Here is a 57,671-nt window from a genome sequence, read left to right as displayed (position 1 = left end):
ATGGTCATGGTCTCCGAGGATACGTATGAGGATCTGACGCCGGAGCGACTTGAGGAGATCATCGATCTTTTCGAGGCGGGGCGCGGCGGGGAAGTCGAGCCGGGACCGCAGAACGGACGCCATCTGTCGGCTCCGATCGGCGGTCTGACGAGCCTGACTGGCGATTACGACGATCTGATCAAGGATTTGCCGGCTGATAAGCCTCGGGCGTCCGAGGCATCCGCGCCGGCGCGCGGTAAGGCGGGTGGGCAGGCTATCTCCACCGCCGCTTCCAATGCCGGCCGGCCGAACACGGACGCTGCGGAAACCGATCCGACCATCGCGGCCCCGGGCAAAGCCAGCGGCGACAAGACGCCGCCATCGGCCGAGAAGCAAGTCAGTGACGATCTGGTCGCCAACGGCCATCGACCGGGCTCGGGCCGTACCGGCGGAGCCGTCGACGGCGCGACCGGAGAAGCCCAGCGAGACGCCGCCGAAGCCGATCAGGTTTCGGCTGACACGCCGGCAGCCACGGCGCCGACCGGCGGGACGCTCCGCCGGAAGGAAGCCGCTGCCCGCGCGGCGACGGTCCCGGACGTCGCGCTGACTCCGAGCGATAAGTCCAAAGAGCCGGGCGCCACAGACGCGACGATCGATCTCTCCGGAAAAGACGGCGGCGCAAAGCTGGAGGGCCAGCGCCGGACGACCTCCGATACCAGTTCCGGGCCCATGGATGGGGCCGCCGCAGGAATTGCCGCGCAGGCGAGCCAACCCGGCGAGAAGCCCGCAGGTCTCCTGAGCGCGCCGGAGGGCACGCCGGACGATCTGAAGCAGATCAAGGGCATCGGTCCGGTGATAGAGGCCAAGTTGAACGAACTCGGGGTCTTTCATCTCCGGCAGATCGCAAAATGGCGGGAGTCCGAGCTTGTCTGGGTCGACGATTATCTGAATTTCCGTGGCCGCGCCGTTCGTGACGGCTGGACCGCCCAGGCCAAGGCCCTGCAGGGCGCGGCTGCCAGCGCTCCGGGCCGCGAATGATGCGGACGAGGAGACACTAGATGCTTCAGGACAAGGACCGCATTTTCACGAACATTTACGGCCTCCGGGACAAAAGCCTGAAGGCCGCGATGAAGCGCGGGCATTTCGACGGAACGGCCGACATCATCGGCAAGGGCCGCGACTGGATCATCAACGAGATGAAGGAGTCGGGCCTGCGCGGGCGTGGCGGCGCCGGCTTCCCGACCGGGCTCAAATGGTCGTTCATGCCGAAGGAGCCCGGCGAGCGCCCGCATTATCTCGTCATCAACGCCGACGAATCCGAGCCGGGGACCTGCAAGGACCGGGAGATCATGCGGAACGACCCGTTCACGCTGATCGAGGGTTGCGTCATCGCCGGTTTCGCGATGGGCGCGCACGCCTGTTACATCTACGTTCGCGGCGAATATATCCGCGAGCGTCAGGCACTGCAGCGGGCCATCGACGAATGCTACGAGGCGGGACTGCTCGGCAAGAACAACAAGTGCGGCTGGGACTACGACATCGTCGTCCATCACGGCGCCGGCGCCTACATCTGCGGTGAGGAAACCGCGCTGCTGGAAAGCCTGGAAGGCAAGAAGGGCCAACCGCGCCTCAAGCCGCCGTTCCCGGCCAATGTCGGGCTGTACGGCTGCCCGACCACGGTGAACAACGTCGAGTCGATCGCGGTGGCGCCGACGATTCTTCGCCGCGGCGGTGGTTGGTTCGCCGGTATCGGCCGGCAGAACAACACCGGCACCAAGCTCTTCTGCGTCTCCGGCCATGTCGAACGGCCCTGCACGGTGGAGGAGGCGATGGGCATCTCCTTCCGCGAACTGATCGAGAAGCATTGCGGCGGCGTTCGCGGCGGCTGGGACAATCTCTTGGCGGTCATCCCCGGCGGATCATCCGTGCCGCTGGTTCCGGGCGAGGACATCATCGACGCACCGATGGATTTCGACGGCCTGCGCGACATCAAGACCTCGCTCGGCACCGCCGCGGTCATCGTCATGGATCGCTCCACCGACATCGTGAAGGCGATCGCCCGAATCTCGTATTTCTACAAGCATGAGAGCTGCGGCCAGTGTACGCCCTGCCGCGAGGGGACCGGCTGGATGTGGCGGGTGATGGAGCGCATGGTCACCGGCAATGCTCAGAAGCGCGAAATCGACATGCTGCTCGATGTGACCAAGCAGGTCGAGGGCCATACGATCTGTGCGCTTGGCGATGCGGCGGCCTGGCCGATCCAGGGGCTCGTGCGCCATTTCCGCGCCGAGATCGAGCGGCGGATCGACGAGTTCTCGCGCAATGCCGACGCCGATCGCCGGCCCGTGCTCGAAGCGGCGGAATAAGCAGGATAGGTCCATGACCAAACTCAAAGTCGACGGCAAAGAGATCGAGGTCCCGGACCACTACACGCTGCTGCAGGCGGCGGAGGAGGCGGGGGCCGAGATTCCGCGCTTCTGCTTCCATGAACGGCTGTCGATCGCCGGCAATTGCCGCATGTGCCTCGTCGAGGTGAAGGGCGGACCGCCGAAGCCCACCGCCTCCTGCGCCATGGGTGTCCGCGATATGCGGCCGGGACCAAACGGCGAATTGCCGGAGGTCTTCACCAACACGCCGATGGTCAAGAAGGCCCGCGAAGGCGTGATGGAGTTCCTGCTGATCAACCATCCGCTGGACTGCCCGATCTGCGATCAGGGCGGCGAATGCGACCTGCAGGACCAGGCGATGGCCTTTGGTGTCGATTCGTCGCGCTATCGGGAGAACAAGCGCGCGGTCGAGGACAAATATATCGGCCCGCTGGTCAAGACGATCATGACGCGCTGCATCCACTGCACGCGCTGCGTCCGCTTCACCACCGAGGTCGCCGGCATTTCCGAGCTGGGCCTCATCGGCCGCGGCGAGGATGCCGAGATCACCACCTTCCTCGAGCAGGCGATGACGTCGGAGCTGCAGGGCAACGTCATCGATCTGTGCCCGGTCGGCGCGCTGACCTCGCGGCCCTACGCATTCCAGGCGCGGCCGTGGGAGCTGACCAAGACCGAGACGATCGACGTGATGGATGCCGTCGGATCGGCGATCCGCGTCGATACGCGCGGTCGCGAGGTCATGCGGATTCTTCCGCGCATCAACGAGGAGATCAACGAGGAGTGGATCTCCGACAAGACCCGCTTCGTCTGGGACGGCCTGCGGACCCAGCGTCTCGACAAGCCCTATGTGCGCGAGAACGGCCGCCTGCGTCCGGCGAGCTGGCAGGAGGCCTTCGCCGCGATCAAGGCCAAGGTCGTTGGCGTCGAGGGTGCGCGACTCGGCGCGATCGCGGGCGATCTCGCCGCCGTCGAGGAGATGTGGGCGCTGAAGCGCCTGATCGGCGAGCTCGGCTCGACCAATCTCGACTGCCGCCAGGACGGCGCCAAGCTTAATCCGGCCGGCGGCCGCGCCTCCTACCTGTTCAACACGACGATCGCCGGTATCGAGAATGCCGATGCATTGCTGATCGTCGGCGCCAATCCGCGCTTCGAGGCCTCCGTCCTCAACGCCCGCATCCGCAAGCGTTGGCGCATGGGCGACTTCCCCATCGGCGTGATCGGCGAGAATGTCGATCTGCGCTACGAAACCACCTATCTCGGCGCCGGCACCGAGACGTTGTCCGATCTGGGCGGCGCCAATCGCGGCTTCTTCGATACGCTGAAAGGCGCCGAGCGCCCGATGATCATCGTCGGTCAGGGCGCGCTCGCCGGCGAGAACGGTGCGGATGTGCTGGCCTCGATCGCCGCGCTGGCGCGCGAAATCGGAGCCATCACCGAGGGCTGGAACGGCTTCAACGTCCTGCATTCTGCGGCCTCGCGGGTCGGCGGCCTCGATATCGGCTTCGTGCCGGGTGAGAGCGGCAAGACCACAGCCCAGATGGGCGAAGGCGAGGTCGACGTGCTGTTCAATCTCGGTGCCGACGAGATCGAGATCGCAGCCGGGCCCTTCGTCGTCTACATCGGCACCCATGGGGATCGGGGCGCGCACCGCGCCGACGTGATCCTGCCGGGCGCGGCCTACACCGAGAAATCGGGGACCTGGGTCAATGTCGAGGGCAGGGCGCAGACTGGCAGCCGGGCATCCTTCCCGCCCGGCGACGCGCGCGAGGACTGGGCGATCATCCGGGCGCTGTCCGCCGTTCTCGGCAAAACGCTGCCGTTCGATTCGCTTGCGGCGCTGCGGCGCGAACTGTATCAGTCGCACGCCTTCATGCGGTCGGATCGGATCGAGTCGGCCGACCCGGCGGTCATCACCGGACTGGCCGATCGCGCGAAATCGCTGGGCACTGGAATGTTCGCGTCGAATATCGGCGACTTCTACCTGACCAACCCGATCGCCCGCGCGTCGAAGGTGATGGCCGAGTGCTCGCAGCTCGCAATCGCCGAGCACCTCGAAGCGGCAGAATAAAGGACGGCTGGCAGTGGCTGAATTCTTCTCCCTCTATGTCTGGCCGGGCCTGATCATTCTGGCGCAGAGCCTTCTGTTCCTCGTCGTTCTGCTCGTCCTGGTCGCCTATATCCTTTTGGCGGACCGCAAGATCTGGGCGGCGGTCCAGATGCGCCGCGGACCCAATGTCGTCGGTCCTTGGGGGCTGTTCCAGTCCTTCGCCGACCTGTTGAAATTCGTGCTGAAGGAACCGGTGATCCCGGCCAGCGCGGACAAGGTCGTGTTCCTGCTCGCGCCGCTGGTCGCCGTGACGCTGGCGCTCGCCACCTTCGCGGTGGTGCCGGTCGCCGACGGGTGGGTGATCGCAGACATCAATATCGGCATCCTCTACGTCTTCGCGATCTCCTCGCTGGAGGTCTATGGCGTCATCATGGGCGGTTGGGCGTCGAACTCGAAATATGCCTTTCTCGGCGCGTTGCGGTCCGCCGCGCAGATGGTTTCCTATGAGGTCTCGATCGGCTTCGTTATCGTCACTGTGCTTTTGGCCGTCGGCTCTCTCAATCTCACCGACATCGTTTTGGCCCAGCAGACCGGACTCGGCACCATGGCCGGCCTGCCGAACACCTTCCTCGACTGGCACTGGCTCGGCCTGTTCCCGATGTTCATCGTATTCTTCATCTCGGCGCTGGCCGAGACGAACCGGCCGCCCTTCGATCTGCCGGAGGCCGAATCGGAACTCGTCGCCGGCTTCATGGTCGAGTATGGCTCGACGCCATACATGATGTTCATGCTCGGCGAGTACGCGGCGATTACGCTGATGTGCGCGCTGACGACGATCCTCTTCCTCGGCGGATGGCTGCCGCCCTTCAACTTCGTACCGTTCACCTGGGTTCCGGGCGTGATCTGGTTCCTTGCCAAGGTCGCGCTGGTGTTCTTCATGTTCGCGATGGTCAAGGCCTTCGTGCCCCGCTACCGCTACGACCAGTTGATGCGGCTTGGCTGGAAGGTGTTCCTGCCGATCTCGCTCGCAATGGTGGTGATCGTCGCCTTCGTCGTGCAGTTCATGGGTTGGGGCGCTGCGGCCGCATGACCGATCCGGCGCTCATCGGTGCTCTGGTTGGCCTCGCCATCGGCCTCGCGGACTTCTTCGTCCTTGGCTATGTCATCGACGCTATGGCTCGGCGCCGGCCTTCCGAGCGCGTCGGAGCCGGCGCGGCGCTGAACATCGCCCGCGTTTCGCAGCTCGTTCTCTTCCCGGTTGTCGGCTGGTTCGCCGGCCCGGTCATCGCCTCGAACTTGGGAGGCTAGAGTCTCTTGAACGCCATCGCCCAGACCGTCAAATCCCTGTTCCTCATCGAGTTCATCAAGGCGTTCGGCCTGTCGATGCGCTATTTCTTCGCAGCGAAATCGACGGTGAACTACCCGTTCGAGAAGGGGCCGCAGAGTCCGCGTTTTCGTGGTGAGCACGCCTTGCGGCGCTATCCCAACGGCCAGGAGCGCTGCATTGCCTGCAAGCTTTGCGAGGCGATCTGCCCGGCCCAGGCGATCACCATCGAGGCCGGACCGCGACGCAATGACGGCACCCGCCGGACGGTGCGTTACGACCTCGACATGGTGAAGTGCATTTATTGCGGCTTCTGCCAGGAGGCCTGCCCGGTCGACGCCATCGTCGAGGGCCCAAATTTCGAATTCGCGACCGAGACCCGCGAGGAGCTCTACTACGACAAGGAGCGGTTGCTCGCCAACGGCGATCGCTGGGAGCGGGAGATCGCGCGCAACATTGCGCTCGACGCGCCTTACCGCTAAGCGGGCAGGGATTTTTTCGGCCGGAGGATCGCCAGACCGGGCGCGAATCTCCGCCTGATTTGACAAGATCGACGGGGCAGGGCGACGACCGTCAGGCCGCGTCCGATACCACCACAAGGAGCCCGAGGATGCTGGGCCTTCAGGCACTGTTTTTCTACATCTTCGCGCTGATCGCGGTCGGCGCGGCGCTGATGGTCGTGTTCTCCAAGAACCCGGTCCATTCGGTGCTGTTTCTGATTACGACCTTTGTGAGCACCGCCGGGCTGTTCCTGCTGACCGGGGCGGAATTTCTGGCGCTGATTCTCGTCGTCGTCTATGTCGGGGCGGTCGCGGTCCTCTTCCTGTTCGTCGTCATGATGCTGGACGTCGACTTCGCCAAGTTGAAGCGTGGCGCGCTGCAATACGCGCCGTTTGGCGCGATCGTTGGCGTCGTGCTGCTCGCCGAGCTGATCATCGCTGTCACCGGCAACTATTACGAGCCGCAGCTGTCCGTCGCGACGGCCATGCCGACGCCGCCGCTGGCCGAAATGTCGAACATCGAGGCGCTCGGGGCGGTGCTCTACACCCGCTACATTCTGTTTTTCCAGCTTGCAGGGCTGATCCTGTTCGTCGCGATGATCGGCGCAATCGTTTTGACCCTTCGCCACAAGGAGGGCATCCGGCGTCAGTCGATTCCGGCGCAGGTCGCGCGGAACCCGGCGACGGCGATCGAAATCCGCAAGGTCGAGAGCGGCAAGGGCATCTGAGAACGAGGAAATGAGCGCAATGGAAGTCGGTCTCGGACACTACCTTACGGTCGCGGCGATCCTGTTCGTCACGGGCGTTTTCGGCATCTTCATGAACCGCAAGAACATCATCACGATCCTGATGTCGGTCGAGTTGATTCTCTTGGCGGTGAACCTGAATTTCGTGGCGTTCTCGGCGTTTCTGAACGATCTGGTCGGGCAGGTCTTCGCGCTCTTCGTGTTGACCGTCGCAGCCGCTGAAGCGGCGATCGGCCTCGCCATCCTCGTCGTCTTCTTCCGCAATCGCGGCTCCATCGCCGTCGATGACGTCAACACGATGAAAGGCTGATCGGGCGTGTATCAGACCATCGTTCTCCTGCCGCTCGCCGGCTTCCTGATCGCCGGCCTCTTCGGCAACGCGATCGGCGCCAAGGCGTCCGAGTATATCACCTCCGGCTTCTTGATCATCGCGGCGATCATGTCGTGGATCGCCTTCATTTCCTTCGGCTTCGGCGAGGGCGAGACGCTGCGGTTGACGCTGTTTCAATGGATGCAGTCCGGCGGCCTCGAGGTCGCCTGGTCGCTGCGGATCGACCGCCTGACCCTGGTCATGCTGGTCGTCGTCAACACGGTCTCCTCGCTCGTGCATGTCTATTCGATCGGCTACATGCATCACGATCCGCATCGGCCGCGCTTCTTCGCCTATCTGTCTCTGTTCACCTTCGCCATGCTGATGCTGGTGACGTCGAACAATCTCGTGCAGATGTTCTTCGGCTGGGAGGGCGTCGGCCTGGCCTCGTATCTCCTGATCGGCTTCTGGTACAAAAAGCCGTCGGCCAACGCGGCCGCGATGAAGGCCTTCATCGTCAACCGGGTCGGCGATTTCGGCTTCGTGCTCGGCATCTTTGGCATCTTCGTGCTGTTCGGTTCGCTCAATCTCGACACCATCTTCGCCGGCGCTGCCGATATCGCCGGCCAGATGGGCGGTGAGGCGGGCGAGGCCACTCCCGCGCTCGGCGATACCGTCCTCAACTTCGCCGGCTACTCGCTGTCGATGGGCGGCGCGCTCACCGTCATCTGCCTGCTCTTGTTCATGGGCGCCATGGGCAAATCGGCCCAGATCGGGCTCCACACCTGGCTGCCGGACGCGATGGAAGGCCCGACGCCGGTCTCCGCGCTGATCCATGCCGCCACGATGGTCACGGCTGGCGTCTTTCTGGTCGCCCGCATGTCGCCACTGTTCGAGCTGAGCCAGACGGCACTGACCTTCGTCACTTTCATCGGCGCGACGACGGCGATATTCGCCGCCACGGTCGGGCTGGTCCAGAACGACATCAAGCGGGTCATCGCCTATTCGACGTGTTCGCAGCTCGGCTACATGTTCGTCGCCCTCGGCGTCGGCGCCTACAGCGTGGCGATCTTCCACCTGTTCACCCACGCCTTTTTCAAGGCGCTGTTGTTCCTCGGCGCTGGCTCCGTGATCCACGCTGTCTCCGACGAGCAGGATATGCGCCGCATGGGCGGCCTCAAGAAGCATATTCCGATCACCTATTGGTTGATGGTCGTCGGCACGCTGGCGCTGACCGGCTTTCCGTTGACGGCGGGCTATTTCTCCAAGGACGCCGTCATCGAAGCGGCTTTCGTTGGCGATAATGCCTTCGCGACCTATGGCTGGGGTCTGACGGTTCTGGCGGCGTTGTTGACCAGCTTCTATTCTTGGCGCCTGATTTTCATGACGTTCCACGGCAAGCCGCGAGCCTCCGCGGACGTCATGCATCATATCCACGAATCGCCGATGGTGATGCTGGTGCCGCTGTTCGTACTGGCCGCCGGCGCGCTGTTCGCCGGTATCCTGTTCGAGGGCGCCTTCGTCGGAGAAGGCTACGAGGAGTTCTGGCTCGCTTCGCTGTTCACCGGCGCCGGGAACGAAATTCTCCACGACATCCACGACGTGCCCTTCGCCATCGCATTCCTGCCGGCTGTCATGATGGCGATCGGCTTCGCCATCGCCTGGCTGTTCTACATCCGCTCGCCCGACCTGCCGCATCGGCTGGCCGAGCGGCATCGCGGCCTCTACACGTTCCTTTTGAACAAATGGTATTTCGACGAGCTCTACGACTTCCTGTTCGTACGCCCGGCGAAGGCGCTCGGACGCTTTCTGTGGAAGACCGGCGACGGCAAGGTGATCGATGGGCTCGGGCCTGATGGTGTCTCGGCACGGGTCCTTGACGTCACCAATCGCGTGGTCCGTCTGCAGACCGGCTACCTCTATCACTACGCCTTCGCGATGCTCATCGGCGTCGCGGCGCTGGTCACCTGGACGATGCTCGGGGGGGTGAACTGATGAGCGACTGGCCGATCCTTTCGACCGTCACCTTCCTGCCGCTGGTCGGCGCGCTGCTGATCCTGTTCATCAAGGACAAGAGCGAACTGGCGCGCCGCAATATCCGCACCGTCGCGCTGCTGACCACGGTCTTCACCTTCGTCGTTTCGCTATGGATCTGGATCGAATTCGACACGTCGAATCCCGACTTCCAGATGGTCGAGCGGCTGGACTGGCTCGGCAGCGGGATTACCTATCACATGGGTGTCGACGGCATCTCGATGTTGTTCGTGATCCTGACGACCTTCCTGATGCCGATCTGCATCCTCGCGAGCTTCGAGTCGGTGCAGACCCGCGTGAAGGAATACATGATCGCCTTCCTGGTGCTGGAGACGCTGGTAATCGGCGTTTTCTGCGCACTCGATCTCGTGCTCTTCTACGTCTTCTTCGAAGGCGGCCTCATCCCGATGTTCCTGATCATCGGCGTGTGGGGCGGCAAGCGGCGGATCTACGCGAGCTACAAGTTCTTCCTCTACACCTTCCTCGGCTCGGTGCTGATGCTGATCGCCATCATGGCGATGTATTGGGACGCCGGCACCAGCTCGATACCGGAACTCCTGCAGCACAGCTTCCCGGCCTCGATGCAGCCTTGGCTTTGGTTCGCCTTCTTCGCCAGCTTCGCCGTGAAGATGCCGATGTGGCCGGTCCACACCTGGCTGCCTGACGCCCATGTCGAGGCGCCGACGGCGGGATCGGTGATCCTGGCCGGCATCCTCTTGAAGCTTGGCGGCTACGGCTTCCTGCGCTTTTCGCTACCGATGTTCCCGTTGGCCTCGGCCGATTTTGCGCCGTTCGTCTTCACGCTGTCGGTTGTCGCGATCATCTACACCTCGCTGGTGGCGCTGATGCAGGAGGACATCAAGAAGCTGATTGCCTACTCGTCGGTCGCGCATATGGGCTTCGTGACGATGGGTATCTTCGCGGCCAACCAGCAGGGCGTGGAGGGAGCGATTTTCCAGATGCTCTCGCACGGGCTGGTGTCCGGGGCGCTGTTCCTTTGCGTGGGTGTCGTCTATGACCGCATGCACACCCGTGAGATCAGCGCCTATGGCGGTCTGGTCAACCGGATGCCGCATTACGCCACCGCGATGCTGATCTTCACCATGGCCAATGTCGGGCTGCCGGGGACGAGCGGCTTCGTCGGCGAGTTCCTGACTCTGGTCGGGGTGTTCCAGGTCAACAGCTGGGTGGCGATCTTTGCGGCCACCGGCGTCATCCTGTCGGCGGCCTATGCGTTGTGGCTCTATCGGCGGGTGATTTTCGGTGCGCTGGAGAAGGAGAGCCTGCGCGCGATCCTCGACCTGTCGCGGCGCGAGAAGATCCTGCTCTATCCGCTCGTCGCTCTCGTGATTTTCTTCGGCGTCTATCCGATGCCGGTCTTCAATGTGACGGCGGCATCGGTCGAATCGATGCTCAATACCTACACCGCAGCCCTGGAGGCGGCCCAATCGGTCGCCCTGGCGCAGTAAAAGCGGGGATCGGACGCATATGTATTCGCAAATGGTCGCCTCGAGTCTGCCGATCGTCGGTCCAGAACTGATCATGGCGGGAGGCGCGATGGTCCTTCTGATGATCGGCGTCTTCGCCGGTGAGCGCAGCGCCCAGACAGTGACCGGCCTGTCGGTCGCGCTGATCATCATCGCCGGGCTCTGGCTTGTCTTCGTCACGCCCTACGGCGAAGCCTTTGGCGGCTCCTTCGTGCTCGATCCCTTTGCCGGATTCATGAAGGTTCTGGTGCTCGTCGGCTCGGCCGCCGCGGTGATCATGTCGGTCGGCTTCGCCGAAAGCGAGCGGTTCAACCGGTTCGAGTTTCCGGTGCTGATCGTGCTGTCGACGACCGGAATGATGGTGATGGTGTCGGCCGGCGACCTGATCACGCTCTATCTCGGGCTCGAGTTGCAGTCATTGGCGATCTACGTTCTCGCCGCGATCAACCGGGATTCGGCCCGTTCGACCGAAGCTGGCCTGAAATATTTCGTCCTTGGCGCGTTGTCCTCGGGCATGCTGCTGTACGGCGCTTCGATGGTCTACGGCTTTACCGGCCAGATCGAGTTCGGCGCGATCGCGTCGGCGATCACCAGCGAAGGACGCTCCCTCGGCCTCGTCGTTGGCCTGGTGTTCGTGCTCGCGGGCCTCGCCTTCAAGATTTCGGCGGTACCGTTCCACATGTGGACGCCCGACGTCTACGAGGGCGCGCCGACCCCGATCACCGCCTTCCTTGCCGGTGCGCCGAAGGTTGCGGCCATGGCGCTCATTACCCGCTTCACGGTGCAGGGCTTCGAGCCGCTGCAGGTGGATTGGCAGCAGATCATCGTCTTCATCTCGATCGCCTCGATGGCGTTCGGCGCCTTCGCGGCGATCGGCCAGCGCAATTTCAAACGTCTGATGGCCTATTCCTCGATCGGCCATATGGGATTTGCCCTCGTGGGGCTCGCGGCAGCCAATGTCGAAGGCGTCCGCGGCGTCCTGATTTACATGACGATCTATCTGGCGATGACGCTGGGCACCTTCGCCGTGATCCTCGCCATGCGGCGCAAGGACGGGGTGGTCGAGGAAATCGAGGATCTCGCGGGTCTGTCGAAGACCAACCCGGTGATGGCGCTGTTCCTGACGATCCTGATGCTGTCGCTCGCCGGCTTGCCGCCGCTGGCCGGTTTCTTCGCCAAATATTTCGTGTTCATGGCGGCGGTCGAGGCGGAACTTTACGCCTTGGCGGTCATCGGCGTACTGGCAAGCGTCGTCGGGCTTTACTATTATCTGAGGATCGTGAAGTTGATGTGGTTCGATGAACCATCGGCGGAGTTCGTACCGATGGCGATGGAGTTGCGGCTGGTCCTGTGGGCCGCGGCGCTGTTCATCTTTCCCGTCTACCTTTTCATTGGGGGACCGATCTTCACCGCTGCCGAGGCTGCGGCGCGGACGTTTTTCTGACGGTGCCGACGGGCACGAAAGCACCACGACGGCGCCTCGCCCTCGGCGAAGTCGCCTCGACGAATTCAGTGGCGTTGGAGGCCGCGCGCGCCGGCGATCCGGGGCCCTTGTGGGTCACGGCTGAACGGCAGATGGCGGGACGCGGCCGCAGAGGCCGGGCGTGGGTCTCGGAGCCGGGAAACCTCTATGCGAGTTGGTTGGTCATCGACCCGGCGCCATTGGAGCATCTGTCGAACCTGCCGCTGGTCGCCTCGCTTGGGGTGCGGAACGCTCTCGCCAAGCTCACGGGCGCCGACGAAGAGCTGGTCGCGGTCAAATGGCCGAATGACGTTCTCGTCAGGGGCCGTAAGGCGGTCGGCATTCTCCTGGAAAGCGAGCGTTTGCCGGATAGTAGGATGGCGGTTGTCATCGGCTGCGGGGTCAACGTCGCCCATGTGCCCGATGGCACGCCGTACGAGGTGACCAGCTTGGCGCGGGAGGGCGTGCGCTGCGACCTCGATGCCATTTTCGCGTCCGTCGCTGACGAAGTGGAACGTGCCCTCGCGGTCTTCCGGCGCGGCGAGGGATTTGCCGCGATCAGGCGCGAATGGCTTGCCCATGCCGTGGGGCTCGGCCAGGCCTGCCGGGTCAATCTTGCCGACGGGACGCTGACGGGACGCTTCGAGGCACTCGACGAGCGCGGTCGGCTGATATTGCGCGGTGATGACGGCGAGACCACCGCGGTTTCGGCCGGCGATCTGTTTTTTCTGGAGAGCGACGAGCGCATGGCGCCACCGGTCTCCGCCGTTTAGGGCGGCAATCGAACGACGACGAATGTAACTGAAGCAAACCTGAATAAGCTGCGTGGGTCGATCATGACCGGGCGGGGCAAAGACACGAAAGAAGATAGAAGTTTGAACAAGCTAATGTTTGTGCCGCTCGGCGGCATCGGTGAGATCGGCATGAATCTCGCCATGTACGGCTATGGGCCGGATGATGATCGGCAGTGGATCGTGGTCGACTGCGGCGTCTCTTTTGCCGGTCCCGACTTTCCTGGGGTCGATCTCGTTCTTCCCGACATCCGGTTTCTGGAAAAGCAGAAGAATGCGCTGAAGGGGATCGTCATCACCCATGCGCACGAGGACCACTACGGTGCTCTGCTCGATCTTTGGCCGAAGCTGAAGGTTCCGGTCTACGCAACCGCTTTCACTGCGGCGTTGCTGGCGGCCAAGCGGGAAGGGGAGCCGGGCGCGCCGAAGATTCCGGTGGAGCTGTTCGCCGCAGGTGATCGCTTCAACGTCGGTCCCTTCGAGATCGAGGCGATCAACGTCACGCACTCGATCCCCGAACCGGTGGCGCTGGCGATCCGTTCGCCGGCCGGCACGGTCGTCCACACCGGCGACTGGAAGATCGATCCGACCCCGGCGCTCGGCGCGCCGACCGACGAGAAGCGGCTGCGGGAGATCGGCGACGAAGGCGTCCTCGCCATCGTCGCCGATTCGACCAACGCGCTTCGCGAGGGCGACAGCCCGAGCGAGACGGCGGTCTCGGCTTCACTTGCCGAGATCATCCGTGGCGCCAAGGGCCGGGTCGCCGTCACCACCTTCTCCTCCAATGTCGGGCGCATCCGTTCGATCGCGGCGGCGGCTCGCGATGCCGGGCGGCAAGTGCTGCTGATGGGGCGCTCGATGCGGCGGATGATCGATGTCGCGACCGAGCTCGGCTATATGGACGGCATTCCGCCGTTCCTGGGCGAGCAGGACTTCGGCTACATCCCGCCTGAAAAGGCGGTGATCATCCTGACAGGTAGCCAGGGCGAGGCCCGCGCCGCGCTGGCGCGCATCGCGCGGGATGAGCATCCGAGCGTCGCGCTGTCGCGGGGCGACCTTGTGATCTTCTCCTCACGCGCGATTCCCGGCAACGAAAAGCTCATCATCGACATCAAGAACGCGCTGATCGAACGCGGCGTCAAGGTGCTCGAGGATGGGGAGAAACTCGTCCACGTCTCCGGCCATCCGCGTCGCAGCGAGATGCGCCAGATGTATGAATGGGTGCGTCCGACGATCGCCATTCCGGCCCATGGCGAGGCCGCGCATCTGACCGCCCACGCGGCCCTCGCGCGGGAATTGGGGATCAAGCAGGTGGTCGAGGCGCGCAACGGCCGCGCCGTCCAGCTGGCGCCCGGCGCCGCCCAGGTCGTCCATGAGGTTCCGGTCGGACGTCTCTACAAGGACGGCCGCCTGATCGGAACGGCCGAGGCGATGGGCATCAACGAGCGCCGCAGGCTGTCCTTCGTCGGCCATGTGGCGGTGCTGGTGGAATTGGATGGCAAGCTGGAATTGCGCGACGATCCCGACCTCGTGGCGCTCGGCCTGCCGCAGGACGACGCGACCGGTGAGGAGATCGAGGATGTCCTGATCGACGCCGCCGCCGGTGCGGTCGAGAGCACGCCGCGCAACCGCCGCAAGGACCTCGACAAACTGGGTGAGTCGGTCCGCCGCGCGGTGCGCGGCGCCGCTTTCGAGGCGTGGGGTAAGAAGCCGATCGTCACGGTGTTCGTCACGCGGTCCTGAAACCCGTCGAGGGAAATGCCATGCTCGGTCGACTGAATCATGTGGCTCTGGCCGTTCCCGATCTTTCGGGAGCGGTGCGGCGCTATCGCGAGACGCTGGGGGCGACAGTGTCGGAGCCAAAGGCGTTGCCCGAGCACGGTGTCACGGTCGTCTTCGTGGAGCTCGACAACACCAAGGTCGAACTCCTCGAGCCGCTGGGCGAAGCGTCGCCCATCGCCGCGTTTCTCGCCAAGAATCCGAAGGGCGGCATGCACCATATCTGCTATGAGGTGTCCGACCTGAAAGCGGCGCGGGATCGGATGATCGCCGGTGGGGCGAGGGTGCTCGGCGATGGCGAGCCGAAGATCGGAGCGCATGGGCGGCCGGTGTTGTTCATCCATCCCGGTGACATGTTCGGCACGCTGACCGAACTGGAGGAGGTCTGACATTGGGCTGGGTATCGGCGCTCGCGATTTATTTCATCATCTGGTGGGTGTCGCTGTTTGTCATCTTGCCGCTGGGAGTACGCTCGCAGATCGAAGACGACGACGTGATCCTCGGGACGGCGCATAGCGCGCCGACCCACGCCCGGATGGGGCGCAAGCTCGCGCAGACGACGCTACTCGCGACGGTGATTTTCGCGGTCTTCTACGTCGTGACGCAGGTCTACGGCTTCGGGCCGGACGATCTTCCGCACATTATTCCCGGCACCTGATACCCACAGACGCAGGAGCGCAGGCACAAAAAAAATGCAAGGCTTTCACCTTGCATTCTAGGTCGCGTGCCTGGATTTCCCGCCGATGACTTTGACCGGGGCTGCGACGACTGCCGCGCCGGAAACCACGTCCTCCCAAGACTAGACCGCAAATATGGCGCCTTGCCGGCGCCTTTTTTGTGCAAGCGAAGGTTAGCCAGCACAGCGGCGATTGTCACGTGAATTTTGCGACTGTGTCATTTTTTGATCGCGCCGCCGTCACGGCGATGCCGTCGTCAGCCCGATTTGTCGCCGATGCGCGGATGGCGTGTTGCCGTCTTTCCAATCAAGGATCAAGCGTTTAAGACGCGACCGTGCGGCCATGGCGCCGCGACACACCGATTTCACCGGAAACCTCATGCGCCTGTCGCGATATTTTCTGCCCATTCTCAAGGAAACCCCGAAGGAAGCGGAAATCGTTTCCCATCGGTTGATGCTGCGCGCCGGCATGATCCGCCAGCAGGCGGCTGGCCTCTACACCTTCCTGCCGCTCGGCAAGAAGGTGCTCGACAAGGTCTGCAGGATCATCCGCGAGGAGCAGGATCGCTCCGGGGCTATCGAGCTGTTGATGCCGACGATCCAGCCGGCCGATCTGTGGCGCGAGAGCGGCCGCTATGACGACTACGGCAAGGAGATGTTGCGGATTGAGGATCGCCACGAGCGCGATCTTTTGTTCGGGCCGACCAATGAGGAGATGGTGACCGACATTTTCCGGTCCTACGTCCGCTCCTACAAGGACCTGCCGCTCAATCTCTACCATATCCAGTGGAAGTTCCGGGACGAGGTGCGGCCCCGCTTCGGCGTCATGCGTTCCCGGGAATTCCTGATGAAGGACGCCTATTCCTTCGACATCGACTTCGAACGTGCCAAGACTGCCTACGACCGGATGTTTGTCTCCTATCTGCGGACCTTCCAGCGCTGCGGGCTGAAGGCGATCCCGATGCGGGCCGATACCGGACCGATCGGCGGCGATCTCAGCCACGAGTTTATCATTTTGGCTTCGACCGGCGAGAGCGAGGTGTTCTGTCACCGCGACTATCTCGATCTCGACGTGCCGGGCGAGGGCGTCGATTTCGATGACGCAGCTGGTCTTGCCGACATCGTCAAGTCCTGGACCACGCCATACGCGGCGACGGACGAGATGCATGACACCGCCGCCTGGGACACGCTGCCGGAGGACCAGAAGATCGCGGCGCGCGGTATCGAGGTCGGCCACATCTTCCATTTCGGGACGAAATATTCCGAGCCGATGAAGGCGGTCGTCACCGGCCCCGACGGCAAGGACGTGCCGGTCCACATGGGCTCCTACGGCATCGGGCCGAGCCGTCTCTTGGCGGCGATCATCGAGGCCTCGCACGACGAGAACGGCATCATCTGGCCGAAGTCCGTCGCGCCTTTCGATGTCGGTCTCATCAACATGAAGCCGGGCGATGCCGCCTGCGACGCTGCCTGCGATGACCTCTATCGCCAGCTCCAGACCGCTGGCCTCGACGTCCTTTATGACGATCAGGACACGCGCGCCGGAGCCAAATTCGCCACCATGGACCTGATCGGCCTGCCGCTGCAGGTGATCGTCGGTCCGCGCGGCGCCAAGGCGGGGGAGGCGGAAGTCAAGGTGAGGGCGACCGGCGAGCGCGATACGATGCCGCTCTCCGCCGTGGTCGAGCGGGTACTGGCGTGAGCGATATCCCTTTCGCAGCCCGTGCGACGCCTGAGGGCCGCACCTCGACCCGGCCGTTCTCGCGCTTCGAATGGATGCTGGCCGGCCGCTATCTGAGATCGCGGCGCCGCGACGCCGGGGTGTCGGTGATCGCCGGTTTCTCGTTTGTCGGGATCATGCTCGGCGTGGCCGCGCTGATCATCGTGATGTCGGTGATGAACGGGTTTCGCGGCGAGCTGTTGACCCGCATTCTCGGCGTCAACGGTCATGTGATCATGTTTCCAATCGACCAGCCGCTCCGCGACTACGACGAGGTCACCAAGCGTATCGCAGCCGTGCCGGGCGTCGATTTTGCCATGCCTTTGGTGCAAGGGCAGGTCCTGGCATCGGGCGCCGGAACATCGAACACCGGCGCGCTGGTCAAGGGCGTGCGCGGCGCCGATCTCGACGAACTCGCCCCCGTCTCGGAGAACATCCGGCAGGGCACGCTTGCCGAATTCGACACCGGCGACGGAGTGGCAATCGGCATCCGGTTGGCCGAGGCGCTCGGGTTGCGGCTGAACGACAACATTACCTTGATCTCGCCTGAGGGCGACGTGACGCCGCTTGGCACGACCCCCCGCGTCAAGGCGTATCCGGTCACCGCGATCTTCGAGATCGGGCTGTCTGAGTATGACGCGGCCTATGTTTACATGCCCCTGTCGGAGGCGCAGCTGTTCTTCAACCAGGATGACCAGGTGCAGTCGATCGAGATGTTCGTCGACGATCCTGACGCCGTCCGCGCGCTACAGCCGAAGGTGGAGGCGGCGGCCGACCGCCCGAACTACACCGTCACCTGGCAGGATCAGAACGCCTCGTTCTTCTCGGCGCTGGAAGTCGAGCGGAATGTCATGTTCATCATTCTCACGCTGATCATTCTGGTAGCTGCCCTCAACATCATCTCCGGCCTGTTCATGCTGGTGAAGGACAAGGGGCGGGATATCGCGATCCTGAGAACCATGGGGGCGACCAGGGGCGCCGTGATGCGCGTGTTCCTGATCACCGGCGCCTCGATCGGTCTCGCCGGCACGTTCGCCGGGCTGGTCTTGGGCGTACTGTTCGGTCTCAATATCGAGAACATCAGGCAGTTCTTTTCGTGGCTGTCCGGGACGGTGTTGTTCAATCCCGAATTCTATTTCCTTAGCCGGCTTCCCGCCGAGATCGACGCGACCGAGGTGGTGCTGGTCGTCGCGATGGCGGTCGGCCTGTCGTTTCTGGCAACGATCCTGCCGTCCTGGCAGGCGTCGCGGCTCGATCCGGTCGAAGCGTTGCGGTACGAATGATGGCTGAGACCTTTGCGCTGCGGCTCGATCAGGTCGAGCGGCACTACAAACAGGGCGATGACCGCCTGACCATTCTCGACGCGGCCGATGTCGGCATCAGCGCCGGCGAGATGGTGGCGCTGGTGGCGCCGTCCGGGGCGGGAAAGTCGACGCTTCTTCACATCGCCGGCCTGCTGGAACGGCCGGACGGCGGCGAAGTATTCATCGACGGGCAGGCTTGCGGCAATCTCGGCGACGACCGGCGAACCGAGATGCGCCGTCGCTCGATCGGTTTCGTCTACCAGTTCCACCATCTGTTGCCGGAGTTCTCGGCGCTCGAGAACGTCATGCTGCCCCAGATGATTCTCGGTCAGCGTCGTCCGGACGCTGTCGCGCGAGCACGGGAGCTACTCGACTACATGCGCATCGGCAAGCGGGCCGACCATCGCCCGGCCGAACTGTCGGGTGGTGAACAGCAGCGCGTCGCGATCGCCCGGGCGGTGGCCAACGCGCCGCATGTCCTGCTCGCCGACGAGCCGACGGGAAATCTCGATCCGACGACGGCGGGCTACGTGTTCGACGCGCTGACGGCGCTGGTGCGCCAGTCCGGCGTGGCGGCCCTGATCGCGACCCACAATCATGAGCTTGCCGCACGTATGGATCGTGCGGTCACCATCGAGGCCGGGAAGGTCGTTCCGCTGCAGATGGGTTGATGCCGCTCGCGCGGCTGCTGCCATCGTCTGCGGCGCCCTTGCTCCCATCGACCCCGGTGAGGAGGTGTTCGGCGAGCGGGCCGAACTGTTCGATGGAAGAGGCCAGCGCTTCCTTCCGCGAACGGGTAACAACCCGGCCGTCCGAGGCTTGGGATATGATCTAGTCTCGATTTCTCGGCCTCGCGATCGAAGGCGCAAACTTGGCGCAAGGTTGGAGCCGGTTTCAGTCACGGTCGCCCGAGTTTGGACACGATGCGATGCGATCGAACGTCCTCGTTGAGGATGCGCACTGCTCCGCGAGTCGATGAATTTGCAGTGCAACATTTTCAAGCCGATGACGTCGACGTGAACATTTCAGTATGGACTGATTCCAGCGAATCCAGTACCCGGATGCCGATGACAAACCTGAAACACCCCTTGCAAGCGATAGGCCGGCTGTTGGCCGCAGCGCTTTTCTGCGTGGCGGTGCTTTCGTCTCAATTGGCGCACGCGTCGCCCCACACGGGTGACCGCGCATTTGCAGCTTCGATCGTCGATCCATCAGTTACTGAAGTTGCCGAGGATCATGTCGCTTCGGCCGCGAACGATGCTGCCCGCGACGCCAAGCCCTTGCCCAAGGCGACGGGCGACAAACACAACGATCACTGCCCGCCGGCTTCAATGCCGGACCTGTTGGCGGAATATCATCTGGACTGGCCCTCCAAGTGGGGTCTCGGTTGGCACGTGGTCGAATTGGTGGGAAGCCAGGTTCCGACTGGCAAAAGACCCCCGCGAGCCTGACCTGACGGCGCCGCCGCGCGCCCTATGATGTTCGCATGCCGTCTCCGATGGACCGGACATCGTCACAGATGAGTCCTCCTCACGCCTAGAGCGTCAGGTGTTCTCGCTTCTCCACGTTTGGGAACTTCATCGTATCGACCGGCCCGTGAACGGCCGGCGAGCGGGAAAGTTCGCCCGTTAGGTCCTTTCAATGATCCGCTTCATGATTGTCGGCTTGCCCGGCCTGCTTCTGGCTGGCTGCGCGACAAGCGAACCCATGGGTTTGCCGCAAGTTCTTACCTCTCCGTCCGCGGACGACCCGTCCGCTGCGTCCGGCGGCACCAATTACCGGTCGGTCATTGGTGGATATTCAAGGCGTAGTCCCGCCGAGCCAACCGGATGGCGGCGGACCGGCGTCGCGATGGCCCCGGTCGGCGCTGAAACTGCCACCGAAGATGAGGCGCCGAAATGATGCGTGTGTTTCGCAAGGCCGCGATGGCGGTTGTCCCCCTTTTCGTCTCCGGCTGCGTCGCGATCACCGAAGACTTTGATCCGAAGCTCGGCTTTGCGATCGTGCAGGATCAGACCGCGGCAACCCTCGGCAAGGAAACTGCCTGGGTTCAGAATCGGGCCGAGGCGGCCGCCGTCAACAAGCGTGTCAGCCAGCTTTTGGCGAACAAGACCGTCGGGGTCGAAACGGCGGTGCAAGTTGCGTTGCTGAACAACAAGAGCCTGCAGGCCGCCTATGCCGACATCGGCATGTCGGTTGCCGATCTCTGGCAGGAGAGCCTGCCGGTCAATCCCAATCTGGCGGTGAGCTATGCCGGCATCGGCGCGCTGCGAACCGTCGAGGGGCTGATCGCGGCCAACGTCATCCGGCTGATGACGCGCGAGCGGCGACTGGACGTCTCCGAGGTGCGTGTGCTTCAGGCGCGGTTGCGGGCTGTCGAGGCGACGCTCGCGCTGGCCGCGCAGACGCGGGCCGCATGGATCGAGGCGGTCGGCGCCTGGGAGACCGTGGCCTACATGAACCGGGCGAAGGTCGCGGCCGATGCGGCTGCCGAGCTTGCTACCGAACTCGGGAAGACGGGGGCCTTTCCGAAGATCGATCAGGCTCGTGAGCAGGTGTTCTACGCGGAATTGACTGGCCAGACCGCAGAGGCGCGACTGGCCGCGCAGCTCGCCAAGGAGCGGCTGATCCGGCTGATGGGGGTCTGGGGAGGGAACCTGTCCTTTGAGGTGCCGAACGCGCTGCCGAGCCTGCCACGCAATATCCAGACCCGCAACGCCATCGAGGCGGAGGCGTTGCGCGATCGCGTGGACCTGCAGGTGGCGCGGCTCGAACTGGATGCGCTGGCGCGTTCCTACGGCCTGACGAAGGCCACGCGCTACGTCTCCGATCTCGAATTGGCCGCCGGGCTCGAGCTTGAAGAGGAAGCCGAAGAGGGCGAGGACGGCAGCAAGAAAAGCACCAACCAGCTCTCTGGTATCCTTGAGGTCGGCCTGGAAATTCCGATCTTCGATAGCGGTCAGGCGCGGCTTCGCAAGGCTGAATTCGCGTATCTGCGGGCTGCGAACGTCTTGGCGGCAAAGGCCGTCGACATCCGCTCGGAAGCGCGCTCCGCCTACAAAGCGTACCGCTCCCGATACGATATCGCCAGGCACTATCGCTCGAACGTCGTACCGCTGCGCACGACGATCGAGAAGGAAGCGATCCTCACCTATAGCGGCATGATCTCGAACACGTTCGACCTTCTGGCCGACACCCGGGCCAAGCTCACCTCGATCATCCTCTCCGTCAACGCCAAGCGCGCCTTCTATCTCGCCGATGCCGGGCTGGCCTCCGCCGTCTATGGCGGCGGCGAGATCGAATCGGGTGGTGGTCTCGAGATGGCGGCCGGCGACGGCGATGGCGACGGCGATTGAACGGAAGGAACCAGACAGATGTTTTCCAGAAGACAATTCATTGGTGCGGGCGCCGCGCTCGCCGGGACTGCGATGTGGTCGAAGACTTCGGCCATGGGCTTGCCGGAAGCTCCGATCATGGAAGAGGCGGCAACGCAGCCGCCGCTGATGCCAACGGCGGGGCCGGACTACAATCCTGTGGTGACCCTAAACGGCTGGTCGCTTCCGTTCCGCATGAACAATGGGATCAAGGAGTTCCATCTTGTGGCCGAGCCCGTCGAGCGGGAGATGGCCGATGGCATGACCGCCTATCTGTGGGGCTACAACGGTCAGTCGCCCGGCCCGACGATCGAATGCGTCGAGGGTGATCGAATCCGCATCTTCGTCTCGAACAAGCTTCCCGAGCATACGACCGTCCACTGGCACGGGTTGATCCTTCCCAACGGCATGGATGGCGTGGCCGGGTTGACGCAGCCGCCGATCCCGTCGGGCAAGACGTTCGTCTACGAGTTCGACGCTTTGAAGAGCGGCACCTTCATGTATCACCCGCATGGCGACGAGATGGTGCAGATGGCGATGGGGATGATGGGCTCCTTCGTCATCCACCCGAAGGACCCGTCCTTCATGCCGGTGGACCGCGACTTCGTCTTCCTGCTGTCATCCTACGACATCGATCCGGGCTCCTATCTTCCGAAGGTCATGGAAATGACCGACTTCAACATGTGGACGATCAACAGCCGAATTTTTCCGGACGTGGCTCCGCTCATCGTGGCCAAGGACGACCGGGTGCGCGTGCGGGTCGGCAATCTGACCATGACCAACCATCCGATCCACATGCACGGGTATGATTTCGAGGTCACCTGCACGGATGGCGGTTGGGTGCGTCCGGAGGCACGCTGGCCGGAGGTCACCATTGATATCCCGGTGGGGGCGATGCGGGCCTACGAATTCGACGCGGTCCATCCGGGCGATTGGGCCCTGCACTGCCACAAGTCGCATCACACGATGAACGCGATGGGGCACGATGTCCCGACCTTCATCGGAGCCAACAAGACCAACGTCGCCCGCAAGATCCGCACGGTCCAGCCGGACTACATGCCGATGGGAACGAAGGGCATGGCGGATATGGCGGAAATGTCGATGCCGATCCCGGACAACACCATTCCGATGATGGCCGGCTGGGGACAGTTCGGCTCACTCGAAATGGGTGGCATGTTCACCGTGGTGAAGGTGCGGGAGGGGATCGAGGCCGGCGACTACGAAGATCCCGGCGACTATGAAAATCCCCCTGGAACGGTGGCCTACGAATGGACCGGATCGCTGCCCGACGCGACAGCGGCTCCCGCGTCCAGTGCGCAGGGCAGCGCGCTGCCATCGAAACCCAAGCGGCAGACGATGCCCAGTGGGGGAACGCATTCCGGCATGTAGCAAGGCTGGGAAAGCAAGGGACGCAAACACAAAACGAAACGAGGATAATTTATGCAGAAACGACTGTTCATCGCGACGGCATTCGCAGCCGCGCTCGTCGCCACATCGGCGTCGGCCGGCGGTAAGCATGGCGGCGGTCATGAGGACGAAGTGGCGATCGGCAAAGCCGGCAAGGCGGCGACCGCCGATCGGACCATCGAGATCACGATGCTGGAGACCGAGGACGGCGACATGCTGTTCGAACCTTCCAAGATCGAGGTCAAGAAGGGCGAAACCATCCGCTTCGTCATCGCCAATGACGGCGTGCTGGAGCACGAGTTCGTCATGGATACTTCGGAAGGGGTCCATGAGCACAAGCTGCTCATGGAGAAGTTCCCGGAGATGGAACATGCCGATCCCAACGCTATCCGTCTGCCCGCGGAGGAAGCCGGCGAAATCGTTTGGACTTTCACCAAGGCCGGCGACTTCCAATTCGCGTGTCTGATCCCCGGACACTACGACATGGGCATGCATGGCCCATTGACCGTCGCGTCGCGTTGAACGCGACACATCTCTCACCCTCACAATCAGGAAAAATCACATGACCAAGCTCATCAAAATCGCCGCGCTCTCGTTCCTTTCGCTCGCTCTGGCCAGTCCAGCCCTCGCGGTCGAATACACCAAGGGCCAGATCACCAAGATCGACGCCAAGCAGCAGAAGCTGACGATCAAGCACGGCGCGTTGAAGAACCTCGACATGCCGGCAATGACCATGGTCTTCAAGGTTTCTGACGAAAAGATGCTGACCAAAGCGAAGGAAGGCAAGAACATCGAGTTCGTCGCCGACCGCGTTAAAGGCAAGCTTACCGTCGTCGAGATGAAGTAGGGCTCGACACTCACGGCTCGGGGCGAATGGAGTTCGCCCCGAGCCGGTTCGCGACGACTATGCTGGTTGCGAATCGACTGAGAGAGCCGTCGATAAAGAAATATAATAATATTTATCTTTCTTTTTTAATATAACATCGTATTATTATTGTCATCATAATGACAAAATTCAGTGCTTTATATATATTGGCAGGAAGAATAAAATATTGCTACAGTATTTAATCAGATAAATCCCGCCATCGCATTCTTCCGACGAGAAGCGCTCGGGGACAACGTCCGCTGATTGGATCGATTGCGATCTTCGATCGGTGGACAGATCTCCCTCTACTGCAAACCGAGACGCGAGGCAGGCGTGAGAGCGCGTGTTCTTGCCGTCGTGCGCGCCGTCAACGTTGACTGCGACATCAAGGAATCAAAATGCCGAGGCAATCACCCCAATGGTAGCAATCGACTCGGGCCGCAGCGACATCGACGGAATGATCTTGGAGGTCGAGCGGCGTAACGAGCTGAGGACCGTCATCTGGCGCTTCCTCGCCCTTCTCGTCTTCGCCATCTCGGTGGCTCTCGAGCCGGACGTTATCAACCATCAGGCGCATATCGCGCTGTTGATCGCGTACGCCGCGACGTCGGTTCTGGCCGTGGCTCTCGTGGTGTCCGGGTTGTTCCGCTCGTGGCTGAATTGGCCCTACATCTGCATCGACGCCGCCTTGGTCGTTTATCTCGCGGCCGAGCACATGTTTATTCCCGGCTCGTCCTTCGTGGAAGCGCTGGCCACGCCCAGTCTGGCGATCGCATTTGTCCTTCTTTCCCATGCCAGCATGCGGATGCGCGCCGGTCCGGTGGCGGTTTTCGCTGCCCTCGTGACTCTGGGATCCGCCGCCGTCGCGGCGCTGTCCCTGTTCGACGACCCGTTCCAGATCGGGATGTCATCAGAGGAACTACAAGCGGCGAGCGTACGCCTTCTCGCCTTCGCGGCTGTCGCGGCCATCCAGGTCATGTTGGTGGTCGACATCAGGCGGCTCGTGCGCTTTGCTGTGTCGACGTCAAGTGAGCGCGCCAATCTTTCCCGGTTTTTCTCTCCGACGACGGCGGTGTTACTGGCATCGGGTGGGGCACATGTCGGACTTCAGCGAAACGAGGCGGCCGTCGTCTTTATCGACATCCGCGGCTTCACGGGGTTGTCGGAGCAAATGGCGCTGGAAGATGTCGCGTCGCTGCTGTCGGAATACCGTCAACGGGTGGTGGAAACGGTTTCGGAATGGGACGGACGGGTGGACAAGTTCATGGGCGACGGCGTCATGGCGGTGTTCGGCTTTCCCCACCCCGATGCCACGGACGCCGTGCGTGCGTTCGACTGTGCGTGCGACCTGATCCATCGCCTGGAGACATGGAGCGACATGAGGACCAATGACGGCAAGATCCCGCTCCAGTTCGGCGTCGGGATCCACCACGGTCATGTCATTGGTGGGGTTGTCCTCGGCGGCCGGCACAGCGAGTACACGGTACTCGGGGATGCGGTGAACCTTGCACATCGCCTGCAGGAAATGTCGAAGACGCTTGGGGCCAAGATCGTCATTTCGCGGGAGATCCTGCGGCGATTGCCGTCAGGACGGCTCGGATTGAGCTGGCGATGGAGTCAAAACGTTCAGGTGCCTGGCCGAATGGAAGCCGCAGATGTTTTTTATCTTCCGATTGAACAGATGCTGAGCTGATCGCCGCAAGGTGATCTCCGCCGTAGCGGACCCTCTGGCGGAATGACGTAGCCCAAAATCATCAGGGCAGCAGTTCGGTCCCGATGAGCGGCGCCAGGATGACGTTCACCAACAGACCGAGCAAGACGATGGCAATGGGCCCGGTGACCATGGCGACACCGGACCATGCCCCGAGCGTTGCCGGCTGCTGCGACGATTTGGCGAAGACCATCGGCGCGATGAAGCGCAGGTAATAGAACAGCGAGGCTACCGTGTTGGCCACAGCGGCCACCGCCAGCCACCCGTATCCGCCATCGATCGTCGCGAGGAACAGTTCGAGCTTGCCGACGAAGCCGATCAGCGGCGGGATGCCGACCAGGGATAAGAGCCCGATAACGATGGCGGTCGCTTCCAGTGGCCTGCTGCTGGCGAGGCCGGAGAAATCGGCGCGGTCGGTGCGGCCACGCAGATGCGTGATCGCGGCGAAGGTCGCGAGGTTGGCGGTGCTGTAGCCTAGAAGGAATATGATCAGGGCCGGCATCGCGGCGGGACTGAGCCCGACTACGGTGATCGCCATCAGCGCGTAGCCCGATTGCGAGACCGACGACCAGCCGAGCATCCGGCGCAGATCGTCCTGCCAGAGGGCAGCCAGGTTTCCGAGCGTCATGGTGATCAGCGCCAAGGCCGCTACCAAAGGCCGGACGGCGGCCGCGTCGATGGGAAACAGTGAGACAAGGCGGGCCAGCACGATCGCGGCTCCAATCTTCGGCACGACCGTGAGGAAGGCGGCGGATGGGGCCGGGGCGCCTTCGGCGACATCGGGCATCCAGGCGTGAGCAGGCGCGGCGCCGAGCTTGTAGCTCAGGCCGACGAGGACGAGGACAGTTCCCAGCAGCAGGACTGGCGACGATTCACCGGAGGCCAGCGTGGCTCTCATCCCTGTGAACCCCGTATCACCCAGCATACCGACCATCATGATGGCGCCGAGCATCAAGCTGGTATTGGCCAGCGCGCCGATCAGAAAGAACTTCATGCCGGCCTCGACCGACAGGGCCCAGTCGCGATGATAGGCGGCCAGAACATAGCCGGTAGCCGAGGAGAGCAGGGCGCCGATGACGAGCTGGAGGATATCGGCGGCGCCGGCCATCGCCATCGCGCCGAGCGCCGAGAACAGGAGGATGGCGTAGTATTCGCCATGCCGACGGTCCCGGTCGAACCAATCGGGCGACATGACGACGACGAAGGCCGTCGCGCCGAGGATGAGCAATCGCCCCCAAATGCTGGCCGCATCGAGCGCCCAGCTTCCCGAGGAGGTCAGCCGCTCCGAGCCGATCTGAAGCCCGCAAAGGAAGGCGGCAACGCCCAGCCCACAGAGGGCGAGAGGTGCGCCGATCCACTGCAGCCGTTGCGGGGCGAAAGACGCGAACAAAAGAATGGCGACCGCCGTCACGATGACGGCGATCTCCGGGAGAATATCTCCAAGCGGCATCATGTCAGCCTTCGGTCCCCTGGAGAGGCAGGAAAGCCGACCCGGTTTCGATCATGGCAAGGAGCCAGCCGGGATAGATGCCGATCAGCACGACCAGGGCAAGAAGGAGGGCGAGAAATCCGACTTCAGTCCTGTTGAGATCGGCGAAGCCCTGACGCTGATCCGCAAGCTCACCGAAGAAGATCTGCTGCAGCATCGACAGGAACAACGCGGCGGTGATGAGGATGCCGATCAGGCCGATCGCGGCGAGCCAAGGATAGACGGCGAAGGTGCCGGCGAAAATCTGAAACTCTGCCACGAAGCCGGCCAGCGCGGGCAAGCCAAAACTGGCGAAGGCGGCCAAGAAAAATCCGATCATCAGTTTCGGCGCAACGCGGGCAAGCCCGCCATAGGCCGAAAGCTCGTAGGTTCCGGTTCGCTGCCAGAAGGAGCCGGCCATGAGAAACAGCGCGCCGGTGATGAGGCCGTGCGCGACCATCTCGGTTATCGCGCCGTTGAGCGCCAGGCTTCGCGCCGCGTCGCCGCCAATCGCCGCGCCGGCCGCGGCGATGCCGAGGACCGTGTAGCCCATGTGATTGACCGAGGTGTAGGCGATCCGCCGCTTCAGATTGGTTTGGCCAAGCGCGACGATCGCACCCCACAGGATCGAGACGACGGCGACGATCGCCAAGGGAAAAGCATAAGCGGCAAAGGTTTCGCGCATCATCGAGAACGGAATCCGCACGATCCCGTAGGTGCCCATCTTGAGCAGAACGCCAGCCAGGATCGCCGAGGCCGGCCCCGGCGCTTCGACATGGGCGAGCGGTAGCCATGTGTGAAACGGCACGAGCGGCGTCTTGATCGCGAAGCCGACAAGAAATCCCAGGAGCACGAGGCTCGATCGAATATCCACTCCTTGCAGGGGCTGAGCGGCGATCAATTCGCGCATGTCGAAGGTCAGCGTATCGTTCGCCAGCACGAGACCGAGGATCGCCAGCAGGATCGCCAGCGATCCGGCGAGCGTATAGATGAAGAATTTGAGCGCCGCGTATTCCGCGTCCCCATGGCCCCAGCGACCGATCAGAAAGTACATGCCGACCAGGCTGAGATCGAAGAAGACGTAGAAGACGAGCAGATCGAGGGTCAGGAACAGACCGAGCGAGACCCCCTGCAGGAACAGGAACCAGGCATAGTACTGTCGCGCACGCCCTTTGTAATCGGCCGGCCACGCAAGGGCGCAGAGAAACAGCAGCCCGCTCATCAGGGAGATGGCGAGCGCCATGCCGTCGACGCCCACCCGCCAGGCGACGCCGAGCGTCGGAATCCATTGCAACTCGCCGACGGCCTGAAACGCTGGCGCGTCCGCGCCCGTGTCGAAGCCCATCCAGACGATGACCAGCATCAGCAGCGACAGACCCGACGCCGCCATCGCTATCAGGCGCGCCATCGTTTCGTTCCAGGCCGGTCGCACGGCCAGGGCAAGGGATGCGAAAAGCGGGAGCAGGATAGCGAGTGTCAGCATGGGTCAGGAGACAATCAGGAGGAACAGGAAGGCGAGGATCGCGCCGCCGGTGGCCAAGGCATAATAATGGTGGGACATGCCTGTCTGCAGGCGCCGGGCATCGCGCCCGCTTTGCCCGACGATCAGGGCGGTGCCCTCGGCGAGGCCGTCGATCAGCCATTCGCCCGTGCGGTCGCTCGCCGAGGCGAGCCATGTGACAGCGCTGGCGCTGGCGGTGACTCCGCGGTCGAGGACGCGATCGTCCTTCCGACCGCCAAGCCGCGCGGCGCGAGCGCCACTATTGGCGATCAGCCGGACGCCGGCATCGATCACCCGATCGTCCACCGCCGCGGCCGCCACTGCCAAGCGTGTTACGGGACGGGTGACGGTCCGCTCGATCAGGTCCGGCAGGCCGAGCCAGTCGGCCGTCTCCGCGGATCGTTCCTCAACCCCAATCTTCGGAAAACGGCGGACCAGAAACACACCGACGAGAAGCCCGGCCGCGACGGCCGCAGTCGATAGGATAAAGGTCGCGAGGCTTGCCTCAAGGAGCTCGATTTCGAGCACCCGGCCGATTGCTTCGCGCACCGACGGCACCCAGACGAGGGATGTTGCCAGCGTCAGCAGGGCGAGCGCCACGATGGCGCCTGTTTCGACCCGGCCGGGCTTGGCTTTGGGAGAATCCTGCTCCTGGCGTTCGACAAGCCCGAACGCTGACAGTTGAAACCGGGTCGCGTAGGCCGCACTGAGCCCGCCTGCCAGGATCACGCCCGCCGCAATCCAGACACTCCCATGCTCCGCAGCCGTGACGATAGCTTCCTTGGTCCAGGCACCGCCAAGGGGCGGCAGGCCGGCCAGAGAGAGGGCGCCGATGGCGGTCATGGTCGCGACGAGGGGCAACGCCCGGCCAAACCCCATGAGATGCTGGCCATAGCTCCCCGCCCGTTCCCCCGCGATTCCGGCGGCCAGAAACAAGAGCGCCTTGAAGGCGGCGTGGGCAACGAGATGCAGGAAGGCGATGCCGGGATATCCGGACCCCACGGCGACGAACATCAGGCCATAGTGAGCCGACGTCGACGCGGCGAGCAGCTTCTTGGCGTGGTTTTGGAGGGTTGCCACCAGCCCGCCCGACAGAGCCGTCGCCAGTCCGATCGCAACAATCGTTTCAGGGACGCCCGGCACCGTCGCCAGGAATGGTTCAAGGCGGATGAGGATATAGGCGCCAGCGGCGACCATCGTTGCCGCGTGGAGGAGCGCGGAGACGGACGTTGGTCCCGCCATGGCGCGAAACAGCCAAGGGGAAAACGGGACCTGGCCGGATTTCGAAGCCGCCGAAAGCAAGAGGCCGAACGCGACGATGGCGGCGAGCGGGCCTGAGATGTTGCTCAGACCGTCGTAGGAGAACGAGCCCGTCGCGGCGTAGGCGGCCATGGCCGCCGCAAACAATCCGAGATCGCCGAAGCGTGTCATCAGGAAGGCGTAGAGGCCGGACGCGGCATTATCGGCATGACGCCAATCATGGGCAATGAGAAGATAGGAGCAGGCACCGACCAGCTCCCAGCCAATCAGAAGAGTCAGCAGATCGTCGGCGATCACCAGAAGCTCCATTCCGGCAACGAACAAGAGCAGGATCGCGACGAGCCGCCCGAGACCGGTCTCGTCTTCGTGGAAGGCGGCATAGGCCAGGATCGGCAGCGCGATCACGGGCACAAGCATCGCCATGGCGCCGGCGATTGGTGTCAGCACCGCGGTCAGGCGGAGGGGTCCCGACCAGACGATCGTTCCGGTCCAACCGCCCGCGGCGGCCAGCAACGCCAGAAGAAGAGTGAGCCCGAGACCGACCATCGCAACGACCATCAGCAGGCGACGGCTGGGGGCACCGGCGAGCTGGGATGTCAGCGGCACGGCGGCCGCGGCGACAATGGGCAGGAGGGCGACCAGGAACAGCATCAGTGCTTCATCGTCCCCAGGCTTTCGGTCGTGTCGGCCTGTCGTTTTCGATAGACGGCGGTGACGAGCGCGAATCCGACCGCCATGTCGACGGCCATCACGGCCATGACGATGATCGCCAGAAGTTGCCCCTCCGGTGCTCCGCCGAGGCTGAACGACCAGAAGCCGATCACCGCGAGGAGGCCACCATTGAGCATCAGTTCCAGTCCCATCATCAGCATGACAAAGGACTGTTGGGACAGAGCGCCATATAGGCCGATGCCGATCAGGGCGCTGGCGACGATCAGGACGCTCACGAGACTCACGAGGGTGCCTCCGTTTTCGAGGTCATCGATCGGTCCCCGGCCGACCAATCGCTGCGCAGCGACGGCCGCCGCCCGCTTTCGCCGCCATCGGCGTCGTGACCGTCAGCCTCCGGATGTCCCTCCGCGTGTTCCGCGTCCTCATGTCCATCATGGGAACCGTGCATGTGATGATGGCCGTGACCGCTTGCCTTTTCGACCCGACGGCCGGCCGGCTCGCCGCCCACCTCTAGCCCTGGGGGGCGGGAGCCCTCGTCCGAGCGACCGAAACGCCCGGTTCGCGCCGACAGAACGACGGCGCCCACCATTGCGGCGAGAAGTGTGACGCCTGCTGTCTCGAAGATGAGCATCGACGGGCCGAGCATCTCCAGGCCAAGGTCGCGGATGACCTGCCGGCCCGGATCGACAGGGTCGGTCGGGAAATCCGTCGCGAGGATGGCTGCGCTCAGCCCCACAAAGGCGACGACGCCGGCGCCGATCGCAAAGCGGTTCTGGTGAACCATCATCATGGGATTGAGTCCGGCCGGGTTCATCATGAACATCACCATGAAGAGGGCCATCACCATCATCTCCACCGCCATCATGAAGATGGTCGCGATGCCGATATAGGGTGCCGCCAGCATCAGGATGATCAGGCCAACGGCCGTGAAGGACAACAGCAGAAGAAACGAGGCGCGCACCATGGAATCGGTCGCGAACACGCGCCAGCCGGAGACGATCGCGACCGCGGAGAGCGCCAGGAAGGCAAGATCGATCAGCCCCATAGCAGCAGCTCCACACCGACGGCGACGAGCATGAGAAACGACAGCGGCAACAGCGCCAGCCAGATCAGGTTCATCATCCGGTCCGGCGGTAGCCGGGCGAAGAGTTCGCCGGCGCCGACGAGGACGACGAGGACGAGACCTGTCTTCAGGACCAGCCATACGAAGCCGGGCAGGATAGGGCCGAGATACCCGCCGAGGAAGACCGTCGCCGCCATCGCGGAAACCGAGACGAGCATGGCGAGCCGCGCCAGCCACCATGTCAAACGGGTCGTCCCGGAGATCTCGGCCGTCGTTCCACCGGCCAGATCGTAGGGATCGGCATAGTCGAAGGGGCCGCGAAGACTGAGCGAAAGACCGAGCATCAGAAAAAGGACGAACCCGGCGGGCTGGCGCACGATGTTCCAGACGCTCCGCTGCGCTTCGACGATGTCCGTGACGGCGAGAGACTGGGCCGGAAGCGCGGCCGCGATCAGCACGAACATGGACAGGAGCATGGCAGGAAGCCCGATCGCGACGTAGCGATAGGCGCCGATCAAGGGAAGCGGCGAGTTCGCAGACCAGCCGTGCAGGAACACCGCGACGACGGTCAGCGATTCGCACGCGCCCCACAGGACGATGCCGGCATCGAGATCCGCGGCGACGACGCCCGGCGCGAAGGGAACGACGCTCAGACCGATGGCGGCCAGCGTGAAATACAGGATGGGAGCGAGAATCCAGTTGACCCTGTCGGGATGTTCCGTCCCGCCGGTCTGCGCCATGGCCAAAGATGCGGCCACCGCAATCGGGCCAACGACGCTTGCTTTCAAGGATCGGCCGGCGACGAGGGCAGGGACTGTCCGGTCGAGCACGGCGGCTACGACGATGCCGGTCAAAAGAGCCAGAGGCAGAACGAGGGTCGCGAGCACTTGAGTCATGCGCCCGGCGCTCTGTGAGCGTGTGCGCCATGCGGGTTTCCAGCCCCATGCCCCTCATGATTCATCCGGTTTTCGTCCTTCCGGTCCTGATCGTCCGCCTCGGCTTCGACAGGCGCCAGGGAGATCAGCGTTTCGGTATCGAAGCTGTTGGCGATGAGAATGGCCTCGCTCCACTCACGCCCGCGCAGCAGGTCGACGAGACGAGCAGATTTGAGGGGAGAGGTTGTCGCGGAATCATCGAACGTCCCGGGCTGGCTTTCGTCCAGCGCGGCCAGCCATCGCTCGACCCGCATCCGTACGTCGGCACCCTCGACTACGCCGATACCGGGAGGGATCGCGGCAAGCGCACCGGACCAGCGAAGCAGTTGTCGGATTCTGTTCAGCTCTATGGCTTTGCCGACGCTCAAGGATCGAGCGGCCTCGAGACAGCGGATTGCGTGTGCCTCGAGGCCGAGGACCGGCAGGAAATGCGCAAGAGCCCGTAAGGCATGGACCGTCCCGTCGGCGGATTTTGCCTGGGGAAAGGGCGGTCGCAAAAGCTCTGCGGTCTGAATGACGTCGCCCTGTAATGTCACCGACAGCTTCAGGCCCGGCGGGAGCATCGGCAGGAACGGGCCGAACGGCGCAGTATAGGCGTCGAGCGCCAATCCGTCGCGCAGATCATCGTCGGTCATCGCCATCGGCCGGCCATAAGGCGTGCCGCCCATCATCCCTTCGCCGCCCTGGCCGTAATCTCCCTTGCCGCGCCAGGGATTGGGCGGCTCGTCTGGCAGGATGTCCGGTTCGCTATCCCGTGTCCCGTCGATCAGCGCGCGGTGGATCGCCTCGAGAGCCGCGACGGGGTCGTCCTCGTCCGAAGTCGCCGGTTCAGCGAAGTCCGGCCCGGGATTCGACTTCCACCAGAGCGTCGCGCGAGGATGTAGCATCTGATCATGCAGGCGGCGGAGATCGTCCTGATCGGCCTCCCGTACCGGCCCCGCGACAAGCAGAATTCGGGCATGGCAGACGCTGTTTGTTCGAGTGATCCGGCTGTCGAGAAAAAGGTCGTCAGCCGCGGCGCGCATCCCGGCGCCGACAGCCGCGAAAACAGGGACGGGTGCCGCGCCCGCGAGGCGGCGAAGCAAGGCTATTGCCACCGGAAGATGCCCTCCCGCCACCCATAGACGATCCCGACGGAGAGGATGGCGAGGAACATCCCCATTTCTATCATCGCCTTGCCGCCCTCTTCGACGAAGACGACGGCCCAAGGATACATGAACATCATCTCCATCTCGAAGGCGACGAAGAGCAGCGTCATTGGGTAGTAGCGGACATGGTAGCGCTGCCAGGCATGGGTGTCCGGCGTCCCGCCGCCAAGAAACGGCGTCTTCTGGGGTTCGGTCAGGGAGGCGGCAAAACCGGAGGGCGCGAACCGGACCACAGCGGCGATCGATGCCGCGAAAAATGCAATGACAAGGGCGCCAGCCAAGCCTTCCAAAGCCATGTCCTTTTCGTGTCGGTCGCCTCTCTTGACCTGTGCAGTTCTCGGCGATCGTCAACCCGATCAGCAAAACCTTTCAGCCAGATCCAAGTCCTTGATCAGCGTTCCTCGTCGAGATGAACGGAGGGGCTTTCCACCGCGCTCGACTGTTCGGCGAGGGGAAACACGCCGATCGTCAGCGCCGCCAAGGCGGCCATGAGCACGACCCCAATGATGAATGCTTTCATGGTCCGCGCTCTCCCGGAGCGGCCTCGGCGGAGGAGGGCTCCTGCGCCCTGACCTCGCCCGTCATCTGGCGATACCAGATGCTGTGATGCTCCTTGGCCCAGTTGCGGTCCACCCATCCTGACCACATCGCCGCGAACGCCCCCTCCATCCCGATCGTGCCGATATAGATATGCCCGAAGATGAGCCCGATCATCAAAAGAGCGATGATCGCGTGCGAAAGCTGCGCCGTCTGCATCCCGCCATATCCGAACAGCAGAAACGGATACATGAGCAGGAGGCCCGACGCGAGCAGCGCGAAGCCGCCGAGGGTCACGCCCCAGAAGACGATCTTCTGACCGGCGTTGAACTTGCGGGCCGGTGGGTTCTTGCCGTCATCGCGAAGCATGCCGCCGCCGCGCTTGAGCCACTCCCAGTCTAGCCGTGTCGGAATGTTATGGAACAGCCAAAACACCACCATCATCGTCACGCCGATGACGAAAGGAACCGCGGATGCCATGTGGAGCCAGGCGCTGCCCCAGGCGAGATCGCCCAAAGCCGCTTCGCCGATCAGCGGCAGCAACAGCGGCTTGCCATAGAGGATTACGAGACCGGTCAGCGCCATGACAACGAAGGCGGATGATGTCATCCAGTGATTGGCGCGCTCGGTCGCCGAGAAACGCTTGATCGTGGTGCCGGCTTTTCCTTCGGCTATCCTGACCCGGCCCCGAACGAAGAGAAACAGGCCGAGCGTGGCAAGTACGCCGAAGATGACCCAGCTGCCGCCGTACCGCACCTGATCGTTGTGCAGGCTGCGCCAGGTGCGCCCGCCGGGCTGCTCGAACGATGCCGCGTTGCGATAGGGCAGGGAGGATATGCCTTGGATGCGCCTCGCCTCGGGCAGGATCGGCGCTTCCTTTTCTCCGATCGTCAGCCATGAGGAGGTCAGTTGCCGAGGTGCGGCCACGCCTTCGCGGAACACGAGATTGGCACGTCCTCCACCGTCCGTGTCCACACTCACGCCGCGGGTCTGGCCAGCTTCAACGCGGTCGTCGAGCAACTTTGAGCGCGCGCTCAACGCCTCGTCGGCAACAACGGGGCTCGCCTCGCCCCTGCCAGACGCCGCCGCCACCGACACCTCGGGCTGCACGACGCTTTCGCCCGTAAAGCTGAGAACGACCACCACACCGAGGAGGAGGCCGGCGAGCAGCGCAACGATACCGCCGGCTATCCGTGCTGCTGACATGTCCTGTTCTCCTTCTCGCGATCAGGCCGCATCGCTGGCGTGGTAGGCGGTCGTCCAGCCCCATGCTCCCGAGCCATAGCCGCGGTGTTCGGTCCGTTCCCGGTAGATGTCGGAGATGACGTCGCCGTCGCCGGCGAGCAGCGCGCGGGTCGAGCAGACCTCGGCGCAAAGCGGCAGCTTGCCTTCGGCGATCCGGTTGCGACCGTATTTTTCGAACTCGGCCTGGGAGCCGGTCTCCTCGGGACCACCGGCGCAATAGGTACATTTGTCCATCTTGCCGCGGGAGCCGAAATTGGTATCGCGCGGATATTGCGGCGCTCCGAACGGGCAGGCGTAGAAGCAGTAGCCGCAGCCGATGCAGGTGTCCTTGTCGTGCAGGACGATGCCGATGTCGTTCTGATAGAGCGTGGAGACCGGACAGACCGCGATGCAGGGCGCGTCGGTGCAGTGCATGCAGGAGATCGCGATCGACTTCTCGCCGGGATTGCCGTCATTGATCGTGACGACCCGTCGGCGCACCATTCCCCACGGCACCTCGTTCTCGTTCTTGCACGCGGTCGCGCAGGCATTGCATTCGATGCAGCGGTCCGAGTCACACAGAAATTTCATCCGAGCCATCTGCTACTCCTCAAGCGGGTTCGAGCCGGCACAGCGACGCCTTCGATTCCTGCATGAAGGTCACGACATCGTAGCCGTAGGTCATGGCGGTATTGGCGGCTTCGCCGGTGACATAGGGAACCGTCCCGGACGGATAGCGGTCGGTAATGCTCTCTCCCATCCACATGCCCGCGAAATGGAAGGGCAGAAAGACCGTGCCCTCGTCCACTCGGTTGGTGACCAGCGCGGCGACCCGGATGCGGGCGCCTTCGGGCGTCGCGACCCAGACCTGGCCGCCGTCCGAGATGCCGGCCCGCGCCGCGTCTGCTTGATTGATCTCGGCGAACATCTCCTGCTGGAATTCGGCAAGCCATTTGTTCGCCCGCGTTTCGTCGCCGCCGCCCTCGAATTCCACAAGGCGCCCGCTGGTCAGCACCAGCGGGAACTCCTGGCTGTAGTCATTTTTCTGAATCGACCAATAGGCTGTCGGCAGCCGAAAATCGGTGCGGTCCTCGTAGGTCCTGTATTTCGGGATGAGGTCGCGGCGCGGCGTATACAGCGGCTCCCGGTGGACGGGAATCGCGTCGGGGAAATTCCATGCGATCGCCCGCGCCTTGCCGTTGCCGAAGGGAGCCAGGCCATTGGCGATCGCCACCCGCTGAAGCCCGCCGGACAGATCGGTCTTCCAGTTGGTGCGCAGGATCTTGTCGCGCAGCGGCTCCGTCTTCGAAAGCTCCTTCTTGTCATTTGCGCCGGCCTGCTTCTTCGAGCCCGTGTCGCCCTTCTCATTTTTCTTATGAGCGAGATAGGCGGCAATCGCCTGCTGAGCCTTGTCCGACATATCGGGAAACTGCTTGCGCACATTCCGCGCTTCGACCGCTGGGTCCACGTCCGATGATGTCGGCTCATCCATTTGGCTTAGCATTTGCCGGGCATCCGCGTCGCTCATCTCCAGCAGCGAGGGATGGTAGTTGCCCATTGCTGTGGCGACGATGACGAGCTGCTCGCGCGGCGTGAGCAGCTCGAGATATCCAAGCTGCTCGAGCACCGCGGCGGTGATCTCGGGATAGCCGTCTTGGATCGGCGACCCCTTAGGATAGCTGTCCTCGGCGAGAAGGTTCTGGCCGTCGTGCTCGACGCCCCACCGCGCCCGGAACGGCAGCCCGCCCTCCGCAATGGTCTTCGATTGGTCATAGAGGATGGGCGTGCCCGGATGCTTCATTTCCGGCGTGCCCCAGCACGGCCACGGAAGGCCGTAATATTCGCCCTTCACCGGCCCGCTCATGCCCATCAGCGTCGTGGGATGGAAAAGATGCTGGTATTGCATATGCAGTTTCAACCGCTCCGGGCTCTGCCCGCTATAGCCGACAGACCACATGCCGCGGTTGATTTCGCGAAGGATGTCTTCCGCCACTGGCACGCCGTCCTCGACGCCGATGTGCTTCAGCAACTGCTCGGAGAAACCAAGCTTCTCGGCGAACAGCCGCGCGATCTCGTAGTCGGTCTTTGCCTCGAATAGCGGCTCCACGATCTTTTCACGCCACTGCAGCGACCGGCTCGAATTGGTGACCGAACCGGCGCATTCCATCGTCGTGGCGGCGGGCAGAAGATAGACGCCGTCGGTCCGCTCACCCATTACCGCCGAGGCGGTTGGCACTGGATCGACGATCACCAGAAGATCGAGCTTCTCCAGGCCTTTTTTCAGATCGGGCCCGCGGGTCTGGGAGTTCGGCGCGTGACCCCAAAAGATCATGGCACTAAGGGGGTGCGGCTGCTCGATGTTGTCGGCTGGCTCGAGCACGCCGTCAAACCAGCGCGAGACGGGCATGCCCTTCTGTTCCATCAGCTCCTTGGAAGCGAAGCGGTCCCGCAGCCATTCGTAGTCGAGGTCCCAGACCCGGGTCCAATGTTTCCATGCGTCCTCGCTGAGGCCGTAATAGCCGGGCAGATCGTCGCAGGCGACGCCGAGGTCGGTTGCGCCCTGGACGTTGTCGTGCCCGCGAAAAATGTTCGCGCCCCCGCCGGGCTTGCCGATATTGCCGAGAGCCAACTGGAAGATCGAGGCAGCGCGCGTCTTGCTGCTGCCGATCGTCGACTGGGTCAGTCCCATGCACCAGACCAGGGTTCCCGGACGATTCTGCGCGACGATCTCCGCCACACGCCGGATCTGGTTTTCCGGAATGCCGGTGATGTTGGTCACGACATCAAGGGGATAGTTCGCCACCTCTTTGCGGATGTCATCAAACCCGAACACCCGCTGGTTGATGTACTCCTCATCCTCCCATCCCTGCTCAAGAATGTAGTTCAGCACTCCCCACAGAAACGCGACATCGGTTCCCGGGCGGATGCGCACATACTCGTCGGCATGCGCGGCGGTTCGGGTAAAGCGGGGGTCGACAACGATGAATTTGGCGCCGTTCTCCTTGGCCCGCAGCAGGTGCTGCATGGAGACGGGATGCGCCTCCGCAGGATTGCCGCCGAGAAGGAAGATCGATTTGGAATTGTGGATGTCGTTGAAGGTGTTGGTCATGGCGCCGTAACCATAGGTATTGGCGACGCCGGCGACCGTGGTCGAGTGACAGATACGAGCCTGATGATCGGTGTTGTTCGAGCCCCAAAGAGCGGCGAACTTGCGATACAGATAGGCCATCTCGTTGGAAAATTTGGCCGACCCGAGCCAGTAGACCGAATCCGGTCCCTTCTTCTCCCGAATTTCGAGCAATCGGTCGCCAATCTCGTCGATCGCCTGTTCCCAACTGATCCGAACCCATTTGCCGTTCTCCAGCTTGGTCGGGTATTTCAGCCTTCGCTCGCCGATTGCGAGTTCGCGGGTTGCCGCGCCTTTCGCACAGTGGGTACCGAGATTGATGGGGCTTTCGAAGGCGGGTTCCTGCCCGATCCAGACGCCGTTCTGGACCTCCGCCCAGATGGAGCAGCCTACCGAGCAAAACGGACAAATGGTTTTCTTGACCTGCGTATCCGCGGGGCCGCGGGCGACTTTTTCAGTTTGCGCGCGGACCATGCCGCTTCCCATCGCGCTGGCTCCGGCGAGGCCGGCCACGGCCAGCCCCGAATTGCGCAGAAAGCTGCGGCGGGAAACCGTCGCGGCGTCGGAACGGACCGTGGAAGCACGGTGCGCGCTGGCGACTGAAGTTTTTTTCCGTAGCAAGGCAACGATCCCTGTCTTGATGTCTCAGAAGCGGGAAAGCTCGTAAAACCGACGGATATGGGCGTTCTCCCGATATCCCTCTTCGCCCCCGTCGCTAAGAGGCTCCTCAGCCCCCGCGTCGCCACCGACAACGAGAGCGCCCACCACCAAGCCGCTCCCGGAAATCCCGCGTAAAAAGGCGCGGCGGCTTCGCGACACCGCGGCAGCGCCGCGCTTCGGATTGTCCGGAAGATTGTCCATCGTAACCTCCACTCTGACCCACTCGGTTCGTGCGGACATATCGCTCCAGATTCGCATGTCTAGATTAGCGTTATGTAATATGCTCGCTCCACCCCGACATGCCGCGATTTACGCGATGTTTGCGTTCAATTCGCGGGCAGGTCGGCGACGCAAAGTCGCCTGAAACGGTGGGGCAATCGGGATGGGGAAGCCAATGTTGGCTGGCAGCCAAGCTAATCTAACTCACTGAAAGAAATGGTGGGCGCGACAGGGATTGAACCTGTGACCCCCTCGGTGTGAACGAGGTGCTCTCCCGCTGAGCTACGCGCCCCGCCTGGGCGACCGTAGCCGCCGGGAAGGTGCGGCGATATAGAGCCGTCGGGTCCTGCTCGTCAACATCCCGCGTGGGGACGGCGCCAGGATTTAGGCTACGTGAGTGGGCGAGCCGATCAGACGGCCGGCGAGCGCTGCGTCCAGGTTCGCGTAATCGTCGAGAATGAAGCTTGCCCGGGCGCGGGCCTTCGCATCCGGCGCATAGCCGAAATCCACAAGGATCGATGGGATGCCAGCCGCGGCGGCCGCGTCGATATCGGTCGACGTGTCGCCGATCATGATCGACGCGTCGCAGCGTCCGCCGGCCCGTTCGATCGTCCCGATCAGATGCGAGGGGTCGGGCTTGCGCCGGGCAAAGGTATCGGATCCGCAAATCGCCGCGAAACGGTCGGCGAGGGCGATTTCGGACAAGAGCAACTGCGCGAGGCGCTCGTATTTGTTGGTACAGATGGCGAGCTTGAAGCCGGATTCCGCCAGCCGGTCCATCGCTGCGACGGCGCCGGGAAACGGCACCGAGGTGACGGCGATGTTCGCCTCGTAATGCGCCAGGAACCGGGCGGTCTGCTCTTTCAGTTCCTCATCAGCAAGAGGACGGCCGTCGCGTCGATAGGCTTCGTGCAGCATGATGCGGGCGCCGTGTCCGGCATAGGGACGGATCATGTCGAGGGACATCGTCGGCATCCGGGCTGCCGCAAGACAATGGTTGAGGCTCGCGGCGAGGTCCGGCGCGGTATCGACCAGCGTTCCGTCGAGATCGAAGACAGCGACTTTCGCCATGAATGAATGACTCCTCATGCCCTTCCGGTCGCAACGTTTCCATCGTCGGCCACGCGGACCCTTCGCCCGACGCGCTTCGGCGGTCAACTGGCTGCGCGGGGGCCGGTTGATCGACAGCCGAGTCGATAAAGGCTAGAGGAGCCACCTGATCAAGGAGGAACCTAGGGCTGATGACGGAACCGGCGAAACTGAAGGCCATGGTGGGCGAGGCAGCTCTCGGCTATGTCGAGGATGGCATGCGCCTGGGCATCGGCACGGGATCGACGGCCGAAGCCTTCGTCCGGGTTCTCGCCGATCGTGTGCATGCCGGACTTGACGTGATCGGCGTCACGACATCGGACCGCACGGAAGCGCTTTGCCGTGAACTCGGGGTTCCGACCGCAACTCTGGAGACCGTGCCGCAACTCGATTTGACCATCGACGGCGCCGATGAAGTCGACGGCCAATTGCGGCTCATCAAGGGCGGCGGCGGGGCACTGTTGCGCGAGAAGATCGTTGCGGCCGCCTCCGACCGGATGCTGGTGATCGCCGACGCTTCCAAGAAAGTCGAAACACTCGGCGCCTTTCCGCTGCCGATCGAAATCAACGGCTTCGGAATGATGGCAACCTATCTCGCCATCCAGAAGGCCGCGGCCAGCCTCGGGCTCGAGGGCGACATGATCCTTCGGCGGCGCGGCGCGGATCCCTTCATCACGGACAGTGGGCATTTGATTCTCGACGCATCTTTTGGCCGCATTCCCGATCCAGAAGCGCTCTCGCAGGCGCTGCACCAGGTTCCTGGTGTCGTCGAGCACGGCCTCTTCATCGGTTTGGCGAGCGAGGCGATCCTTGCGTCCGAACGCGGGATCGAGACCCTGACCGCGTAAGCCGTCTCGCCATGCGGCCGGCGGCCGCCCTTGCCAGAACGCATCGAAATCCAATACTCAAGCGCCAGATGCGGCAGCCGGATCGGCGCGCGAGAGAAATCGAACGGAGACATAGGTTTCATGATCTTCAGCGAATTGACGCGCCGGACCCGCCTGATGGTCGCGGCTGTGGTCTTGATGCTGCCGGCAACGGCGCTTGCACAGGACATCTCGGACTCGCACCTCGCCGCCGCCCGCGCGGCGCTCGAGGCAATTGCCGCGACGGACCAGTTCGACAATATCCTTCTCAACGCCGCGACGCAGATCAAGTCCGAATTGATCGGCAACAATCCCGACCGCCAGACCGAGATATCCGACATGGTGGACGAAAGGGCACTGGCGCTCGCGCCGCGGCGCGGCGATCTCGAGAACGAGGTCGCGCGCGTCTATGCCAAGCTGTTCACCGAGGAGGAATTGCAGCAGATCGCTCAGTTCTACAACTCGGAAGCCGGCAAGAAGCTGTTGGCGCAAGGGCCTGCGGCGACACGCGAAATGGTCGGCGCCGCCGAGGTCTGGAGCAATGGCATCGTGCGGGATCTGCGCGAGAGCGCGATCGAGGGCATACGCCAGATCGCCCCGACGGCGAATGCGGCTCCGGCCGCAGCGGGTGCGGATGCTGCGACCCCGGCCCAGTAAGAGAGCAGCGCCCTTCGAGGGCTTCACGAAAACGGCAACCGGCCGATGATGCGAAAAGGGTGGTCATTCGGCCGCCCTTTTTGCTAACGGCAATGCTGGACGGGGCCGCGGCCGACCGAATCTTTTCTCGCGCCGGCTGGTGACACTCGATCCGGCAATGGTTGCAACAGACGGAATTCTCCCGTGACCCAGACATCATATGACTACGACCTCTTCGTCATTGGCGGTGGCTCGGGCGGCGTTCGCGCCGCGCGCCTTGCCGCTCAGATGGGACATCGGGTGGCCGTCGCCGAATATGACGATCTCGGTGGAACCTGCGTCAATCGCGGCTGTGTGCCGAAGAAGCTGATGGTCTATGCTGGCGAATACGCCGAACATTTCGAAGACGCCGCCGGCTATGGCTGGACGATTGGCGAGACTTCTTTCGACTGGAACGTGCTGAAGCGGAACCGCGATGCCGAGGTTCGCCGCCTCAATGGCATCTACCAGGCCAACCTGGAAAAGGCCGGCGTTGAAATTCTCCGCGACACTGCCGTGTTCGACGATGCCCACACGATTCGCCTGGTCAATGCGGATCGCACGGTCACCGCCGACAAGGTGTTGATCGCCGTCGGCGGTTACCCCAATCCGCATGATGCACTGGAGGGGCACGAACTCTGCATCACTTCGGATGCGGCCTTCGATCTCGCCGAATTGCCCAAAAAGATCATTATCGCCGGCGGCGGCTATATCGCCATCGAGTTTGCCTGCATTTTCAACGCCCTCGGCGTCGAGGTCACGGTGCTCTACCGGGGCCTGGAAATTCTGCAGCACTTCGACATGGATGTCCGCCGCCTGTTGCACGCCGAGCTTGAGAACAAGGGCATCAAGATCATCACCAAGACGGTCTTCGAAAAGGTGGAACGCAATGACGACGGCGGGCTTCGCGCCGCCTTGTCGGATGGGTCCTTCTGGGAGGGCGACCAGATCATGCTGGCTCTCGGGCGCTTGCCGAGCACGGAGAAGCTCGGCCTCGACAAGGCGGGCGTGCAAATGGATAGAAAAGGCTGCGTCCTTGTCGATGAGCACCTGAAGACCAGCGCCGACAATGTCTACGCGCTCGGCGACGTGATCGGCCGGGTTCCGCTGACGCCAGTGGCGATCCACGAGGCGATGTGCTTCATCGAAACTGTCTTCAAGGACAATCCGACGCAGCCGGACTACGTCAATATCCCCACGGCCGTCTTTTCGCATCCGCAGATCGCGACGGTCGGCATGTCGGAAGACGAGGCGGAAAAGAACCTCGAGAATTTCGACGTCTACAAGACGATCTTCCGGCCGATGCGGAACATCCTGGCCGGCCGGCCCGACCGGATGCTCATCAAGCTCGTCGTGAACGCGGACGACGACACCGTGGTCGGGGCCCATATTCTGGGGCCGGAGGCAGGCGAAACGGCGCAGTTGATCGGCATCGCCATCAAGGCATGTGTGAAGAAGTCTCAGTTCGACGCGACCATGGCCGTGCATCCGACAGCAGCCGAGGAACTGGTGACGATGTACGAGCCGAACTACCGGATCCGCAGGGGCGAAAAGGTCGCCGCCTGATCCGCCGCGATGACCCGGTAGAGCCGTTTCAATGGACATCCACGACGATCATCCGGACCTTCCGCGCCTCGCAGCCGAGGGGCGTATTGTCGCCTATTTTGGCTATGGGTCATTGGTCAACCGGCGCACCTTGCGCACCAAGTTTCTCGGCATTCGCCGTGCCCGCGTCGAGGGCTGGCGGAGGTTCTGGCTACCGCGCGAGGCGAGCGCCGCGATGGCGCTGCTATCGGTCCATCCATCCGACACCCATGCGGTCGAAGGCGTGGTGGTCTACGATCTCGCCGACCATCTGCCATCGGTGGACGAACGCGAAGCCGGCTACAGTCGCCGTATCGTCGATCTCGCTCGCCTTCAAATCGAGACGCCGCCGGTCACCGGCGTGCCGCTCTATATCTACGAGGCGCATCGCGGCGCGGCCGATGCCAGCGATATGCAGGCGGCTATCCTGCAGAGCTATCTCGACGCGGTCATGCAAGGGTTCCGTACGCTCTACGGTGCCGCCGGATTGCGGCGTTTCGTCAATGAGACGCATGGCTTCGAGACAGCCATACTGCGCGATCGGGCAGCGCCGCGTTATCCGCGAGCGGTCAGTCTGGACCGGCATGAGGCGGATCTTTTTGACCGCCTCGTGGTCGATCGCGGCGCGCGCTTCGTCGATCCGGATTGAAGCCACCCCGAGACTGGCGCTGTGCAAAGGATGACAAAGCGGCGTAGAAATGTTTAAACGCCGCCGGCGTGTCGAGGCGAGCGAGCCTGACAGCCGCGATTTCGGATCACGACGAGACAAGAGACGACCGGGAGATGCCCGGTCAGGAGACATGGTTATGGCGAAGGACTGGACACCATCGAGCTGGCGCTCAATGCCCATCGAGCAGGTGCCGGACTATCCGGACCCGATGGCGCTGGCGGAAACCGAAAAGCGTCTGGCGAGCTTTCCGCCGTTGGTTTTTGCAGGTGAGGCCCGCAAGCTGACACGCGCCCTCGGCGAGGTTGCCGAAGGCCGGGCCTTCCTGCTGCAGGGCGGCGACTGCGCCGAGAGCTTCGCCGAACACGGTGCCGACAACATCCGCGATTTCTTCCGCGCCTTCCTGCAGATGGCGGTGGTGCTGACGTTTGCCGCGGCGCAGCCGGTGGTCAAGATCGGACGCATCGGGGGCCAGTTCGCCAAGCCGCGCTCCTCCGGCAGCGAGACCAAGGACGGCAAGACGCTTCCCTCCTATCGCGGCGACATCATCAACGGCATCGATTTCGACGAGGCCTCGCGCATACCGAACCCGGAGCGGCAGGTGATGGCCTACCGCCAGTCGGCCGCGACGATGAACCTGCTCAGAGCCTTTGCGCAGGGCGGCTATGCCAATCTCGACAATGTCCACCAGTGGATGCTCGGCTTCGTTGCCGGCAGCCCCGAGGCGGAGCGTTATCGCCAGCTCGCGGACCGGATCTCCGAGACGATGAATTTCATGCGCGCGATCGGTATCGACGCGGAGAGCCATCCTTCGCTGCGCGAGACCGATTTTTTCACCAGCCACGAAGCGCTGTTGCTTGGCTATGAGGAGGCGTTCACGCGCGTCGATTCGACCTCCGGCGACTGGTACGCGACCTCCGGTCACATGATCTGGATCGGCGACCGCACCCGCCAGGAAGATCATGCGCATGTCGAATATTGCCGGGGGATCAAGAACCCGGTCGGCCTGAAATGCGGCCCCTCGATGGAAGCCGATGGATTGCTGCGGCTGATCGACAAGCTGAATCCGGAGAACAAGGCAGGCCGGCTGACGCTGATCACGCGTTTCGGCCATGAGAAGGTCGAGGCGCATCTGCCGAAGCTGATCCGCGCCGTCGAGAAAGAGGGACGCAAGGTGGTCTGGTCATGCGATCCGATGCATGGCAACACCATAACGCTCAACCATTACAAGACGCGGCCGTTCGACCGGATTCTCGCCGAGGTGCAAGGGTTCTTCGACGTCCACCGGGCCGAGGGAACCCATGCCGGCGGCATCCATATCGAGATGACCGGCAAGGACGTGACCGAATGCACCGGCGGCGCGCGGCCGGTTTTGGCCGAGGATCTTTCGGACCGCTACCACACCCATTGCGATCCGCGACTGAATGCCAATCAGGCGCTGGAACTCGCGTTCCTGGTCGCCGAGCTTCTCAAGAAGGATCAGGCCGCTAACGCGCCAAAGCAGGCAGCGAATTTCTAACGCGCAGCCGGAGACTGGGGCTCAGGAGTTGGTGATGCCGACGGGTGAGACAATTCGTACCGGACGCTGTCTCTGTGGCGGCGTCCGGTTCGAGACCCGGGGATCGGTCAGACCGGTCATCTTCTGTCATTGCGATCAATGCCGCCGGCAATCCGGTCTCCATTATGCCGCGACAAGCGTCACTGACGACCAACTGGCGGTCATCGGCGAGACGCTCGCCTGGTACCGGTCGTCGCCCGAAGCGCGGCGCGGCTTTTGCTCCACCTGCGGCACGCTGCTGTTTTGGAAGCACGACGGCCTCGACCAGACCTCGATCCTGGCCGGGGCGTTCGACCAGCCGAGCCGCCTCGTCCCATCGCATCATATCTTCACGGCCAGCAAGGCCGATTTCTACGACATCGGCGACGGGCTGGAGCAATTTCCCGAACGCGATGGCCGAACGGTGGTCGGCTCCCTTAGAGCCGGTGAGAACGACCGCGAACGGTAAACGCTGCGTCGGCTTTCAGGTGGCTAACGGTACCGCCGGAGCAGCATTAGCTTCGCGGTGATCAACGGAGTTGCCTGATGGCGTCTTTTCCCAGCCTCTTCATTTCCCACGGATCGCCCGATATCGCGATTGCCGAGACCGAGGATGCACGGTTTCTGCGCACCCTGGCTGCGGACCTGCCGCGCCCCAGGGCGATCGTCGTCGCCAGCGCGCATTTCGAAGCAGAGAACGGGGTTCTCGTGTCAGGCGATGAACGGCCGGAGACGATTTACGATTTTGGCGGTTTCGATCGGCGCCTCTATGAGATGCGCTATGCGGCCCCGGGCGATCCGGCGCTCGCCAGTCGCATCGTAAAGGCACTCACGGATGATGACTTCGCGGCGGAGGCCGCGACCGGACGCGGCTTCGATCACGGCACCTGGGTGCCGCTGATCCTCGCTTATCCGGATGCGGATATCCCCGTCGTGCAAGTCTCGGTCGATCCGACGCAAGAACCCGCACATCACCTCGCGCTCGGAGCGGCGCTGGAGCCGCTTCGTGATGAGGACATTCTGATCATCGGGTCGGGCTCGTTCACCCACAATCTGCGCGAGGCGTTCGCGCGGATGCAGCAAAGCGAGCGGCAGGCCGAAACGCCGGCCTGGGTTGCCGATTTCGCCGACTGGATGAGCGAGCGCGTCGTCGCAGGCGACCGCGAGGCCCTTACCGATTATCGGGCGAGGGCACCTTTTGCGGTTGAGAATCATCCGACCGACGAACATCTGATGCCGCTATACGTGGCGATCGGTGCGGGTGGAGCGGATGCGACCGCCAGGAAGCTGCATGGCAGCCGCGATTTCGGCGTGCTCTCCATGGAGGCCTTTGCCTTCGCCTGAGGAGACTACGGCAAAGCGGAAGGGAATGGGGGCAATCGCCTGTCCGATGGACCAGAGTGTTTTCGATCTCGATACCCGCACCGGACTGCCGGCGGATTTGCGCGACTTGCTGGATCGCTATCCACGCGAGATATGGACGGGGCATCAAAATCTCGGCGCAACGGCGCGCTTCTGGCTGCAGCGGCACGACATGTTCCGCGAGCTTGGCGCCGCTCTTCAAGGGGCGTTGTCCCAGCAGCGCGAGGGCACGGTCGCGATGGGCCCCTTTCGGCAGTGGTTCGCGCCGCGGCTGCAGTTCTTCCTCACCCAGCTGGAAGACCACCACGGGATCGAGGATCAGCATTATTTTCCGGTGTTTCAGCGCGCGGAACACAAGCTCGCTCACGGATTCGAATTGCTCGAGGCCGATCACGATGTGATTCACCAGGACCTTCTGGCCACGGCTGAGACGGCCAATCGTTTCCTGGCGATTGAGATCGGCCCCGGCGGGCCCCGTGACGACGCGCGCAGGGCCTCAGACGCTTATGCCGATGCCAGCGAGCGGTTGTTGAACCGCCTGGTGCGGCATCTCGCCGACGAGGAGGATCTGATCATTCCTCTGATTCTCGACCGTGGAGAGGCCGCGATCGGGATTTGAGCGGACGGAAAGCGTCGAACCAAGCTGCGGTGATCGAACCCGATTATCGCAGGTCGGGATCGGTGGGACGACGCTTCGAGCCGGGCGCCAATCGCTCACCGCGCCGGTTCCGCGCGCGTCGCATGAAAACCGGACCCCACTGGCGCCATGCGAACCAGCCGGCAAGCGCCACCGCGATGACGATCAGCACGATTCCGACGCCACGTTCCATTACTTGGAGATGTGCGAAGACCGAGCCGATCGAGTAGCCGAAGACGTAGCCGACCGTCGTGAAGATGCCGGCCCAGAGCGCCGCGCCGAACAGGTTGAGCAGGACGAAGCGCGTGATCGAGATCCGCGACAGGCCGAGGGCGATGAGACCTGGCATTCGTAAGCCGTAGATATACCGATTCACGATGACGAAATAGGCCTGGTAGCGCTCGACCAATTCGAGCGCCTTGGCGAATTTCCGCCGGCTGCGCCACCGCGCCACCCAACGGTGATTCGATGAAAAACGAGCGAACAGGAAGACCGAGAGATCGCCGACGAAAGAACCGGCGAAGGCCAGCGCGATCATCATCTCGAACGGATAGGATCCGCGATAGGCCAGAAAGCCGCCGATGATCGCGAAGACCTCGCCCTCGAAGAAGGTTCCGGCCAGGACGATGATCGGTCCGAACTGTCCGATGAGGCTCAGGATTTCGTACACAGCGGCTCCGCGCGTCAGGAGTGCGACGGCCTAGGCGCGATCGAACGTCCCGTCGCAGTTCGACGTGGCGCGCTTGTCGCAGAGTTTTACGGCGCAAGAAAGTGGCTTTCGGGGGAAGGCGGCATTCTCAATCCCCAGCTTCGCTCCTACGCCTCCGCCGCTTCACGAAAAATCCGCCCAAATGCCCCGCCGTCAGTACCAGCGCGATACCCGCCAGCACAAAACCTTGGTGCCGCGCGAACAGGCGCCGCAGAACCGTTTCGGCCGCGAGGCCGAAAGTCCATCCCAACGAGACGAATAGCCCGGTCCAAACTGCCGCCGACAGGGCATTGAGCATACAGAACAAGGGCAACCCGATGGACGATGCCGCTCAAGTCGGCGGGCTCCCGAGAGTGCTGTTCGAAACGCTGCTGCCTGCGCCTTCCAACCGGGCCAGCCGGTCGGTGATGCGAACCAGCGTCTCGGCGATCTGCTTCAGCTCGGCATCGCGTATCGCGTCGAATTTGTCATGCAGCGCGAGGATTTCGATCTCCGCCTTGAGGTTCACTTCGTAATTGTGGCTCGCATCCAGCCGGTCCCGCGCCGCCGCCCGGTTTTGCGACATCATGATGATCGGCGCCTGAATGGCAGCGAGCATGGACAGGATCAGGTTGAGGAAGATGAACGGATAGGGGTCGAAGGATTGGCGCGTCAGAAGCACTGTGTTGACGATGACCCACAGCACCAGGAAACCCAGGAAGCTGAGGATAAAGCTCCAGGAACCTCCTATTTCGGCGATGCGGTCGGACAGCCGCTCGCCGACAGTCGACTGCGCCTTGAAATGGGCGTTGACATCGCGGGCGATGGTCGTGCCCTGCCGTGCGCTTTCCAGAATCCGCCGTTCGATGGGCAGCAACAGGTCGGCTGACCGGCCGAACCATCGCGTGGCCGCATTGCGGTGATTGCTGATCGGCATGGCTCTCCTCCTTGGCGAGTTTGGGACGAACGGGCTCGCGCCCTCCGACGCGGCTTGTTATGAGGCCGGTTGACGGTTTCGGATATGCCATTCGTCCGTTTGCATGATTTCGCAAGGGAGCCGGGCAAGGCCGTGAAAGCTATCGACGACCATTTGAAGCTGGCCATCGCCCAGTTGAACCCCACCGTTGGCGATGTGGCGGGCAATCTCGCGATGGCCCGCAATGCCAGGGCCGCGGCGGCGGCCGAGGGCGCCGACCTGATCCTTTTCACAGAGCTCTTCATCGCCGGCTATCCGCCCGAGGATCTCGTACTCAAGCCGGCTTTCATCGAAGCCTGTTTGGAAGCAGTCGAGGCGCTGGCGAGAGATACGGCGGATGGCGGCCCCGGCGTGGTGATCGGGTGTCCGCTGCGCACCGGGGAGGGGCTGTTCAACGCCGTGGCCGTCCTCGATCAAGGTCGCGTCGTCACCTGGCGCTCCAAGGTGGATCTGCCGAACTATGGCGAGTTCGACGAAAAGCGGGTGTTTCAGGCTGGCGATATGCCGGGCCCGGTGAATTTTCGTGGCCTCAGGCTTGGCATTCCAGTGTGCGAGGACATCTGGGGCGACCTCGGCGTCGGCGAGACGCTGGCCGAATCGGGCGCCGAGATCTTGATGGTGCCGAATGGTTCGCCGTTTTACCGCGGCAAGATGGACGTTCGGCATCAGGTAGCATTGCGCCAGGTGATCGAGACCGACCTCCCGCTGGTCTATGCCAACCAGGTCGGCGGACAGGACGATCTCGTCTTCGACGGCGGTTCCTTCGCCTTCAACGGTGATCGGAGCCTCGCTTTCCAGCTGCCGAGGCTGGAATCCGGCGTTTACCTCACCGAATGGCAAAGAGGGGAGACGGGCTGGGCTTGCCAGAACGGCGAGACGGCGGCGATGCCGGACGCGGACGAGGCGGTATGGCGCGCCTGTGTGCTGGGCCTGCGCGATTATGTCGACAAGAACGGCTTCAAATCCGTCGTGCTTGGACTGTCCGGCGGCATCGATTCGGCGATCGTCGCGGCTCTCGCCGTCGATGCGCTGGGCGCGGAGCGCGTCCACTGTGTCATGCTGCCCTATCGCTACACGACCGAGACCAGCCTGGAGGATGCGGCGGCCTGTGCCGAGGCGCTCGGCGTGCGCTACGACATCGTGCCGATCGCCGATCCCGTGGAGGGATTCACCAGCGCATTGGCCGAGATGTTCGCCGGCCGGCCAGCCGACATCACCGAGGAAAATCTCCAAAGCCGCACGCGCGGAACCATCCTGATGGCGATCTCCAACAAGTTCGGCTCCATGGTCGTCACAACCGGCAACAAGAGCGAGATGAGCGTCGGCTACGCCACGCTCTACGGCGACATGAACGGCGGCTTCAATCCGATCAAGGATCTCTACAAGACCGAGGTGTTTCGCCTGGCACGCTGGCGCAACATGCACCGGCCGAAAGAATGTCTCGGGCCGGACGGCATCGTGATTCCCGAGCGAATCATCGACAAGCCGCCGTCGGCGGAGCTGCGCGAGGATCAGAAGGACGAGGATTCGCTGCCGCCCTACGAGGTCCTCGATGCGATCCTTCAGCATCTCGTCGAGCATGATGGCGGCGTCGACGAGCTGGTCGAGCGTGGCTTCGACCGGGACACCGTGCGCCACATCGAGCGGCTTCTCTACATCGCCGAATACAAGCGCCGGCAATCGGCGCCGGGGGTGAAGGTGACGCGCAAGAATTTTGGTCGCGACCGCCGCTATCCGATCACCAATCGCTTTCGGGATGGTGCGTGAGATGTTCGAGATCCCGCCGCTCGACACCATCGCAACCGCCACGCTTGCGGTCGGCGCGCTGTTTCTGCTGCGCTATTTCCTGGCGATGCGGCGGATCTGGAAGGTCGCCGGGCACCGGCCGAGCTTCCAGTTCGGCGATTATTTTCGGGTGATGAAGCGCGATGCGTTTGGGGCGGAGTTGGATCCCGAGCGGCGCTACGCCGCGCGGCAGCTCATTTTCGGCGTCGTCTTCATCGCCGCCGGGTTGCTGCTCTTCGGCTGGCTGCTGGCCACTGGCTCGCCGGTCGGCTTGGCCGTCTGATCCGCTTGGAGTTAGCCCCTAGAAGGGTGATATGGCAGGTGAAGGGATCGTTGCGGCAGGGGCCGCACCGCCCATGCCGACCGGACCATCCATGACCTTCCTCTCGTTCATCGGCCGCAATGGGCGTTGGCTCGGCGGCGGTTTCCTGCTCTGCTTCTTCTCGTCCTTCGGCCAGACATTCTTCATCGCGCTGTCGAATGGCGAGATCCGCCGTGAGTTCGACCTGACCAACGGCGAATTCGGCCTGATCTACATGATGGCGACGCTCGGCAGCGCGGCGACGCTGCCGTTTCTCGGCCGCCTCCTCGACAGGTTTCGGACCTGGCATGTGGCGGCGGGCACGATCACCGGTCTCGCCGCTGCCACACTGTTTCTGTCCTGGTCGTCGTCTGTGCCGTTTCTGCTGCTTTCGATCTACCTGTTGCGCCTGTTCGGGCAGGGTATGATGAGCCAGACGGCATTCACCGCCACCGGCCGGTGGTTCGTGGCCAATCGGGGCCGGGCGATATCGCTCGTCACCCCCGGGTTCCAGGCCGGCGAAGCGCTGTTGCCGCTTCTTTTCGTGATGAGCGCGGGAATGATCGGCTGGCGGGGCGCATGGGTGGCAAGCGCGATCGTCTTGCTGCTCGTGGCGCTGCCGGCCATCACGCTGCTGACCAATCGTGAGCGCGATCCGCTGTCGCTGGAGCCGGCCGGCGCGCCGCAATCGGACGTGCCCGACTGGACCGTCGCACAGGTTCTCCGGAGCCCGACCTTCTATCTTCTCGCGATGGGCGTCGTGGCGCCGTCCTTCATCGGCACGACGTTGTTCTTCCACCAGGTCTATCTGACCGAATTGCGCGGCTGGCCGCTGGAGCTGTTCGCCTCCGGCTTTGCGGTGATGTCGGCGACGACGGTGGTGTTCGCGCTCGTCTGCGGCTGGCTGATCGACCGCTTCTCTGCCGTGCGGCTGCTGCCGTTCTTCTTGATCCCGATGACCTTCGCCACCTTGGTCGCCGCCAATTTTACCGCCGAGGCCTCGATCTTCGTCTTCATGATGTTTCTCGGCATCTCCAACGGTTTCGCGGCGACGCTCTTCGGCGCCTTGTGGCCCGAGATCTATGGCGTGCGCCATCTCGGCGCGGTTCGCTCGCTGGTCCTCGCGGTCATGGTGTTCGGAAGCGCCCTCGGGCCGGGGCTGAGCGGCATCCTGATGGATCTCGGCGTTCCTTATCCACTCCTGATCAATCTCATGGCGGTCTTTTGTGCGGCGATCACGCTGGTTCTGACCGGCGTCTCTCGCCGGCTCCGCCGATTGCCAGCGACGTCCGGGTTCAGTAGGGCAGAGCGATGACCGTCATCGTTCGTTTCGCCCCGTCGCCCACCGGGCACCTCCATATCGGCAATCTGCGCACCGCGCTGTTCAACTGGCTGTTCGCCGAGAAGAATAGCGGACGTTTCGTCCTGCGCTTTGACGACACTGACGCAGAGCGGTCGCGCCGGGAATTCGCCGACATGATCGAGACCGATCTCGCCTGGATCGGGATCGCGCCGCATGCGGTTATCCGGCAGTCGGAGCGGCTCGACCATTATGCCGCCGCGGCCGCGCGGCTGAAGCAGGCCGGGCTTCTCTATCCCTGCTACGAGACCCCGGACGAGTTGGACCGCAAGCGCAAACGCTTGGCGGCGCGCAATCTGCCGCCGGTCTACGGCCGCGAGGCGTTGCGACTGTCGAACGCGGAGAAGCAGGTCTTCGAGGCGGAGGGGCGTCGTCCGCACTGGCGATTCCTGCTGCCGAACTTCGCCTCCGATCCGCACGCGCCGCAGCGCACCGACATCCACTGGGACGACCTCATTCGCGGCCCGCAGACGGTCGATCTCGGCTCGTTGTCCGACCCCGTCCTGATGCGCGGGGACGGCAGCTATCTCTACACGCTTCCCTCGATCGTCGACGACGGCGAAACGGGTGTCACCCATGTCATTCGCGGCGACGATCACGTCACCAACACCGGCGTCCAAATCGCCATCTTCCGTGCATTGGGCCTCGATGCGCCGGTCTTCGGCCACCACAATCTGCTGACCGCGATCGGCGGTGAGGGGCTATCGAAACGCACCGGCGCCCTGTCGCTCAAGTCGTTGCGCGAATCCGGCTACGAGCCGATGGCCGTCGCCTCGCTGGCGGTTCTGGTCGGTCTGTCCGGTTCGATCGAGCCGATGTCGGATCTCGCCGCCTTGGCCGAACGTTTGCGCTTCGAGGATGTCTCGCCATCCGCCTCGAAATTCGATCCCGGCGAACTCGACCGGCTGAATGGCGAGATCGTCCACGCGCTGCCTTACGCGGCTGTTGCCGACCGCCTCGCAGCCATGGGCGTGCCGGACGAGCGGGGCGAAATGTTCTGGCAGGCCGTGCGTGGCAATTGCGCAAAGCTGGCTGATTCCGCCGAATGGGCGCGCGTTGTTTTCGGCGATTTGGCCGACAAGCCGGACCTGTCCTACGACGACCAAGCCATTGTCGAAGCCGCACGGGAGCTTTTGCCGGAAGGCTACTTTGGCCCCGAGACCTGGCGCGAATGGACGGGCCGGGTGAAAGAGGCGACAGGGCGCAAGGGCAAGCCGCTGTTCATGCCGTTGCGGCTGGCACTTACCGGCCTCGACCATGGGCCGGAACTGGCCGCGCTGCTGCCACTTATCGGCAGGGAAAGAACCATCGCCCGCCTTTCCTGATCGGCCGTTCCCGCGTGCGTGGTCCTCAGCCGCCGCGCTGCACCGCCTCGGCCGTGGCGATCGCCGCCATGTTGACGATACCGCGCGAGGTGACGGACGGCGTCAGGACGTGAGCGGGCGAGGCGGCGCCGAGCAGGATCGGCCCAACATGCAGCGAATCGGTCATCGTCTTCACGACGTTGAGGGTGATATTCGCCGCGTCGAGACTGGGGAAGATCAGCAGGTTGGCTTCGCCCTTCAGGGTCGACTCGGGCATGATGCGCTGACGCGTCGCCTCGCTGAGCGCCGCGTCGCCGTGCATTTCGCCGTCGACTTCGATGTCCGGTGCCAGCCGCCGCAGAACCGCAACGGCCTGGCGCATTTTCCGCGTCGACTCAGTGTCGTCCGAACCGAAGTTCGAATGGGAAACGAGAGCTCCCTTCGGATCGATGCCGAAGCGCCGGATTTCGGCCGCCGCGAGCATCGTCATCTCCGCCAGATCCTCTGCTGACGGATCGCGCTGGACATAGGTATCGACGAAGAACTTCGTGCCCATCTGGGAGATGAGGATGCTCATCGCCGCGAATTTCCTGACGCCGTCTACGACGCCGAGGACCTGGCTGATGTCGCGGACGTGGTGCGGAAACCGGCCCTCCAGGCCGCAGAGCAGCGCATCGGCCTCGCCACGCGAGACGGCGACTGCGCCGATCACGGTCGTATTGGTGCGCACGATCGTGCGGGCGGTATCCGGATTGACGCCCTTGCGACCGACCTTGCCGAAATAATGATCGACATAGTCGCGGTAGCGCGGATCGTCTTCCGGATTGACCACCTCGAAATCCTCGCCCGGCCTGATGCGCAGCCCATAGCGCTCGAGGCGCGATGCGATCACGCTCGGTCGCCCGATCAGGATCGGCGCGCAGAGCTTTTCTTCAAGCAGAACCTGCGCGGCCCGCAGCACCCGCTCGTCCTCGCCATCGGAAAAGATCACCCGCTTGCCCGAATCCCTGGCGATCCGGAAGATCGGCTTCATGATCAGGCCGGAGCGGAAGACGAAGCGGTTCAGCCGGTCGACATAGGCCGGCATGTCGGTGATGGGCCGCGTGGCGACGCCGTCGGCCTCGGCGGCCTTGGCTACGGCCGGAGCGATCTTCAGGATCAGCCGGGGATCGAACGGCGCCGGGATCAGATAGTCGGGGCCGAACACCGGCGTATCCGAGCCGTAGGCCTTGGCGGCCACTTCCGAAACTTCCTCGCGCGCCAGCGAAGCGATCGCGTCGACGGCGGCGGTCTTCATGCCTTCGGTGATGGCGGTCGCCCCGCAGTCGAGCGCGCCGCGGAAGATATAGGGGAAGCAGAGAACGTTGTTGACCTGGTTGGGGAAATCCGACCGCCCGGTACAGATCATCGCGTCGGGCCGGACCTCTCTGGCGAGGCTTGGCATGATCTCCGGCGTCGGATTGGCGAGCGCCATGATCATCGGCTTGGCGGCCATCGTCTTCAGGTAGTCCGGCTTGAGCACACCGCCAGCCGAAAGGCCGAGGAAGACGTCGGCGCCCTCGATGACCTCCTCCAGCGTGCGCTTGTCGGTCTTCTTGGCGTAGACCGCCATCCAGCGGTCCATGCGCTTTTCGCGCCCCTCGTAGACAACGCCCTCGATGTCGGTGCAGGTGATGTTATCGCGCCTGGCGCCGAGTTCGACCAAGAGGTTGAGGCAGGCGATCGCCGCTGCACCGGCGCCGGAGGTGACGATCTTCGCGTCTTCCAGCTTCTTGCCGGCGAGCATCAAGCCGTTGCGGATCGCGGCGGCGACGATGATCGCCGTGCCGTGCTGATCGTCGTGAAAGACCGGAATCCCCATGCGCTCGCGCAGCCGCGCCTCGACCTCGAAGCACTCGGGTGCCTTGATGTCTTCCAGATTGATGCCGCCGAAGGTCGGCTCCAGCGCCGCGACGACATCGCAGATATGATCGATTTCCCTGGCATCGATCTCGATGTCGAAGACGTCGATGTCGGCGAATTTCTTGAACAGAACCGCCTTGCCCTCCATCACCGGCTTGGAGGCGAGGGGGCCGATATCGCCGAGCCCGAGCACGGCGGTGCCGTTGGAGACCACGGCGACGAGGTTGGCGCGGCCGGTATAGACGGCTGCGAGCGAGGGATCGCGCTCGATCTCGCGGCAGGGGGCGGCGACGCCGGGCGAATAGGCGAGAGCGAGATCGCGCTGGTTGCCAAGCGGTTTCGTCGCCTGGATCGCCAGTTTTCCGTGCTTGGGATAGCGATGATAGAACAGCGCCTGTTCGTCGAGATCGCCGGTCGCCGCCCGCTCGGCGCCGGATTCGGTTTCGGACATGATCTTCTCTCCCTCACAGCCGCCGGACGGTCCCCGGCACGATCTCGATCTTGCCCGACCGATGCTTCTTCTACCCGATCGCCCGCGCCCCGCAACCGGCTGATGGCGGCTGGCCGTGCGCGCGGGCAGACGCCAGCGGGTGCCCGTCACATGGATGCAATCAGAATCGGTCATTCCGGACGCAGGCAGACGGGGTATCCTACGCATGCACGGGACGGCAACCATGCACCAGCTGACCACGACACGTCATTTTCGGACGCTGTTTCTATCGGATGTCCATCTGGGCTCGAAGGCGGCGCAGGCCGAGATGCTGGTCGACTTCCTCCGGGTACACGACGCGGAAAAGATCTACCTCGTCGGCGACATCGTCGACGGATGGCGCCTGAAGCGCTCCTGGCATTGGCCCCAGTCGCACAACGACGTCGTGCAGAAACTCCTGCGCAAGGCGCGCAAGGGGGCGACGATCATCTATATCCCCGGCAATCACGATGAGATCCTGCGTGATTTTCCCGGTCAGCATTTCGGCGGCGTCGAGGTCAAGCTGACGGACATCCATACAATGGCTGACGGGCGCCAATTTCTCGTGATCCATGGTGACGAGTTCGATGTCGTCGTCTGTAACGCTCGTGTTCTCGCCTATCTTGGCGACTGGGCGTATGACGCCGCGATCGCCATTAATGTCGTATTCAACGTCGTCCGCCGCCGGTTGGGCTTCCCCTATTGGTCGATCTCGTCATGGGCGAAGCTCAAGGTGAAGAACGCCGTCAACT

The 57,671-nt window shown here is 63.4% G+C and carries 54 protein-coding genes and 1 tRNA gene (1 of these 55 running past the window's edge); 37 read left to right on the top strand and 18 right to left on the bottom strand.

Going from position 1 to position 57,671, the window contains the following annotated elements; genetic code table 11:
* From nuoE to VSX60_RS04055, 24 genes are all read left to right on the top strand, one after another.
* A protein-coding gene (gene nuoE, locus VSX60_RS04170; protein ID WP_327622894.1) for an NADH-quinone oxidoreductase subunit NuoE crosses the window boundary here: on the top strand, positions 1-1,017 show its 3' portion. The gene continues 444 nt to the left of window position 1, outside the view; only the last 1,017 of its 1,461 coding nucleotides appear in the window; the start codon falls outside the window, past its left edge; its stop codon occupies positions 1,015-1,017.
* Positions 1,018-1,037: 20 nt separating this feature from the next.
* On the top strand, positions 1,038-2,345 hold the full coding sequence (nuoF, locus tag VSX60_RS04165; protein ID WP_327622893.1) for an NADH-quinone oxidoreductase subunit NuoF: 1,308 nt from the start codon (positions 1,038-1,040) through the stop codon (positions 2,343-2,345).
* Between the two features lie 13 nt (positions 2,346-2,358).
* Positions 2,359-4,434, top strand: coding sequence for an NADH-quinone oxidoreductase subunit NuoG (gene nuoG / locus VSX60_RS04160; RefSeq protein ID WP_327622892.1), 2,076 nt, complete (start codon positions 2,359-2,361; stop codon positions 4,432-4,434).
* Between the two features lie 13 nt (positions 4,435-4,447).
* Positions 4,448-5,503 (top strand): NADH-quinone oxidoreductase subunit NuoH, encoded by a 1,056-nt coding sequence (gene nuoH / locus VSX60_RS04155; RefSeq protein WP_327622891.1) that lies wholly within the window; start codon positions 4,448-4,450, stop codon positions 5,501-5,503.
* Positions 5,500-5,721: a hypothetical protein gene (locus tag VSX60_RS04150; RefSeq protein WP_327622890.1), complete on the top strand. Its 222-nt coding sequence runs from the start codon at positions 5,500-5,502 to the stop codon at positions 5,719-5,721. The genes nuoH and VSX60_RS04150 overlap by 4 nt, the downstream gene beginning before the upstream one ends.
* 6 nt (positions 5,722-5,727) lie before the next feature.
* Positions 5,728-6,219 carry an NADH-quinone oxidoreductase subunit NuoI gene (gene nuoI, locus VSX60_RS04145; RefSeq protein WP_327622889.1) on the top strand — a complete coding sequence of 164 codons (492 nt, stop codon included), beginning with the start codon at positions 5,728-5,730 and terminating at the stop codon, positions 6,217-6,219.
* A 128-nt stretch (positions 6,220-6,347) separates the two neighbouring features.
* Positions 6,348-6,965 carry an NADH-quinone oxidoreductase subunit J gene (locus VSX60_RS04140; RefSeq protein ID WP_327622888.1) on the top strand — a complete coding sequence of 206 codons (618 nt, stop codon included), beginning with the start codon at positions 6,348-6,350 and terminating at the stop codon, positions 6,963-6,965.
* 19 nt (positions 6,966-6,984) lie between these two features.
* Entirely contained in the window at positions 6,985-7,293 is a 309-nt protein-coding gene (gene nuoK / locus VSX60_RS04135; protein ID WP_206454386.1) for an NADH-quinone oxidoreductase subunit NuoK, read from the top strand.
* Positions 7,294-7,299: 6 nt separating this feature from the next.
* Positions 7,300-9,288 carry an NADH-quinone oxidoreductase subunit L gene (gene nuoL, locus VSX60_RS04130; RefSeq protein ID WP_327622887.1) on the top strand — a complete coding sequence of 663 codons (1,989 nt, stop codon included), beginning with the start codon at positions 7,300-7,302 and terminating at the stop codon, positions 9,286-9,288.
* Positions 9,288-10,796 (top strand): NADH-quinone oxidoreductase subunit M, encoded by a 1,509-nt coding sequence (locus tag VSX60_RS04125; protein ID WP_327622886.1) that lies wholly within the window; start codon positions 9,288-9,290, stop codon positions 10,794-10,796. The genes nuoL and VSX60_RS04125 overlap by 1 nt, the downstream gene beginning before the upstream one ends.
* Positions 10,797-10,815: 19 nt before the next feature.
* A complete protein-coding gene (gene nuoN / locus VSX60_RS04120) occupies positions 10,816-12,258 on the top strand; it encodes an NADH-quinone oxidoreductase subunit NuoN (protein ID WP_327622885.1) in 1,443 nt (480 codons plus the stop codon).
* Positions 12,259-12,260: 2 nt separating this feature from the next.
* Positions 12,261-13,049 carry a biotin--[acetyl-CoA-carboxylase] ligase gene (locus VSX60_RS04115; RefSeq protein WP_327622884.1) on the top strand — a complete coding sequence of 263 codons (789 nt, stop codon included), beginning with the start codon at positions 12,261-12,263 and terminating at the stop codon, positions 13,047-13,049.
* 63 nt (positions 13,050-13,112) lie between these two features.
* Complete coding sequence (locus VSX60_RS04110; RefSeq protein ID WP_442873050.1) at positions 13,113-14,810, top strand: ribonuclease J; 1,698 nt, start codon at positions 13,113-13,115, stop codon at positions 14,808-14,810.
* 20 nt (positions 14,811-14,830) lie between these two features.
* Positions 14,831-15,235: a methylmalonyl-CoA epimerase gene (gene mce / locus VSX60_RS04105; RefSeq protein WP_327622883.1), complete on the top strand. Its 405-nt coding sequence runs from the start codon at positions 14,831-14,833 to the stop codon at positions 15,233-15,235.
* Between the two features lie 2 nt (positions 15,236-15,237).
* The gene (locus VSX60_RS04100) at positions 15,238-15,504 is read left to right on the top strand and encodes a DUF1467 family protein (RefSeq protein ID WP_327622882.1); all 267 of its coding nucleotides are present in this window, start codon (positions 15,238-15,240) and stop codon (positions 15,502-15,504) included.
* A gap of 397 nt (positions 15,505-15,901) precedes the next feature.
* Positions 15,902-17,224: a proline--tRNA ligase gene (gene proS / locus VSX60_RS04095; RefSeq protein WP_327622881.1), complete on the top strand. Its 1,323-nt coding sequence runs from the start codon at positions 15,902-15,904 to the stop codon at positions 17,222-17,224.
* A 74-nt stretch (positions 17,225-17,298) separates the two neighbouring features.
* A complete protein-coding gene (locus tag VSX60_RS04090; RefSeq protein WP_327622980.1) occupies positions 17,299-18,525 on the top strand; it encodes a lipoprotein-releasing ABC transporter permease subunit in 1,227 nt (408 codons plus the stop codon).
* On the top strand, positions 18,525-19,217 hold the full coding sequence (locus VSX60_RS04085) for an ABC transporter ATP-binding protein (protein WP_327622880.1): 693 nt from the start codon (positions 18,525-18,527) through the stop codon (positions 19,215-19,217). The genes VSX60_RS04090 and VSX60_RS04085 overlap by 1 nt, the downstream gene beginning before the upstream one ends.
* A 315-nt stretch (positions 19,218-19,532) precedes the next feature.
* The gene (locus VSX60_RS04080; RefSeq protein WP_327622879.1) at positions 19,533-19,997 is read left to right on the top strand and encodes a hypothetical protein; all 465 of its coding nucleotides are present in this window, start codon (positions 19,533-19,535) and stop codon (positions 19,995-19,997) included.
* A 447-nt stretch (positions 19,998-20,444) separates the two neighbouring features.
* Positions 20,445-21,902: a TolC family protein gene (locus tag VSX60_RS04075; protein ID WP_327622878.1), complete on the top strand. Its 1,458-nt coding sequence runs from the start codon at positions 20,445-20,447 to the stop codon at positions 21,900-21,902.
* Between the two features lie 18 nt (positions 21,903-21,920).
* Entirely contained in the window at positions 21,921-23,309 is a 1,389-nt protein-coding gene (locus VSX60_RS04070) for a multicopper oxidase family protein (RefSeq protein ID WP_327622877.1), read from the top strand.
* 51 nt (positions 23,310-23,360) lie between these two features.
* Complete coding sequence (locus tag VSX60_RS04065; RefSeq protein WP_327622876.1) at positions 23,361-23,849, top strand: cupredoxin domain-containing protein; 489 nt, start codon at positions 23,361-23,363, stop codon at positions 23,847-23,849.
* A gap of 40 nt (positions 23,850-23,889) precedes the next feature.
* A complete protein-coding gene (locus tag VSX60_RS04060; RefSeq protein WP_327622875.1) occupies positions 23,890-24,174 on the top strand; it encodes a copper-binding protein in 285 nt (94 codons plus the stop codon).
* 481 nt (positions 24,175-24,655) lie between these two features.
* Entirely contained in the window at positions 24,656-25,885 is a 1,230-nt protein-coding gene (locus VSX60_RS04055; protein ID WP_327622874.1) for an adenylate/guanylate cyclase domain-containing protein, read from the top strand.
* Between the two features lie 61 nt (positions 25,886-25,946).
* Here VSX60_RS04055 and VSX60_RS04050 read toward each other — a convergent pair whose 3' ends face one another.
* From VSX60_RS04050 to VSX60_RS03980, 15 genes are all read right to left on the bottom strand, one after another.
* Positions 25,947-27,356, bottom strand: coding sequence for an NADH-quinone oxidoreductase subunit N (locus tag VSX60_RS04050; protein WP_327622873.1), 1,410 nt, complete (start codon positions 27,354-27,356; stop codon positions 25,947-25,949).
* Position 27,357: 1 nt separating this feature from the next.
* The gene (locus VSX60_RS04045; RefSeq protein WP_327622872.1) at positions 27,358-28,854 is read right to left on the bottom strand and encodes a complex I subunit 4 family protein; all 1,497 of its coding nucleotides are present in this window, start codon (positions 28,852-28,854) and stop codon (positions 27,358-27,360) included.
* 3 nt (positions 28,855-28,857) lie between these two features.
* Positions 28,858-30,783, bottom strand: coding sequence for an NADH-quinone oxidoreductase subunit 5 family protein (locus tag VSX60_RS04040; RefSeq protein WP_327622871.1), 1,926 nt, complete (start codon positions 30,781-30,783; stop codon positions 28,858-28,860).
* Complete coding sequence (gene nuoK, locus VSX60_RS04035; protein WP_187389396.1) at positions 30,783-31,088, bottom strand: NADH-quinone oxidoreductase subunit NuoK; 306 nt, start codon at positions 31,086-31,088, stop codon at positions 30,783-30,785. Before nuoK (VSX60_RS04035) ends, VSX60_RS04040 begins: the two co-directional genes overlap by 1 nt.
* A complete protein-coding gene (locus VSX60_RS04030) occupies positions 31,085-31,849 on the bottom strand; it encodes an NADH-quinone oxidoreductase subunit J family protein (RefSeq protein ID WP_327622870.1) in 765 nt (254 codons plus the stop codon). The genes nuoK (VSX60_RS04035) and VSX60_RS04030 overlap by 4 nt, the downstream gene beginning before the upstream one ends.
* On the bottom strand, positions 31,840-32,763 hold the full coding sequence (locus VSX60_RS04025; RefSeq protein ID WP_327622869.1) for an NADH-quinone oxidoreductase subunit H: 924 nt from the start codon (positions 32,761-32,763) through the stop codon (positions 31,840-31,842). Before VSX60_RS04025 ends, VSX60_RS04030 begins: the two co-directional genes overlap by 10 nt.
* Positions 32,760-33,899: a hypothetical protein gene (locus tag VSX60_RS04020; RefSeq protein ID WP_327622868.1), complete on the bottom strand. Its 1,140-nt coding sequence runs from the start codon at positions 33,897-33,899 to the stop codon at positions 32,760-32,762. The genes VSX60_RS04025 and VSX60_RS04020 overlap by 4 nt, the downstream gene beginning before the upstream one ends.
* The gene (locus VSX60_RS04015; RefSeq protein ID WP_327622867.1) at positions 33,890-34,246 is read right to left on the bottom strand and encodes an NADH-quinone oxidoreductase subunit A; all 357 of its coding nucleotides are present in this window, start codon (positions 34,244-34,246) and stop codon (positions 33,890-33,892) included. The genes VSX60_RS04020 and VSX60_RS04015 overlap by 10 nt, the downstream gene beginning before the upstream one ends.
* 95 nt (positions 34,247-34,341) lie before the next feature.
* Positions 34,342-34,470: a hypothetical protein gene (locus VSX60_RS04010; RefSeq protein ID WP_327622866.1), complete on the bottom strand. Its 129-nt coding sequence runs from the start codon at positions 34,468-34,470 to the stop codon at positions 34,342-34,344.
* On the bottom strand, positions 34,467-35,693 hold the full coding sequence (locus VSX60_RS04005; RefSeq protein ID WP_327622865.1) for a formate dehydrogenase subunit gamma: 1,227 nt from the start codon (positions 35,691-35,693) through the stop codon (positions 34,467-34,469). The genes VSX60_RS04010 and VSX60_RS04005 overlap by 4 nt, the downstream gene beginning before the upstream one ends.
* A 21-nt stretch (positions 35,694-35,714) precedes the next feature.
* Positions 35,715-36,311 (bottom strand): formate dehydrogenase FDH3 subunit beta, encoded by a 597-nt coding sequence (gene fdh3B, locus VSX60_RS04000; protein WP_327622864.1) that lies wholly within the window; start codon positions 36,309-36,311, stop codon positions 35,715-35,717.
* 10 nt (positions 36,312-36,321) lie between these two features.
* A complete protein-coding gene (locus tag VSX60_RS03995; RefSeq protein WP_327622863.1) occupies positions 36,322-39,459 on the bottom strand; it encodes a formate dehydrogenase subunit alpha in 3,138 nt (1,045 codons plus the stop codon).
* A 24-nt stretch (positions 39,460-39,483) separates the two neighbouring features.
* Complete coding sequence (locus tag VSX60_RS03990) at positions 39,484-39,699, bottom strand: formate dehydrogenase (protein WP_327622862.1); 216 nt, start codon at positions 39,697-39,699, stop codon at positions 39,484-39,486.
* A 235-nt stretch (positions 39,700-39,934) separates the two neighbouring features.
* A tRNA-Val gene (locus tag VSX60_RS03985) sits at positions 39,935-40,009 on the bottom strand.
* Positions 40,010-40,101: 92 nt separating this feature from the next.
* On the bottom strand, positions 40,102-40,788 hold the full coding sequence (locus VSX60_RS03980) for an HAD-IA family hydrolase (protein ID WP_327622861.1): 687 nt from the start codon (positions 40,786-40,788) through the stop codon (positions 40,102-40,104).
* 170 nt (positions 40,789-40,958) lie between these two features.
* On the opposite strand from VSX60_RS03980, the gene rpiA reads away from it, so the two are divergent.
* The 8 genes from rpiA to VSX60_RS03940 all read left to right on the top strand — a co-directional run bounded on the left by rpiA (position 40,959) and on the right by VSX60_RS03940 (position 48,116).
* Positions 40,959-41,654 (top strand): ribose-5-phosphate isomerase RpiA, encoded by a 696-nt coding sequence (gene rpiA / locus VSX60_RS03975; protein ID WP_327622860.1) that lies wholly within the window; start codon positions 40,959-40,961, stop codon positions 41,652-41,654.
* A gap of 120 nt (positions 41,655-41,774) precedes the next feature.
* Entirely contained in the window at positions 41,775-42,329 is a 555-nt protein-coding gene (locus VSX60_RS03970) for a DUF2059 domain-containing protein (RefSeq protein ID WP_327622859.1), read from the top strand.
* A gap of 183 nt (positions 42,330-42,512) precedes the next feature.
* Positions 42,513-43,913 (top strand): glutathione-disulfide reductase, encoded by a 1,401-nt coding sequence (gene gor / locus VSX60_RS03965; protein WP_327622858.1) that lies wholly within the window; start codon positions 42,513-42,515, stop codon positions 43,911-43,913.
* A 31-nt stretch (positions 43,914-43,944) separates the two neighbouring features.
* Positions 43,945-44,580, top strand: coding sequence for a gamma-glutamylcyclotransferase family protein (locus tag VSX60_RS03960; RefSeq protein ID WP_327622857.1), 636 nt, complete (start codon positions 43,945-43,947; stop codon positions 44,578-44,580).
* Between the two features lie 157 nt (positions 44,581-44,737).
* Positions 44,738-46,117, top strand: coding sequence for a class II 3-deoxy-7-phosphoheptulonate synthase (locus VSX60_RS03955; protein WP_327622856.1), 1,380 nt, complete (start codon positions 44,738-44,740; stop codon positions 46,115-46,117).
* A gap of 34 nt (positions 46,118-46,151) precedes the next feature.
* Positions 46,152-46,604 carry a GFA family protein gene (locus VSX60_RS03950; RefSeq protein WP_327622855.1) on the top strand — a complete coding sequence of 151 codons (453 nt, stop codon included), beginning with the start codon at positions 46,152-46,154 and terminating at the stop codon, positions 46,602-46,604.
* A gap of 77 nt (positions 46,605-46,681) precedes the next feature.
* Positions 46,682-47,479: a DODA-type extradiol aromatic ring-opening family dioxygenase gene (locus VSX60_RS03945; protein WP_327622854.1), complete on the top strand. Its 798-nt coding sequence runs from the start codon at positions 46,682-46,684 to the stop codon at positions 47,477-47,479.
* A gap of 46 nt (positions 47,480-47,525) precedes the next feature.
* Positions 47,526-48,116 (top strand): hemerythrin domain-containing protein, encoded by a 591-nt coding sequence (locus VSX60_RS03940; RefSeq protein WP_327622853.1) that lies wholly within the window; start codon positions 47,526-47,528, stop codon positions 48,114-48,116.
* A gap of 43 nt (positions 48,117-48,159) precedes the next feature.
* Here VSX60_RS03940 and VSX60_RS03935 read toward each other — a convergent pair whose 3' ends face one another.
* Positions 48,160-48,804 (bottom strand): DedA family protein, encoded by a 645-nt coding sequence (locus tag VSX60_RS03935; RefSeq protein WP_327622852.1) that lies wholly within the window; start codon positions 48,802-48,804, stop codon positions 48,160-48,162.
* Positions 48,805-49,174: 370 nt separating this feature from the next.
* Positions 49,175-49,759: a DUF1003 domain-containing protein gene (locus tag VSX60_RS03930; RefSeq protein WP_327622851.1), complete on the bottom strand. Its 585-nt coding sequence runs from the start codon at positions 49,757-49,759 to the stop codon at positions 49,175-49,177.
* A gap of 84 nt (positions 49,760-49,843) precedes the next feature.
* Here VSX60_RS03930 and VSX60_RS03925 point away from each other — a divergent pair, with 84 nt between their 5' ends.
* The 4 genes from VSX60_RS03925 to gltX all read left to right on the top strand — a co-directional run bounded on the left by VSX60_RS03925 (position 49,844) and on the right by gltX (position 54,569).
* Positions 49,844-51,565 carry an NAD+ synthase gene (locus VSX60_RS03925; RefSeq protein ID WP_327622850.1) on the top strand — a complete coding sequence of 574 codons (1,722 nt, stop codon included), beginning with the start codon at positions 49,844-49,846 and terminating at the stop codon, positions 51,563-51,565.
* Position 51,566: 1 nt separating this feature from the next.
* Positions 51,567-51,866: a hypothetical protein gene (locus VSX60_RS03920; RefSeq protein WP_327622849.1), complete on the top strand. Its 300-nt coding sequence runs from the start codon at positions 51,567-51,569 to the stop codon at positions 51,864-51,866.
* 91 nt (positions 51,867-51,957) lie between these two features.
* The gene (locus VSX60_RS03915) at positions 51,958-53,199 is read left to right on the top strand and encodes an MFS transporter (RefSeq protein ID WP_327622848.1); all 1,242 of its coding nucleotides are present in this window, start codon (positions 51,958-51,960) and stop codon (positions 53,197-53,199) included.
* A complete protein-coding gene (gltX, locus tag VSX60_RS03910; protein WP_327622847.1) occupies positions 53,196-54,569 on the top strand; it encodes a glutamate--tRNA ligase in 1,374 nt (457 codons plus the stop codon). The genes VSX60_RS03915 and gltX overlap by 4 nt, the downstream gene beginning before the upstream one ends.
* A 25-nt stretch (positions 54,570-54,594) precedes the next feature.
* Here the strand turns inward: gltX and VSX60_RS03905 are convergent, their stop codons facing one another.
* On the bottom strand, positions 54,595-56,901 hold the full coding sequence (locus VSX60_RS03905; protein ID WP_327622846.1) for an NADP-dependent malic enzyme: 2,307 nt from the start codon (positions 56,899-56,901) through the stop codon (positions 54,595-54,597).
* 223 nt (positions 56,902-57,124) lie between these two features.
* On the opposite strand from VSX60_RS03905, the gene VSX60_RS03900 reads away from it, so the two are divergent.
* Positions 57,125-57,671 (top strand): UDP-2,3-diacylglucosamine diphosphatase (locus VSX60_RS03900; RefSeq protein WP_327622845.1); only part of this gene is annotated, 547 nt, incomplete at its 3' end.

Source organism: Aurantimonas sp. A3-2-R12, assembly GCF_036016755.1.
In the GTDB taxonomy this organism is placed as follows: domain Bacteria; phylum Pseudomonadota; class Alphaproteobacteria; order Rhizobiales; family Rhizobiaceae; genus Aurantimonas; species Aurantimonas coralicida_A.
Note: the sequence above shows the minus strand (reverse complement) of the source record. Positions and strands in the feature narration are given on the sequence as shown.

What these genes read in the sequence shown, in the direction of transcription:
- VSX60_RS03940 (WP_327622853.1), top strand. Translation starts at nt 47,526, where the DNA reads ATGGACCAGAGTGTTTTCGATCTCGATACCCGCACCGGACTGCCGGCG.
- VSX60_RS04025 (WP_327622869.1), bottom strand. Translation starts at nt 32,763, where the DNA reads ATGACTCAAGTGCTCGCGACCCTCGTTCTGCCTCTGGCTCTTTTGACC.
- gltX (WP_327622847.1), top strand. Translation starts at nt 53,196, where the DNA reads ATGACCGTCATCGTTCGTTTCGCCCCGTCGCCCACCGGGCACCTCCAT.
- VSX60_RS04075 (WP_327622878.1), top strand. Translation starts at nt 20,445, where the DNA reads ATGATGCGTGTGTTTCGCAAGGCCGCGATGGCGGTTGTCCCCCTTTTC.
- VSX60_RS04110 (WP_442873050.1), top strand. Translation starts at nt 13,113, where the DNA reads ATGACCGGGCGGGGCAAAGACACGAAAGAAGATAGAAGTTTGAACAAG.
- VSX60_RS04060 (WP_327622875.1), top strand. Translation starts at nt 23,890, where the DNA reads ATGACCAAGCTCATCAAAATCGCCGCGCTCTCGTTCCTTTCGCTCGCT.
- VSX60_RS03905 (WP_327622846.1), bottom strand. Translation starts at nt 56,901, where the DNA reads ATGTCCGAAACCGAATCCGGCGCCGAGCGGGCGGCGACCGGCGATCTC.
- nuoG (WP_327622892.1), top strand. Translation starts at nt 2,359, where the DNA reads ATGACCAAACTCAAAGTCGACGGCAAAGAGATCGAGGTCCCGGACCAC.
- proS (WP_327622881.1), top strand. Translation starts at nt 15,902, where the DNA reads ATGCGCCTGTCGCGATATTTTCTGCCCATTCTCAAGGAAACCCCGAAG.
- VSX60_RS04010 (WP_327622866.1), bottom strand. Translation starts at nt 34,470, where the DNA reads ATGAAAGCATTCATCATTGGGGTCGTGCTCATGGCCGCCTTGGCGGCG.
- VSX60_RS03930 (WP_327622851.1), bottom strand. Translation starts at nt 49,759, where the DNA reads ATGCCGATCAGCAATCACCGCAATGCGGCCACGCGATGGTTCGGCCGG.
- VSX60_RS04065 (WP_327622876.1), top strand. Translation starts at nt 23,361, where the DNA reads ATGCAGAAACGACTGTTCATCGCGACGGCATTCGCAGCCGCGCTCGTC.
- nuoF (WP_327622893.1), top strand. Translation starts at nt 1,038, where the DNA reads ATGCTTCAGGACAAGGACCGCATTTTCACGAACATTTACGGCCTCCGG.
- VSX60_RS04030 (WP_327622870.1), bottom strand. Translation starts at nt 31,849, where the DNA reads ATGGGGCTGATCGATCTTGCCTTCCTGGCGCTCTCCGCGGTCGCGATC.
- VSX60_RS04070 (WP_327622877.1), top strand. Translation starts at nt 21,921, where the DNA reads ATGTTTTCCAGAAGACAATTCATTGGTGCGGGCGCCGCGCTCGCCGGG.
- VSX60_RS03955 (WP_327622856.1), top strand. Translation starts at nt 44,738, where the DNA reads ATGGCGAAGGACTGGACACCATCGAGCTGGCGCTCAATGCCCATCGAG.
- VSX60_RS03990 (WP_327622862.1), bottom strand. Translation starts at nt 39,699, where the DNA reads ATGGACAATCTTCCGGACAATCCGAAGCGCGGCGCTGCCGCGGTGTCG.
- VSX60_RS03925 (WP_327622850.1), top strand. Translation starts at nt 49,844, where the DNA reads ATGCCATTCGTCCGTTTGCATGATTTCGCAAGGGAGCCGGGCAAGGCC.
- mce (WP_327622883.1), top strand. Translation starts at nt 14,831, where the DNA reads ATGCTCGGTCGACTGAATCATGTGGCTCTGGCCGTTCCCGATCTTTCG.
- rpiA (WP_327622860.1), top strand. Translation starts at nt 40,959, where the DNA reads ATGACGGAACCGGCGAAACTGAAGGCCATGGTGGGCGAGGCAGCTCTC.
- VSX60_RS04125 (WP_327622886.1), top strand. Translation starts at nt 9,288, where the DNA reads ATGAGCGACTGGCCGATCCTTTCGACCGTCACCTTCCTGCCGCTGGTC.
- VSX60_RS04150 (WP_327622890.1), top strand. Translation starts at nt 5,500, where the DNA reads ATGACCGATCCGGCGCTCATCGGTGCTCTGGTTGGCCTCGCCATCGGC.
- VSX60_RS03950 (WP_327622855.1), top strand. Translation starts at nt 46,152, where the DNA reads ATGCCGACGGGTGAGACAATTCGTACCGGACGCTGTCTCTGTGGCGGC.
- VSX60_RS03960 (WP_327622857.1), top strand. Translation starts at nt 43,945, where the DNA reads ATGGACATCCACGACGATCATCCGGACCTTCCGCGCCTCGCAGCCGAG.
- VSX60_RS03945 (WP_327622854.1), top strand. Translation starts at nt 46,682, where the DNA reads ATGGCGTCTTTTCCCAGCCTCTTCATTTCCCACGGATCGCCCGATATC.
- VSX60_RS04040 (WP_327622871.1), bottom strand. Translation starts at nt 30,783, where the DNA reads ATGCTGTTCCTGGTCGCCCTCCTGCCCATTGTCGCCGCGGCCGCCGTG.
- VSX60_RS03970 (WP_327622859.1), top strand. Translation starts at nt 41,775, where the DNA reads ATGATCTTCAGCGAATTGACGCGCCGGACCCGCCTGATGGTCGCGGCT.
- VSX60_RS04090 (WP_327622980.1), top strand. Translation starts at nt 17,299, where the DNA reads ATGCTGGCCGGCCGCTATCTGAGATCGCGGCGCCGCGACGCCGGGGTG.
- VSX60_RS04015 (WP_327622867.1), bottom strand. Translation starts at nt 34,246, where the DNA reads ATGGCTTTGGAAGGCTTGGCTGGCGCCCTTGTCATTGCATTTTTCGCG.
- VSX60_RS04085 (WP_327622880.1), top strand. Translation starts at nt 18,525, where the DNA reads ATGGCTGAGACCTTTGCGCTGCGGCTCGATCAGGTCGAGCGGCACTAC.
- VSX60_RS03915 (WP_327622848.1), top strand. Translation starts at nt 51,958, where the DNA reads ATGACCTTCCTCTCGTTCATCGGCCGCAATGGGCGTTGGCTCGGCGGC.
- VSX60_RS03920 (WP_327622849.1), top strand. Translation starts at nt 51,567, where the DNA reads ATGTTCGAGATCCCGCCGCTCGACACCATCGCAACCGCCACGCTTGCG.
- VSX60_RS04050 (WP_327622873.1), bottom strand. Translation starts at nt 27,356, where the DNA reads ATGATGCCGCTTGGAGATATTCTCCCGGAGATCGCCGTCATCGTGACG.
- nuoN (WP_327622885.1), top strand. Translation starts at nt 10,816, where the DNA reads ATGTATTCGCAAATGGTCGCCTCGAGTCTGCCGATCGTCGGTCCAGAA.
- fdh3B (WP_327622864.1), bottom strand. Translation starts at nt 36,311, where the DNA reads ATGGCTCGGATGAAATTTCTGTGTGACTCGGACCGCTGCATCGAATGC.
- VSX60_RS04005 (WP_327622865.1), bottom strand. Translation starts at nt 35,693, where the DNA reads ATGTCAGCAGCACGGATAGCCGGCGGTATCGTTGCGCTGCTCGCCGGC.
- VSX60_RS03980 (WP_327622861.1), bottom strand. Translation starts at nt 40,788, where the DNA reads ATGGCGAAAGTCGCTGTCTTCGATCTCGACGGAACGCTGGTCGATACC.
- nuoK (WP_206454386.1), top strand. Translation starts at nt 6,985, where the DNA reads ATGGAAGTCGGTCTCGGACACTACCTTACGGTCGCGGCGATCCTGTTC.
- VSX60_RS04045 (WP_327622872.1), bottom strand. Translation starts at nt 28,854, where the DNA reads ATGCTGACACTCGCTATCCTGCTCCCGCTTTTCGCATCCCTTGCCCTG.
- VSX60_RS04140 (WP_327622888.1), top strand. Translation starts at nt 6,348, where the DNA reads ATGCTGGGCCTTCAGGCACTGTTTTTCTACATCTTCGCGCTGATCGCG.